Origin of the sequence: Actinoplanes sp. HUAS TT8 (assembly GCF_051380535.1) — a bacterium.
In the GTDB taxonomy this organism is placed as follows: Bacteria; Actinomycetota; Actinomycetes; order Mycobacteriales; family Micromonosporaceae; genus Actinoplanes.
Map to the genome: position 1 here is coordinate 2128497 of NZ_CP195646.1, position 56734 is coordinate 2185230.

General features: G+C 70.3%; 55 protein-coding genes (2 of these 55 only partly in view). 30 read left to right on the plus strand and 25 right to left on the minus strand.

Annotated elements, in window-relative coordinates:
• The 7 genes from ACSHV8_RS09310 to fxsT all read left to right on the plus strand — a co-directional run.
• A protein-coding gene (locus ACSHV8_RS09310; protein WP_436531371.1) for an NAD-dependent epimerase/dehydratase family protein crosses the window boundary here: on the plus strand, window positions 1–516 show its 3' portion. Its footprint begins 417 nt before the window's first position; only the last 516 of its 933 coding nucleotides appear in the window; the start codon falls outside the window, past its left edge; its stop codon occupies window positions 514–516.
• On the plus strand, window positions 509–1642 hold the full coding sequence (locus ACSHV8_RS09315) for a glycosyltransferase (protein ID WP_436531373.1): 1134 nt from the start codon (window positions 509–511) through the stop codon (window positions 1640–1642). The genes ACSHV8_RS09310 and ACSHV8_RS09315 overlap by 8 nt, the downstream gene beginning before the upstream one ends.
• 12 nt (window positions 1643–1654) lie before the next feature.
• Complete coding sequence (locus ACSHV8_RS09320) at window positions 1655–2377, plus strand: hypothetical protein (protein WP_436531375.1); 723 nt, start codon at window positions 1655–1657, stop codon at window positions 2375–2377.
• On the plus strand, window positions 2374–2712 hold the full coding sequence (locus ACSHV8_RS09325; RefSeq protein ID WP_436531376.1) for a hypothetical protein: 339 nt from the start codon (window positions 2374–2376) through the stop codon (window positions 2710–2712). Before ACSHV8_RS09320 ends, ACSHV8_RS09325 begins: the two co-directional genes overlap by 4 nt.
• Entirely contained in the window at window positions 2712–3800 is a 1089-nt protein-coding gene (locus ACSHV8_RS09330; RefSeq protein WP_436531378.1) for a glycosyltransferase family 4 protein, read from the plus strand. The genes ACSHV8_RS09325 and ACSHV8_RS09330 overlap by 1 nt, the downstream gene beginning before the upstream one ends.
• Entirely contained in the window at window positions 3797–4585 is a 789-nt protein-coding gene (locus ACSHV8_RS09335; RefSeq protein WP_436531380.1) for a hypothetical protein, read from the plus strand. The genes ACSHV8_RS09330 and ACSHV8_RS09335 overlap by 4 nt, the downstream gene beginning before the upstream one ends.
• 375 nt (window positions 4586–4960) lie before the next feature.
• Window positions 4961–9022: an FxSxx-COOH system tetratricopeptide repeat protein gene (gene fxsT, locus ACSHV8_RS09340; protein ID WP_436531382.1), complete on the plus strand. Its 4062-nt coding sequence runs from the start codon at window positions 4961–4963 to the stop codon at window positions 9020–9022.
• A gap of 43 nt (window positions 9023–9065) precedes the next feature.
• Here fxsT and ACSHV8_RS09345 read toward each other — a convergent pair whose 3' ends face one another.
• From ACSHV8_RS09345 to ACSHV8_RS09360, 4 genes are all read right to left on the minus strand, one after another.
• Complete coding sequence (locus tag ACSHV8_RS09345) at window positions 9066–10337, minus strand: aKG-HExxH-type peptide beta-hydroxylase (RefSeq protein ID WP_436531384.1); 1272 nt, start codon at window positions 10335–10337, stop codon at window positions 9066–9068.
• Window positions 10334–10552 carry a hypothetical protein gene (locus ACSHV8_RS09350; RefSeq protein WP_436531386.1) on the minus strand — a complete coding sequence of 73 codons (219 nt, stop codon included), beginning with the start codon at window positions 10550–10552 and terminating at the stop codon, window positions 10334–10336. Before ACSHV8_RS09350 ends, ACSHV8_RS09345 begins: the two co-directional genes overlap by 4 nt.
• A gap of 121 nt (window positions 10553–10673) precedes the next feature.
• Window positions 10674–11597, minus strand: coding sequence for an S-4TM family putative pore-forming effector (locus ACSHV8_RS09355; RefSeq protein ID WP_436531388.1), 924 nt, complete (start codon window positions 11595–11597; stop codon window positions 10674–10676).
• Window positions 11598–11734: 137 nt separating this feature from the next.
• A complete protein-coding gene (locus ACSHV8_RS09360; protein ID WP_436531390.1) occupies window positions 11735–12151 on the minus strand; it encodes a DUF6069 family protein in 417 nt (138 codons plus the stop codon).
• A 131-nt stretch (window positions 12152–12282) separates the two neighbouring features.
• Between ACSHV8_RS09360 and ACSHV8_RS09365 the strand changes: the two genes are divergently transcribed.
• Window positions 12283–13434: a sensor histidine kinase gene (locus tag ACSHV8_RS09365; protein ID WP_436531392.1), complete on the plus strand. Its 1152-nt coding sequence runs from the start codon at window positions 12283–12285 to the stop codon at window positions 13432–13434.
• Window positions 13435–13525: 91 nt separating this feature from the next.
• On the plus strand, window positions 13526–14224 hold the full coding sequence (locus ACSHV8_RS09370; protein ID WP_436531395.1) for a response regulator: 699 nt from the start codon (window positions 13526–13528) through the stop codon (window positions 14222–14224).
• 143 nt (window positions 14225–14367) lie between these two features.
• Here ACSHV8_RS09370 and ACSHV8_RS09375 read toward each other — a convergent pair whose 3' ends face one another.
• Entirely contained in the window at window positions 14368–15219 is an 852-nt protein-coding gene (locus tag ACSHV8_RS09375; RefSeq protein WP_436531397.1) for a hypothetical protein, read from the minus strand.
• 78 nt (window positions 15220–15297) lie between these two features.
• Window positions 15298–15519 carry a hypothetical protein gene (locus ACSHV8_RS09380; protein ID WP_436531399.1) on the minus strand — a complete coding sequence of 74 codons (222 nt, stop codon included), beginning with the start codon at window positions 15517–15519 and terminating at the stop codon, window positions 15298–15300.
• 394 nt (window positions 15520–15913) lie between these two features.
• Between ACSHV8_RS09380 and ACSHV8_RS09385 the strand changes: the two genes are divergently transcribed.
• Complete coding sequence (locus ACSHV8_RS09385) at window positions 15914–16057, plus strand: hypothetical protein (protein ID WP_436531401.1); 144 nt, start codon at window positions 15914–15916, stop codon at window positions 16055–16057.
• Between the two features lie 40 nt (window positions 16058–16097).
• Here the strand turns inward: ACSHV8_RS09385 and ACSHV8_RS09390 are convergent, their stop codons facing one another.
• Both ACSHV8_RS09390 and ACSHV8_RS09395 read right to left on the minus strand, forming a co-directional pair.
• Window positions 16098–16652, minus strand: a complete 555-nt coding sequence (locus ACSHV8_RS09390; RefSeq protein WP_436531402.1) for a cysteine hydrolase family protein — start codon at window positions 16650–16652, stop codon at window positions 16098–16100.
• A complete protein-coding gene (locus tag ACSHV8_RS09395) occupies window positions 16649–17491 on the minus strand; it encodes a helix-turn-helix transcriptional regulator (RefSeq protein WP_436531404.1) in 843 nt (280 codons plus the stop codon). The genes ACSHV8_RS09390 and ACSHV8_RS09395 overlap by 4 nt, the downstream gene beginning before the upstream one ends.
• 105 nt (window positions 17492–17596) lie before the next feature.
• Here ACSHV8_RS09395 and ACSHV8_RS09400 point away from each other — a divergent pair, with 105 nt between their 5' ends.
• Window positions 17597–17908 carry a nuclear transport factor 2 family protein gene (locus tag ACSHV8_RS09400; RefSeq protein WP_436531406.1) on the plus strand — a complete coding sequence of 104 codons (312 nt, stop codon included), beginning with the start codon at window positions 17597–17599 and terminating at the stop codon, window positions 17906–17908.
• Window positions 17909–18025: 117 nt separating this feature from the next.
• Here the strand turns inward: ACSHV8_RS09400 and ACSHV8_RS09405 are convergent, their stop codons facing one another.
• From ACSHV8_RS09405 to ACSHV8_RS09425, 5 genes are all read right to left on the minus strand, one after another.
• Window positions 18026–19663, minus strand: coding sequence for an NAD(P)/FAD-dependent oxidoreductase (locus ACSHV8_RS09405; RefSeq protein ID WP_436531408.1), 1638 nt, complete (start codon window positions 19661–19663; stop codon window positions 18026–18028).
• Window positions 19642–20868 (minus strand): cation:proton antiporter domain-containing protein, encoded by a 1227-nt coding sequence (locus ACSHV8_RS09410; RefSeq protein WP_436531410.1) that lies wholly within the window; start codon window positions 20866–20868, stop codon window positions 19642–19644. Before ACSHV8_RS09410 ends, ACSHV8_RS09405 begins: the two co-directional genes overlap by 22 nt.
• Window positions 20865–22034, minus strand: a complete 1170-nt coding sequence (locus ACSHV8_RS09415) for an LLM class flavin-dependent oxidoreductase (protein WP_436531412.1) — start codon at window positions 22032–22034, stop codon at window positions 20865–20867. Before ACSHV8_RS09415 ends, ACSHV8_RS09410 begins: the two co-directional genes overlap by 4 nt.
• Window positions 22035–22097: 63 nt before the next feature.
• The gene (locus ACSHV8_RS09420; protein WP_436531414.1) at window positions 22098–25535 is read right to left on the minus strand and encodes an NACHT and WD repeat domain-containing protein; all 3438 of its coding nucleotides are present in this window, start codon (window positions 25533–25535) and stop codon (window positions 22098–22100) included.
• A gap of 66 nt (window positions 25536–25601) precedes the next feature.
• Window positions 25602–26711: a tetratricopeptide repeat protein gene (locus ACSHV8_RS09425; RefSeq protein ID WP_436531416.1), complete on the minus strand. Its 1110-nt coding sequence runs from the start codon at window positions 26709–26711 to the stop codon at window positions 25602–25604.
• On the opposite strand from ACSHV8_RS09425, the gene ACSHV8_RS09430 reads away from it, so the two are divergent.
• Complete coding sequence (locus ACSHV8_RS09430; RefSeq protein ID WP_436531418.1) at window positions 26710–27489, plus strand: alpha/beta fold hydrolase; 780 nt, start codon at window positions 26710–26712, stop codon at window positions 27487–27489. The two genes, ACSHV8_RS09425 and ACSHV8_RS09430, sit on opposite strands and share 2 nt — an antisense overlap.
• Window positions 27486–28331, plus strand: a complete 846-nt coding sequence (locus ACSHV8_RS09435) for an aldo/keto reductase (protein ID WP_436531420.1) — start codon at window positions 27486–27488, stop codon at window positions 28329–28331. The genes ACSHV8_RS09430 and ACSHV8_RS09435 overlap by 4 nt, the downstream gene beginning before the upstream one ends.
• Before the next feature lie 71 nt (window positions 28332–28402).
• Here the strand turns inward: ACSHV8_RS09435 and ACSHV8_RS09440 are convergent, their stop codons facing one another.
• Entirely contained in the window at window positions 28403–29101 is a 699-nt protein-coding gene (locus ACSHV8_RS09440) for a histidine phosphatase family protein (protein ID WP_436531422.1), read from the minus strand.
• 2 nt (window positions 29102–29103) lie between these two features.
• Window positions 29104–29829, minus strand: a complete 726-nt coding sequence (locus ACSHV8_RS09445) for an SDR family oxidoreductase (protein ID WP_436531424.1) — start codon at window positions 29827–29829, stop codon at window positions 29104–29106.
• 88 nt (window positions 29830–29917) lie between these two features.
• Here ACSHV8_RS09445 and ACSHV8_RS09450 point away from each other — a divergent pair, with 88 nt between their 5' ends.
• From ACSHV8_RS09450 to ACSHV8_RS09465, 4 genes are read left to right on the plus strand one after another with little or no spacing between them, the layout of a single operon-like run.
• Window positions 29918–31285, plus strand: coding sequence for an FAD-binding oxidoreductase (locus ACSHV8_RS09450; RefSeq protein WP_436531425.1), 1368 nt, complete (start codon window positions 29918–29920; stop codon window positions 31283–31285).
• 13 nt (window positions 31286–31298) lie between these two features.
• A complete protein-coding gene (locus tag ACSHV8_RS09455; RefSeq protein WP_436531427.1) occupies window positions 31299–31766 on the plus strand; it encodes a nitroreductase/quinone reductase family protein in 468 nt (155 codons plus the stop codon).
• Between the two features lie 51 nt (window positions 31767–31817).
• Complete coding sequence (locus ACSHV8_RS09460) at window positions 31818–32606, plus strand: MerR family transcriptional regulator (protein WP_436531429.1); 789 nt, start codon at window positions 31818–31820, stop codon at window positions 32604–32606.
• Entirely contained in the window at window positions 32606–32944 is a 339-nt protein-coding gene (locus tag ACSHV8_RS09465) for a VOC family protein (RefSeq protein ID WP_436531431.1), read from the plus strand. Before ACSHV8_RS09460 ends, ACSHV8_RS09465 begins: the two co-directional genes overlap by 1 nt.
• Here ACSHV8_RS09465 and ACSHV8_RS09470 read toward each other — a convergent pair whose 3' ends face one another.
• The 4 genes from ACSHV8_RS09470 to ACSHV8_RS09485 form a co-directional block, all read right to left on the minus strand.
• Window positions 32945–33826, minus strand: a complete 882-nt coding sequence (locus tag ACSHV8_RS09470) for a WD40 repeat domain-containing protein (protein WP_436531433.1) — start codon at window positions 33824–33826, stop codon at window positions 32945–32947. It abuts the gene before it with no gap.
• A 47-nt stretch (window positions 33827–33873) separates the two neighbouring features.
• Entirely contained in the window at window positions 33874–34479 is a 606-nt protein-coding gene (locus ACSHV8_RS09475; RefSeq protein WP_436531435.1) for a maleylpyruvate isomerase N-terminal domain-containing protein, read from the minus strand.
• A 122-nt stretch (window positions 34480–34601) separates the two neighbouring features.
• Window positions 34602–35267: an esterase/lipase family protein gene (locus tag ACSHV8_RS09480; protein ID WP_436531437.1), complete on the minus strand. Its 666-nt coding sequence runs from the start codon at window positions 35265–35267 to the stop codon at window positions 34602–34604.
• 80 nt (window positions 35268–35347) lie between these two features.
• Complete coding sequence (locus tag ACSHV8_RS09485) at window positions 35348–36049, minus strand: TetR/AcrR family transcriptional regulator (RefSeq protein WP_436531439.1); 702 nt, start codon at window positions 36047–36049, stop codon at window positions 35348–35350.
• Between the two features lie 86 nt (window positions 36050–36135).
• Here ACSHV8_RS09485 and ACSHV8_RS09490 point away from each other — a divergent pair, with 86 nt between their 5' ends.
• A complete protein-coding gene (locus tag ACSHV8_RS09490) occupies window positions 36136–36966 on the plus strand; it encodes an NmrA family NAD(P)-binding protein (RefSeq protein ID WP_436531441.1) in 831 nt (276 codons plus the stop codon).
• Here ACSHV8_RS09490 and ACSHV8_RS09495 read toward each other — a convergent pair.
• The 3 genes from ACSHV8_RS09495 to ACSHV8_RS09505 are packed head-to-tail and all read right to left on the minus strand — an operon-like array spanning window position 36963 to window position 40515.
• Window positions 36963–37913, minus strand: a complete 951-nt coding sequence (locus ACSHV8_RS09495; RefSeq protein WP_436531443.1) for an arabinan endo-1,5-alpha-L-arabinosidase — start codon at window positions 37911–37913, stop codon at window positions 36963–36965. The genes ACSHV8_RS09490 and ACSHV8_RS09495 overlap by 4 nt on opposite strands.
• Before the next feature lie 42 nt (window positions 37914–37955).
• Window positions 37956–38783 carry a MerR family transcriptional regulator gene (locus tag ACSHV8_RS09500; protein ID WP_436531445.1) on the minus strand — a complete coding sequence of 276 codons (828 nt, stop codon included), beginning with the start codon at window positions 38781–38783 and terminating at the stop codon, window positions 37956–37958.
• A 46-nt stretch (window positions 38784–38829) separates the two neighbouring features.
• Window positions 38830–40515 carry a methyl-accepting chemotaxis protein gene (locus ACSHV8_RS09505; RefSeq protein ID WP_436531447.1) on the minus strand — a complete coding sequence of 562 codons (1686 nt, stop codon included), beginning with the start codon at window positions 40513–40515 and terminating at the stop codon, window positions 38830–38832.
• Between the two features lie 88 nt (window positions 40516–40603).
• On the opposite strand from ACSHV8_RS09505, the gene ACSHV8_RS09510 reads away from it, so the two are divergent.
• The 9 genes from ACSHV8_RS09510 (at window position 40604) to ACSHV8_RS09550 (ending at window position 48367) form a co-directional block, all read left to right on the plus strand.
• Window positions 40604–41143 carry a chemotaxis protein CheW gene (locus ACSHV8_RS09510; protein WP_436531448.1) on the plus strand — a complete coding sequence of 180 codons (540 nt, stop codon included), beginning with the start codon at window positions 40604–40606 and terminating at the stop codon, window positions 41141–41143.
• Complete coding sequence (locus ACSHV8_RS09515) at window positions 41140–41976, plus strand: CheR family methyltransferase (protein WP_436531450.1); 837 nt, start codon at window positions 41140–41142, stop codon at window positions 41974–41976. The genes ACSHV8_RS09510 and ACSHV8_RS09515 overlap by 4 nt, the downstream gene beginning before the upstream one ends.
• A complete protein-coding gene (locus ACSHV8_RS09520) occupies window positions 41969–42436 on the plus strand; it encodes a chemotaxis protein CheD (protein WP_436531452.1) in 468 nt (155 codons plus the stop codon). The genes ACSHV8_RS09515 and ACSHV8_RS09520 overlap by 8 nt, the downstream gene beginning before the upstream one ends.
• Entirely contained in the window at window positions 42433–43473 is a 1041-nt protein-coding gene (locus tag ACSHV8_RS09525; RefSeq protein ID WP_436531454.1) for a protein-glutamate methylesterase/protein-glutamine glutaminase, read from the plus strand. The genes ACSHV8_RS09520 and ACSHV8_RS09525 overlap by 4 nt, the downstream gene beginning before the upstream one ends.
• Entirely contained in the window at window positions 43466–44500 is a 1035-nt protein-coding gene (locus ACSHV8_RS09530; protein WP_436531456.1) for a methyl-accepting chemotaxis protein, read from the plus strand. The genes ACSHV8_RS09525 and ACSHV8_RS09530 overlap by 8 nt, the downstream gene beginning before the upstream one ends.
• Window positions 44501–44511: 11 nt before the next feature.
• A complete protein-coding gene (locus tag ACSHV8_RS09535; protein WP_436531458.1) occupies window positions 44512–44880 on the plus strand; it encodes a response regulator in 369 nt (122 codons plus the stop codon).
• Window positions 44877–45146: an STAS domain-containing protein gene (locus ACSHV8_RS09540; RefSeq protein WP_436531460.1), complete on the plus strand. Its 270-nt coding sequence runs from the start codon at window positions 44877–44879 to the stop codon at window positions 45144–45146. The genes ACSHV8_RS09535 and ACSHV8_RS09540 overlap by 4 nt, the downstream gene beginning before the upstream one ends.
• A complete protein-coding gene (locus ACSHV8_RS09545) occupies window positions 45146–47275 on the plus strand; it encodes a chemotaxis protein CheA (protein WP_436531462.1) in 2130 nt (709 codons plus the stop codon). Before ACSHV8_RS09540 ends, ACSHV8_RS09545 begins: the two co-directional genes overlap by 1 nt.
• Window positions 47276–47365: 90 nt before the next feature.
• Window positions 47366–48367 carry an alpha/beta fold hydrolase gene (locus ACSHV8_RS09550; protein ID WP_436531464.1) on the plus strand — a complete coding sequence of 334 codons (1002 nt, stop codon included), beginning with the start codon at window positions 47366–47368 and terminating at the stop codon, window positions 48365–48367.
• A gap of 148 nt (window positions 48368–48515) precedes the next feature.
• Here ACSHV8_RS09550 and ACSHV8_RS09555 read toward each other — a convergent pair whose 3' ends face one another.
• Window positions 48516–49568: a hypothetical protein gene (locus ACSHV8_RS09555; RefSeq protein WP_436531466.1), complete on the minus strand. Its 1053-nt coding sequence runs from the start codon at window positions 49566–49568 to the stop codon at window positions 48516–48518.
• 195 nt (window positions 49569–49763) lie between these two features.
• The gene (locus ACSHV8_RS09560) at window positions 49764–51803 is read right to left on the minus strand and encodes a serine/threonine protein kinase (RefSeq protein ID WP_436531468.1); all 2040 of its coding nucleotides are present in this window, start codon (window positions 51801–51803) and stop codon (window positions 49764–49766) included.
• Between the two features lie 168 nt (window positions 51804–51971).
• Between ACSHV8_RS09560 and ACSHV8_RS09565 the strand changes: the two genes are divergently transcribed.
• On the plus strand, window positions 51972–52541 hold the full coding sequence (locus ACSHV8_RS09565; protein WP_436531470.1) for a TIGR03086 family metal-binding protein: 570 nt from the start codon (window positions 51972–51974) through the stop codon (window positions 52539–52541).
• A 3-nt stretch (window positions 52542–52544) separates the two neighbouring features.
• Here the strand turns inward: ACSHV8_RS09565 and ACSHV8_RS09570 are convergent, their stop codons facing one another.
• Window positions 52545–53333 (minus strand): SDR family oxidoreductase, encoded by a 789-nt coding sequence (locus tag ACSHV8_RS09570; protein ID WP_436531471.1) that lies wholly within the window; start codon window positions 53331–53333, stop codon window positions 52545–52547.
• Window positions 53334–53444: 111 nt separating this feature from the next.
• Between ACSHV8_RS09570 and ACSHV8_RS09575 the strand changes: the two genes are divergently transcribed.
• Complete coding sequence (locus ACSHV8_RS09575; RefSeq protein ID WP_436531473.1) at window positions 53445–54095, plus strand: TetR/AcrR family transcriptional regulator; 651 nt, start codon at window positions 53445–53447, stop codon at window positions 54093–54095.
• Between the two features lie 91 nt (window positions 54096–54186).
• On the plus strand, window positions 54187–56734 hold the 5' portion of the coding sequence (locus tag ACSHV8_RS09580) for a HEAT repeat domain-containing protein (RefSeq protein ID WP_436531475.1). Its footprint extends 1724 nt past the window's final position; the window shows 2548 of its 4272 coding nt (coding positions 1–2548); the start codon lies at window positions 54187–54189; its stop codon lies beyond the right edge, outside the window.

Here is a 56734-nt window from a genome sequence, read left to right on the forward strand (position 1 = left end):
GACCCGCGGAGTCCGTACGCGACATCGAAGGTCGAGGCGGAACGGCTGGTGCAGCGGGCCGTTGCCGAGGGCATGCCGGCCGTGGTCCTTCGCTACTTCTCCGTGTACGGCCCCCGCCAACGCCCGGACATGGCGTTCCACCGCTTCATCGAGGCCGCGCTGGACGGCTCGCCCGCTCCGCTCTACGGCGACGGCGGCCAGCGGCGCTCGTTCACGTTCGTCGGCGACGTCGTGGATGCCACGATCCGCGCCGCCCACGCGCCGCTGCCGGCCGGCACGGTCCTGAACGTCGGCCATCCGGTCACCGCCGGGCTGCACGAGGCTCTCGACCGGATCGGCGCGCTGCTCGGCACGCCGTCGCCGACCGTGCCCAAGGATCCCGCGCCCGGCGACGTGACCTGCACCTGGGCCGACACCGGCCGGACCGGGCGGCTGCTCGGCTGGACCGCGCGGACCGGTCTGGACGACGGGCTGGCCCGGCAGATCGCCTGGCATCGGGAGCGTGTCCGTGTCTGACCGGCATCGCGCGGCGTACATCGCCTTCGACCGTTTCCCGTCCACCAAGGGCTCGGCCGTGCACATCCGGCACATGGCCGCCGAGCTCTTCGCGCGCTACGACGGCGGGCTGCTGTGCGTGCTCGGCGGCGGTGACCTGCCGGCCTACCAGCGCGAGGGCGGAGTGGAGATCGTCCGGTTCACCGACGTGGTGCCGAACCTGCTGGACCGTGCCGAGGCGTTCACCGCCTGGGTCGCCGAGCAGCTCGCGCCGCATCGGGACACGCTCGAACTGTGTCATGTGCGCGATCCGTGGAGCGCCCTGCCGGTGACCGGGCCGATGGTCTACGAGGCGAACGGATTGCCGTCGGTCGAGCTGCCGTACGCGTGGCCGATGGTCGCGCCCAGCACCCTCGACAAGATTCGCGAGCTGGAACAGGACTGTCTGCGGCGGGCGGCGGCGGTGGTCGTCCCCTCGTACGTGATCGAAAAGGCCGTTGTCGATCGCGGCGCCGCGCCGGACCGCGTCCATCTGGTGCCGAACGGAGCGGACCCGGTGCCGGCGGGATCACCGCGCCCACCGGCCGCCCCCGGCCGATATCTGATCTATGTCGGCGCACTGCAGGCGTGGCAGGGTGTCGACGTGCTGCTGCGCGCGTTCGCCCGGCTGGCCGACCTGACCGATCTCACCCTGGTCGTGTGCTCGTCCGTGTCACCCAACCGGGCCCGCCCGCTGCGCCGCCTGGCCGACCGGCTCGGCCTCGGCGAGCGCGTCATGTGGCAGTACACCCTGCCCCACGAGCAGGTCGCGGCCTGGCTGGCCCACGCCGAACTCTCCGTGGCGCCGCTGACCGCGAGCCCGCGCAACCTGGACCAGGGCTGCAGCCCGATGAAGGTGTGGGAGTCGATGGCCGCCGGCACCCCCGTCGTCGCCTCCGACCTGCCGGTGATCCGCGAGGTGCTGGGCGACGACGGCCGTCTGGTGCCACCGGACCGGCCGGCCGAGCTGGCCCGCGCCATCCGGGTGCTCCTGGAATACCCGGATGCGGCCCGGCAGCTCGCCGAGCGTGCCCGGCACCGGGTCCTCACCTGGTCGGACGTGCGGCATCGGCTGTCCGCCGTCTATGACCGGGTCGAGGGCCACTGATACGGTCCGATCATGTTCTGGCGCGAGCAGAAGGCCGCCCTCGCGGGGTTCCATCCCCTGCACCAGGCCCTCGTCCACCAGCGGGGGTTCACCGCCACGCACCCGGCGGCGGACTGGACCGCGCTCGTCGACAGCCTGCACCGGCACGCCGGCCTGGTCCGGCGCGGCAAATGGGCACTGCCGGCGCGGACCCTCGACGTCCTCGTGCCGGTGATCATCGAGATCTGCTCCGACCTCGGCCCCAAGGGCACCCTCACGGTCACCGCCGACCTGCGCGGACGCGACGTGCCCGGCAAGACCGGCCCGGAACGCAAGCTCGCGGTGCGCCCGCCGGTCCGGTCCGCGACCGAGGCCTGGACCGTCGACCCGTGGCTGCGCCTGCGCGGCGAGCTGCGCGACGGCAGCATCCTGGAGATCCTCGTCGTCGACCGCGAACGCAAACGCAAGATCACCAAGCGCAATCCGCGCGGCAAGACCAAGTGGAAGCGCAAAAGCAAGATCAATCAGACGATCAGGGTACGGCGTCGGCTGCCCCCGGACGTGCCGAGCCACGTGCCGGCGACACCACCACCGCCGTGGATCGGCGTGTTCGTCCGCGAGGGCTCGCGCCGCAGCGTGCTGGCCGGCGCCAAACTGACCCAGATGCCGCAGAACGGCCAGGAGCAGGTCGACCGGATCCTGACCGTGGCCACCGAGCCGTTCCGCTGGACGCCACAGAATCGGGGGATCGCATGACGCCGTGCACGGTCACGACCGGCTTCTTCACACTCGGCAAGTGCGGGGTGATGGCGGTCGCCGGCTGCCCCGCGTGCGGCCGTGCGCTCTGCGCCAACCACGTCACCGCCGGCGGGCTCTGCCCCGAGTGCGCCGCCGCGAACAACCAGGTCGGGCACCCGGCCGCGGCGGCCGCCTATCGACGGCGGGCGCATCGGCATCGGACGTCGCAGGCATATCAGGACTACGGGTGGTACACCAGCTTCGACTCGTATGATCGGGCGGCGTTCGACCCGGGGGCCGGGGCGGATCAGGACTACCTGGACGACGGGGCGGACGCGTTGGTGGACAGCTGATGCGGCTGCTGTGGGTGACCGAGAACTATCCGCCCAGTCCGGGTGGGATGGCGAACTCGTGTGATCGAATCGTGCGGGGGCTGCGGCGGGCCGGGATTGAGGTCGACGTCGTGCACCTGAGCCGGCGGTCGGTGGTTCAGCAGGTCACCGGAGTCCGGACGGTCGGACTGGGGGAGGATCCGGAGCACGCGCTGCGGCTGCTGTGGACGTCACTCGCGCCGTCGATCCAAAAGTACTCGCACATTGTGGCATTCGGTGGGACTTATCCGCTTCTGGCGGCTCCGGTCTACGCCGCCTGGAGTGGGTTGCCGCTGATCACGCTCCTGCGGGGGAACGACTTCGACACCGGGATGTTCTCGCTGCGGCGGCAGCCGATGGTCCTCGAAGCGCTGCGGGCCTCGGCCCACGTGTGCGTGGTCGCCGGCTCGACCGCCGCGCAGGTTTCCGCGGTCGCGCCCGGGGTCCCGGTCAGCTGGGTCGCCAACGGAATCGACACCGACGACTGGCAGATCCTGCCGTCCGAACAGGCGGCGGCGACAGCCCGGCGCGCGTCGCTCGGGCGCCGGACCCTGGGCCTGATCGGCCAATTGAAAAACAAGAAGGGTGTACGACTTCTGCTCGACGCCCTGGTGGCGAGTGGTCACGCCGCGCGATTCCACGTGGTGCTGGCCGGAGAGCTGGAACCCGGGATCTCCGAGTGGCTGTCGGCCCACCCGGCGGTCGACTACACCACGCTGCCGTTCCAGGACCGCTACCAGCTGCTGTCGGTCTACGCCGGATGCGACCTGGTCGCGCTGCCGTCCTTCTACGACGGCCTGCCGAACGTGGCCCTTGAGGCAGCGGCACTGGGGATCCCGCTGCTCGCCTCCGACGCGGGCGGGCTGGCCGACCTCGTCGACGACGAGATCGGATTCCGCTTCGTGGCCGGCGATCCCCACGGCTGCCGCGCCGCCGTGCACCGGGCGGCGCTGGCCTCCGACGAGGAACTCGCGGCGCTCGGGGCGGCCGGGGCGCGGCGGGTGCGCACCCAGTTCTCGGTGGCCGGCGAAACCGACGGCTATCTGAAAGTGCTGGCCGCAACCCAGTGATCGTCTGCTACGCGCAGGGCGGCGGCCTCGGCCACCTGACCCGCATCCGCGCCTACCTGCACACCGTCCACGGCGACACGCCGTCGGTCGTCGTGACCGATTCTCCGTTCGGGGCGGATCCACGGGTGCTCGGCCCGCACCACTCGTTCTCCGGATCGCTGCCGGCCGCCCTGCGTGAGTTCCGGCCCGAGACCCTGGTCGTCGACGCTTTTCCGGCGGGGGTGAACGGCGAACTGTCGGGCCTGGCTCTGCCGTCGAGCATCCGGACGGTTCACCTGGCCCGGCTGCTGCGATGGGAGGACTATCGGCCGCTGATGGGCACGACGCGATTCGACGAGACATGGACGCTGGAGGAGCTGAGTGACGGCCATCGCGCTCACCTGTCCGAGATCTCGGGCTCCGTCGCCCCGCTGGAACTCGTCGATCCGCCGGCTGAGGCCGGTGGCGCCCACGGTGCCTGGCTGATCCCGCACACCGGGCCTCCGGCCGAGATCGAAGAGCTCATCGCGTACGCCCGTGAATGCGCGACCCTGGAGAACCGTCATCCACGCCTGCTCGTCGCGGCACCGCACCGGCCGCCCGTCGGCGTCGACAACGTCGACGTCTATCCGGTGTGGCCGCTGTTCGCCGAGGCCGAGCGCGTCATCTCCGCGGCCGGTTTCAACGTCGTCCGGCAGATGCTGCCCTGGCGGGCCAAGCACCGGATGCTCCCGTTCCCCCGCCGCTGGGACGATCAGTTCACCCGAGCCGCCCGCGCCCGCGAATGTCCACGATCGGACAGATAGCCCGGCGAACGGTCACTCGTTGGGCACACGGGCCGGTGCCCGACCAGGTGCCGGTGTCGGCCATCGGGTTGCTGGGGCCATGCGTGCATCGATACGGTGTGCGGGACGTCGGCTCGACGTTGCCGTCGTCACACCCATGGGCGCACCAGGCCGTGCAGTGACGTTAGGGGCGGCATGGCAGTGCAAGGAATACCGGACACATCGGAACCGCTGAGGGACGCCCTCGGCGGGCCGGCCGCGTCCGCATTACTGGAATGGGCGTCGCAACTGCGGCGAACCGTGCGGCTGACCAGTCAGCCGTGGACAGCGCACGGGTACACCGGGGCCAGACTCGCGGCGGTTCTGGTCCGAACACCTGGCGCATCCGATCGTCAGGTGATCGTCAAGGCCTGCCCGCCTGGCGGTGCGGTCGACGAGCCGGGCGCGCATCAGGCCGCGCAGGCCCACTCGAGCCCCGAGTTCTTTCAGCGCCATCTGGTCGGTCAGGCCTTCGAACCGTTCCCGATCGACGGTGGCGGTCGGCTGATGTTTCAGGACATAGCCGGCGCCAGTCTGGAGTTCGTCTCGCTGTCCGGAGTTCCGGACGATCATTTGGCGGCGGCCTGCCGGGCTGTGGTCGAGGGAATCATCCAGGAGTGGAACGTCGGTCGGATCAAGTCGTCGCAGACCACTGTCGGTGACTATCTGAAACGCGAGTTCGGGCGCACCTTGAGCCCGGGCGCCTCGGCCGAGTCGCTGGGCGCGTCGCTCGGGCTGCTCGGCTCCGGGTTCCGTTACCTTCGTGACGAGAGTGGGCCGAGACCGGTCGACATGCCGAACCCGCTGCTCATGATGACCGACGAGGCGCTGGCCGCCGAGCTGCCCATCGACGCCGTCGTCGGTCTCGCCCACGGGGACCTGCACACCGAGAACGTGCTGGTGCCGAAGGCGTACGGCGCCTACCAGACCACCAACTTCAAGCTGGTGGATCTGTCGACGTTCGAGCCGGACGCGCCGATGACCCGTGATCCGGTGACCCTGATGATGTCGGTGGTCGCGCCGAGCGTCCATGACCTGCGGGCTGACGAGCAGAATGCGCTGCTGTCGTTTCTCCTGGAGCCATGGCGGCAACCGCCGCGGTTGAGTGCTCTGTTCGGACAGACCCTCGAGGCGATCTATCGTGCCGGCAATGAGGCGATCAAGTCCGTGCAGCTGGGTGATTGGCGTTCGCAGTACCTGCTCTCGGTGATCGCCACCGCTCTGCAATTCGTCTCCTTCACCGGCATGCCGGAAGAGAGCCGGTGGTGGTTCTTCCGACTGGCTGGGCAGGCGAGTGGAGCATTCCTGCGGCAGCACAACCGGTACCACCCGCGCGAGGCCGTCACGATTCGCCGTCCGCTCCACTGGTCGCAGATGGCGTTTCCCGCCGCCGGGGCGACGATTCCCGCCCTGGACGAGGCCAGCCTCGACTCGCTGGCGGCCATCCTCGGTGGGGTCGCGGCCGAGGTGCTTCGGGACACGTACTCGGAGATGGTCGATTCGCCGGGCGCGACAACGCCATCCCATTGGCATGACCTACGAGCGGTGATCAGGGCCGTCGATCAGGACGTCGGTGCCTGGGGTGGATTCGCATCGCCGATGCTCTATGCCGAGCGCCTCGCGCACAAGGCGCCGGGCGGAGCGGGGCTGCGGCTCCACCAATGGGTGACGGATACCGGTAGCAAATATTTGTACCCAGATGAGCAGATTCGGGGGCTCTGCTCGGCTGTGACGCGACGCTTTGGCGGTGAACCAGCCACTTCATCCGGCCTGTCGGTGAGAGAATCGGCGTCCGGCTCAGATAATTCCGGGGTCATGAAAGCTGTTCCCCACACCGACTTCTCGCCGGGAGGCTTCGCCGTGTTGGCCCCGTTGCCGGATTCCGCCACATTGCCGTCCGAGAGTGCCGTCACGGTGCCGCGTCCGATACATGTGCTGCCGCAGCGAAATCCGGCCTTCACTGGTCGAAGGGACCTGCTGGCCCAATTGGAGGCCACTCTGCGGACCAGCCGAGAGGTCTCAGTGGTGCCGCAGGCGTTGCACGGATTCGGTGGGGTCGGCAAGACGCAGCTGGCGATCGAGTATGCTTATCGCCATTTGTCCGAATATCCATTAGTTTGGTGGATGAACGCTGATTCGGCCGGCCAGGTGCGGGCCTCGCTCGCCCAGATGGCGCAGCGACTGGGCACCCCGGTGGAACTGGACGCGAAGGTGACCACCGCCCTGGTGCTCGAGGCCCTGTCCACCAGCTTCTTCCCGTGGTTGTTGATCTACGACAACGTGGAGAACCCTGAGGCACTGAGCGGTCTGATGCCGTCCACCGGTGTCGGGCACGTCATCGTCACCTCCCGCAATGCCTCTGCCTGGTCGGCCCGGGGCAAGGCGCTGGAGGTGGACGTCTTCGAACGGGCAGAGAGCATCGAGTTGCTGCGTCGGCACGGCCGTGGGATCGCGGAGGCGGATGCCGACCGGCTTGCCGACAAGCTCGGTGACCTGCCGCTCGCGCTGGAGCAGGCGGGCAACTGGCACTCGGCGACCGGGATGCCGGTCTCAGAGTATTTGGAATTGTTCGATGCCAACGTCGAGGACCTGCTCTCCGAGGGCAAGCCGATCGACTATCCGCAGACCGTCTACGCCTACCTGAAGCTGGCTGTTCACCGCCTGCGGGACGAGCACCCGGCCGCCGCGGAGCTGCTGGAACTGTTTGCGTTCCTCGGCCCGGAACCGGTCTCGGTCACCCTCCTACGTGCCGGCCGCAGCGGCGGTCTCAGCGACTCCTTGCGTCAGGCGCTCGACCGCCCGATCGACCTGAACCGGGCCATCAAGGCGATCCGGGAACTCGGCCTGGCCCGCGTCGATGATCGGCAGCGCATCCAGGTCCACCGGCTGACGCAGCGCGTGCTGCGGGATGAGTTGATCGACGAGCGGCGGCAGCAGAGCCGCCGCAACGCGCAGGGCCTGCTGGCCGCAGCGAACCCCGGATACCCGGACGAGCGGGTCAACTGGCCGGTGCTGGAGGAGATCGCCCCGCACGTCGAGGCGGCCCGCCTGATCGACGCCGTCGAGGAAAACGCCCGGATGGTTGTCGTCGACCAGACGCGATACTTCCTCATCATCGGCGACTACGAATCGAGCCAGCATCTCGGCGAGGTCGCCCTAAAGCGGTGGGACGAGGAGATCGAAGCCGGCCGGCTCGACCGGGACGACGAGGCGACCCTGCTGGTCCAGCGCCATCTCGCCAACGCGTACCGGATGCTCGGGCGGACCAGCCGGGCTCGCCGGCTGAACACCGATTCGTTCGAGCGGATGCGTCTCAGCCCGAAGTTCGGCGAGAATCATGAGCACACGCTGTTCACCGCCAACGGCCTCGGTGTTGATCTGCGCCTCGAGGGCCACATGGCCGACGCCCTGCGCCGCGACGAGGAGAACGTGGCCCGGCACCTGCGGGTGCGCGGCGCCGACGACGAGATGACTTGGCGGGCTCAGAAGAATCTCGCGGTCAGCCTGCGTCACCTCGGCCGTTTCGCCGAGGCAGCACAGGTCGACGAGGAGATGCTGGCGAAATATCGCGCAGAGGCAGGTGACGGCGACGCGCGTACGCTGCACTCGGTGGAGAACCTGGCCCGTGACTACTACGGCCTCGGTAAGTATCGGCAGGCTCTCGACCTGCTGAGGACTGCCGTCCCGAAGTACCGGGAACTGTTCGGCCTGCGGCACCGGGACCTGTTGCTGGCGACGCGGACCCTCACCATGGCGCTGCGCAAGAACGGCTTCCTCGCCGATGCGCGCGACAATGCACGACAGAACTACCACGATCACTTCACCCGGTTCGGGGCGACCCACGAGCACACCCTGGCCGCCAAGAGCAGTTACGCGCTGGTCCTACGCTCCTGCGGATCGGCCGAGCTCAACGAGGCGCGGACGCTTCTGCGGGAGGCGGCGGATGTTTATCGCGAGGTCTTCTCGGATGATCATCCGTTGAGTCTGGCCGCCAAGGTGAACCTGGCAGTCGCGCTGCGGGCCGCCGGGGATCGCGAGGAAGCCCGGCGTCTCGACGAGAATGCCCTGGCCAAGCTCACCGCGCAGCTGGGGGAGAAACATCCGTACACGCTGGCGGCTGCGACAAATCTCGCCGAGGACAAATTCCTGGCCGGCGAGACGATCGAGGCGGCCAAACTTTCCTGGACCACCTTCCAACGATCGGTCGAGGCCCGGGGGAGTGAGCACCCGGACACGCTGGCCGTGGCCGTCAACGCCGCGCTGAACAAGATCGCCACCGGTGACGAGGCCGGTGGTCAGGTTTTGTTCGATCAGGTGTGCAAGACGATCAGCAATGTGCTCGGCGCCAACCACCCGGCGACCCTGGACGCGATCCGGGGGCAGCGGGCGGAGTGTGACATCGAGGCGCCGCCGACCTGACCGGCGGTGACCGCCGGAGCCGTCCTCGGGCGGCCTCCGGCGGTCACGACGTCCGGCGCCGAGCCCAGGAGGCTCGTTGCTCGTCGATCCGGGCGGTGGCCTCGGCGACCGCCCGCGAGGGCAGCGCGACGTCCATCAGAGTGGCGTGGCGCTGCCGCAGGATCTCGACGAAGCGGCGGCCCTGGTCGGTGAGCGCCGGAACGGTCGGCAAGGTTGCGAGGACCTCGGCCAGTTGGATCCGGCGTCGCGCGAACTCGGTCGCCGCGCGCCCGTCGTGAGCCAGCAGGTCCCGCCAGGTCTCGGCGACCGCCATGAATGCGTACGTCCCGTGCAACACCCCGCTGATCGGTCGCAGGTCGGGTCGCCAGGGCGCGACGTGTTGGGGTCGATCGGCGGTCGGTTCGTGCAGCCTGAGGAAGCCGAGCAGGCCGTTGAGCATCGTGTGCGACCACTCGTGGACCAGGGCCACCGCGAACTCCGCCGGGTCGGATGGCGCCGTGGAGGCGATCGCGCCGAGTGCGTCCGCGCAACTGATGCTCGTGGCCACGCCGTGTGCTGACGGGGCCAGCGGCACGACGACCCGCATTCCCTGGGCGACCTGATTCGCGACGACCGGGGAGGTCCGGGACAGCAACCGCCAGGCCGCGATGATCACCTGTCTCCACCGGTGGAACGTGTTCTCCGGAAGCGGTTGCTCCGGCTTCTGGTTGAAGCAGTCCCGTCCCGGGTGTCGATCGTCGAACAGAAGCCGCAGCCCGCCGTCCTCGATCGAGCGGGCCGGCGACCAGTCATGGGTGCGCGTTACCGGCAGCGGAAGACGGCCGTCGTCGAGGAGGAAGTCGATCCGGTTGTCGTGCACGTCAAGGATCACGCCGGAGTCCGGGCGCCCCGTCATAGCCAATGTCCCGATGCCGGGCAGGTGCAGCTCACCGGCGACAACGTCGGCCGGCAGCCGTGCGTCGATGCCGGTGCGCAACGCGGCTGCCGCCGCCAACGTGCCGAGCGGATTCGCGACCTGCTTGGCCGCATCGGGGCGGACGAGCTGACCAGCGGCCCAGGGCCCGACCCAGCCGATGCGCAACAGCTCGGTGACGCACCGGTCGTCGCGTTGCCGGGCCGCCTCCAGCACCGACAGCGCATCGACAAGCGTCCGGTCTTCCCGCCCATGGCGCCGAAGCGTCGCGACGGTCAGCAGCCGCTGACGGCTGTCGTCGGCCGCGTAGAGCGCCTGGATGGTCCGAGAGTCGGGTCGGCCCCACGCGATGTCGGTGACCTGTGCCGAGGAGAGCCGGTGCCTGCGCGCCGGCAACGTCATTGCAAAAAGCTGCCGAAGCTGGACACGGTCGCCTGCCGGTACTTGACCTCGTTCACCAGCTTCCGCATCGACTCGGCCAGTTCCGAATCGGGCTCATGAAAGATCTCCAGCAGGCTTTGACCGGTCACATCGACGGCGACCGCCTCGGCCTCCTCCATCGGGCCGGACGGCTCGGCCGGCAAGGACGGCTCCGGGGACGAGGGCTGCTGTTGCACGGAAGCCTCCTTGTGGACGCGCCGGACGTGCCGGTCGCGCCGGCGCAGCCGCGACGTGTCGGGTGGACCGCGGCGAAGCGGGGACGGGCCTTCTCTCCGTACTGTAACCATCGCGCTGCGTCTATGGCGATGGTGGCGGGGGTGGGGCTGTGGGCGGATATACGCGCGCCACCGACGCGGCCAGTTCCGTCATCTCGCGCTGGAAGTCCAGCCGGTCCTGCGGACGGAACCGCCGGAAGAACCAATCGGGCACCCGGGCCTGAGCGCGGCGACTGGCGAGAATGCTGTCCTGGACCTGCCTGGCCAACGCGAGCAGTCCGTCCGGCGGACCCGGACGCGCGAGGTGATCCGCGATGCGGCGCTGGACCAGCCCCAGCACCCGGGTCCGAGAGGCTGCGATGTCGCGCTGGCGCCGATAGAGCTCGGACGCCATCAACAGCGCGCCCAGGGCCGGCAGGAACCAGATCAGCAGCAGACGGTCGAGCGGGGTTCGCAACAGCACCCCGACGATCACGCCGGCGACCGGCCACCCGATCACCAGGGCCAGGACCAGCCCGGCGAATCGGCGGCGAATCCTCGTACCCCAATGAAGATTTTGAATTTGGCAGGCCAGCACGTCGAACGGTGGTGGAAGGTCCCGGAAGTCGCGGATCTCGTAGTAGTCGATGATGACGTCGTCCGGGCCCTGGTAGCGGCGGGCGAAGCGGCTGACCTCGGCCGCGGACGGTGAGTCGCCGGCGGCGACCGCATTCCACTCCATCCGGAACAACGTCACGTCGAACAGTTCCTGCATCAGGGCGGCCCGGGCAGTGCCGGCCTGGATCCAGGCCGAAATCGCCAGGCCGTTGAGCAACGCCCAGCCGGCACCGAGGGCGGCCACGACGGTCGCCAGTCCTGGAGCCACGGCCGCGAGCACAGAAGACAGCGCCACCAGCACGGAGATCGCCAGCCGGCCGCCCTCGAGGCGCTGGACCTGAGCGTGGGCACTCGTCATCGCGCGGACCAGGGCGAGGATCTCTGGAGCATTCTGCCGATCCGCGATCACGAACTACCCCCATGGTGAAACCGGCACTGCATTCACCATCGGCCATCGATGTGGGACAGAGCAAGGCCGTCCCCGGAACGGTGAAGGGCACGACGCGCGGAGCGCGCTCGGGGCGCGCTCCGCGGGAAGGCTGGTCGTCAGCGGCAGTTGCGGCGGCCGGGGAGGCCGAGGATCAGGGCGGCGCCGACGGTGAGGTGCATGCCGAGCAGGACCAGCTTTGTGCTGGTGCCGATGCCGGAGCCGAGGGGACCGGCCAGCGAGATCAGCAGGATGACGATGGTGATGATCCGGTAGACGCGGACCGGGTTGCCGGTGGTGCGTTCCAGCAGGGCGAGCAGGGCCCAGGCGGCCAGGCCGGACAGCAGGGCGGCGATGGCGACCGCGGCCGGGCCGATGTGCTGGACCGAAGAACCCTGGCGGACGGCCAGGTCGATGCCGGCCCACGGGTCGTTGACGGCCCAGAGGAGCAGCGCCCCGGCAACCCCGGCGGCTACGGTGATGAGGCGGCCGGTGGTGCGGGCCGGGACGGTGGCGGTGTGGGTCTCGTTCGTCATGCCGATGAGCTTGGCCGTCACCGGGGTTCGGTCACATCGGACCGAGGGCAGCGGCGGCACCCTCCTTTGGTACTGCTCCCTCCTACTTTGGAAGGTGTCGGCGCCCGGTCCGGCCCCGCTAGCCTCGCCGCATGACCACCCTTGACCGTCGTGACTATCCCGCCGCCGCCGTCGGTACGGTCCTCGGCGCGGCCGGGGTCCTGGTCGTCTCCACGCTCGTCTCCTGGTGGGGTGGGCATCCCCTCGGCCCGCTGTTCGCGCTCGACGTGGTGGCCGGCCTGCTGAGCTGGGCTCTGGCACCGCTGCTGCTGTGGCGGCCGGTTCCGGCGGCGATCGTGCTCAGCGTGCTGGCCGCGGTCTCCCCGGCCGCGACGCCGCCGGCCACGATGGGGGCGTTGCAGGTCGCGCGGCGACGACCGTTCCCGGTGGGGATCGCGGTCGCCGCCGGCGGGATCGCGGCCCATGCGGTGCAGGGGCTGTGGCGGTCGAGCGGCGGGATGTCGTACGGGTGGTGGCTGGTTCTGATCACTGTTGGCTATGGCGGACTGCTCGGCTGGGGCGCGTGGGCGCAGGCTCGGGAGGCGCTGATCCGGTCGCTGCACGAGCGGGCCGAGCGGGCCGAGGCGGAACAGGGACGACGCGTGGCCGAGGCTCGGATGCTGGAGCGCCGGAAGATCGCGCGGGAGATGCACGACGTGCTGGCGCATCGGTTGTCGCTGCTGGCGACGTTCGCCGGGGCGATGGAGTTCCGGCCGGACTCGTCGCCGGAGCAGATGTCGCGGGCCGCCGGCGTGGTGCGCGACGGGGTGCATCAGGCGCTGGAGGAGTTGCGCGAGGTGATCTCGCTGCTGCGCGACGACGACTCGTCGGACGGTGACGGCGTTCATCCGCAGCCGGTGCTGGCCGACGTGCCGCGACTGGTCGAGGAGTCGCGCTCGGCGGGCACCGAGGTGCTGCTCGACGAGGCGGTGCGGGATCCGGGGGAGGCGCCTCCGGCGATCGCGCGTACGGCGTATCGGGTGATCCAGGAAGGGCTGACCAACGCGCGCAAGCATGCTGCCGGGCAGCCGGTTCGCGTCGTGCTGCGGGGCGGGCCCGGGGACGGTCTGGAGATTGAGGTACGGAACGCGCTGGCCCCGGATCGGCACGCGCCGCCCGGCTGGTCCGGTGGTGCGGGGCTGGTCGGACTGACCGAAAGGGTTCAGCTGGCCGGGGGGCAGCTCGACCATCGGGAGGTCGCCGGCGAGTTCCATCTCCACGCGTCGATGGCGTGGCCGACATGAGGCTTCGCTGGTGGGACGGTGGGGCGTCATGAACATTCGCGGGCCGGTGGCGGGGCTTCATGGTGGTCCATGCGTCGATAGCATGGCCGGCATGACGCCGCCTGCGGACGTGCCCCGGTCCGACTCGACGCCCACGGCGGTGGTGCCGGTGCGGGTGCTTGTGGTGGATGACGATGCGCTGGTGCGGGCCGGGCTGACGATGATGCTGGACGGGGCGGCGGGGATCGCGGTGGTCGGTGAGGCGTCGGACGGTGACGAGGTGCCGGCGGCCACGGACGCGCACCGGCCTGACGTCGTACTGATGGATTTGCGGATGCCGCGAGTCGACGGGATTACCGCGACCAGGCGCCTGCGGGCGCGGGCGCGGCCGCCCGAGGTGATCGTGCTGACGACGTTCGACGCGGACGAGAACATTCTGCATGCGTTGCGGGCCGGGGCCAGCGGGTTCCTGCTCAAGGACACGCCGCCGGCGCGGATCGCCGAGGCGGTTCGGCAGGTGGCGGCCGGTGAGCCGATCCTGTCGCCGCGGATCACGCGCCGGCTGATGGATCGTGCGGCTATGCAGGCGGGGGCGTATGCGCAGGCCAGGGCTACGCTGTCGGCGCTCAGCCCGCGTGAGCAGGACGTGGTCGTGGCGATCGCGCAGGGGCGGTCGAATACGGAGATCGCGCGGGCGCTCGACATGACCCTGGCGACGGTGAAGACCCACGTGTCGCACATTCTGACGAAGCTGGATCTGGACAATCGCACGCAAATCGCTTTGCTGGCCCACGACGCCGGGCTGGCCTGACGGTGGGGCGCTTCGCCGGCCGGTGACGCCGGGCCGGTCTGACGGTCGGGACGACGCCGGGCCGGTCTGACGGTCGGGACGACGCCGGGCTGACCTGACGGTCGGGTGCTTTGCCGGCCGATGACGCTGGGGTGGTCTGACGGTCAGGCGGTTCGCTGGACCCAGGCGCGGCGGGCCGGGGTGAAGTGGCGTTCGCGGGTGGGCAGGTTTCGGCGCACGGCTGCGGCTTGCGTCTCGGCGGCGGCGGCCTCTCGGCGCAGGCTGTCCCGGGCCGTGAACGCCAGTTGCGTGTCGTGCCAGGCGGCTCGTTCCGCGGCGGCGGCCTGACGGTAGGCGGATCGGCGGTGCTCGTTGATGGCTTTGAGCAGTACGAACTCCTGCTCGACCGGGTGCAGCCGCGGATCCCAGGAAACCTGCGGTGTCTCGGTCTGAAGGTGGCCGGCCGAGTGGTGTGGAGCCTGCGGGTTGCCGGCCGAGTGGGTCGAGGGCGACCAGGCAGCGCTGGTCATTGCCGCTTGGAGGGTTTCGGCGGGGAGGGCGCCATCGGCGACGGCGGCCTGGAGGGAGCGGTGGAGGAAGTGCTCGCGGGCGGCGTATTCGGCGGTGGTGTGCGGGGTGTCCGGGGTGGTGAAGGCTGATGCCGTCCGGGCTCGGGTCAGGCGGTGCTCGGACTCCTGCCAGGCCTGCCATGCGTGGTCGGCTTGGGTTTCGGACTGTTGCCAGAGGTTCTGCCAGCGCTGGGCTGACTCGTGGGCCCGGGCGGCGGCGATCTGCACCTCTTCGGCGTAGCGGACGGTTTCGACGGCCCTTCGCCGGCGGCGCTCACGGTGCTGCCGGTGGTTGCGGATCTGTCCGAAGACTTCCAGTACGGCCAGGCGCGGGTGCCGCATCGCCTCCGGGTTGGCCAGCAGGAGCAGGGCGGGCAGTGACACGACGATCAGGAACAGCCAGATCGCTACCGGGCGGACGGGGTCGGCCATCAACATCTGGGACACGAGGTTCACAATCGAGGCTCCTCAATGCGTGTGGCCGCGATGGCGGCCGGAACTCAAGGAAAAGACGAGGGTGCGCTGTTAGGCGGAAAGCGCGGGCGGGGCGCGCGAGTCACCGATCGATGCGGTGAACTGCTCGATGAGGGTTCGCTCGTGTCCGATCACCGGAAAGGCGGGCGCCGCTTCGGTGTCCACAAGTGAGTCATCGAGGGGTCGGAATGTGCTGCCGAAGACGGCCAGCATGGCGACCCGCAGAAGGCGCAGGGACTCGTGCAGCATGCCGCGCACCGAGTCCATGCCCATGTGACCAACCTACCCAGCGATCACCGTCCTATCCACACGGCACGCGAGGGACGTCTATCACGGCGGCGCGAAGAGCTGATCAGGCGGGAGGGCCGGAATGGCCGGCTGTGCGCCCGGTGGCCGGCCGCGCGAAGGTCAGTTTGGTAGGAGTTGGCCGGGTCAAGGAGGTGGTCGTGAGTGGTGGGCGGTGGGTGAGGGATGCGGTGCGCGCTGTCATCGCCTCGACGATCTGCGCGCCACGCTCGCGCAGCTGGAGCGCGAGCGCCGCCTCGACCGTCACGACCGCCGAGGCCGCCTGCCCGGGGGTGGGTGCGTGGTGGCGCTGGACGTGGGGCGGCTCGGGCATTCGCCGGCTGGACGTTCGGCGATGCCCGGGAACGGGTATACATCCGATATGACCGAAAATGAGCCTGTCGCCGAACCCAGTCCACGGCCTGTCATCGAGCGCCCGATCGATCTGCAGGACGAGCCCGGCCGCGAGAAGCCGGGCCGCGTGCCGCATCCGGAGGAGCGGCCGACCGACAAGCCGGGGCACTGACCGGCGATACCGGCCGAACCGGCGAGACCACCCGAGTCAGCTAGACCGGCTGGACCAGCGAGGCGGTCCAGTCGGCGATCGGGAGGACGTCGGCCTGGGCCGGGAAGACCTTGGTGGTGAGCACGGTGTGGACCTCGGGATCGTTGTCGAGGCAGCCGTCGGCCAGGACGGTTAGGCGGTAGTCGAGGTCGGCCGCCTGGCGCAGCGTGGACAGGACGACGCCGCTGGTCGCGATGCCGGTCAGCACCAGGTGGTCGATGCGCTGCGCGCGCAGCACCATGTCGAGGTCGCTGCCGGCGAACGCCGACACCCGGCGCTTGGTGACCACGATGTCGGACGGGAGCGGGGCGACGTCGGGGTGGACCTCGACGGCCTGGGCCGGGGCGTCGTGGCCGGCGAGACGGCCGAACATCTTGTTGGCCGGGTTCACCTCGGGGGCGCCCGGGCGGAAACCGACCACCACGTAGATCACCGGGATGGCCGCGGCGTGGGCGGCGTCGATCGCGGTGCGCAGGCGGGGCAGGTGGTCCGGATCGGGGTAGCGGGCTACCACCGAGCGCTGGACGTCCATGACGAGGAGGGCGGTGCCGGTCATCGTGGTCCTTCACGGGTGAGGGTGGTGGTCCAGTTGGCCAGGAACTGCAGGGCCTGCTCGGACGGGGAACCGGGCTCGGCCGTGCCGGCCGACAGGCGCAGGCCGGGGTGGGTGGGCAGGGTCATCGACTCGAACGTCAGGGTCAGCGGGCCGGCGACGGGGTGGTGGAAGCGCTTGAGGCCGGTGCGGCGGCGGCTCACGTCGTACGCAAGCCAAAGATCTTGGAAGGTGATGTTGGTTCTGAGCTGATCGATGAGCGCTTTCAGGTGCTCGTCGCGCGGGGTCGCGGCGCGCAGGACGGCGACGGCGTCGTGGGCCAGCAGCTCCCAGTCCGGGAAGAACGCGGGCGCCGACGGATCGAGGAACAGGAATGCCGCCTGATTGGGCTGACCGGTTCCGAACATCGGGGCGAACAGCGCGCGCCCCAACCGGTTGGTGGCGACGATGTCGAGGCGGGAATTCCAGATGTACGCCGGGATCGTCGCCATCGCGTCGAGAACCCGCTGCAGGCCGGGGCCGATCGCGGACTTCGTGGCCCGGGCCGGTTTCGGGGCGCGGGCGTTCGCGGTGTGGACCAGGTCGAACAGGTGCTCGCGCTCGGCGTCGTCGAGCTGCAGCGCGCGTGCGATCGCACCGACCACGTCGTCCGAATAGCCGCGGGCGTTTCCGCGCTCCAGCCGCGTGTAGTACTCGACGCTGACGCCGGCGAGCTGTGCGACCTCCTCCCGACGGAGCCCGGCGACCCGGCGCTCGCCGAGCCGCGGAAGACCCGCCCGCTCGGGCGAGAGGCGCGCCCGGCGGGACAGCAGGAAATCGCGGATCTCGTCCCTGACACTCACCGGCCGACTTTATGCCGCCGCGTTCCCACGCCGGGAGGAACTGTTGCTGCCCGGCTGAACCCTTGACCGCCGCATGTCGTGAAGTCTGCGAACGAGGGGAGAGAGATGGACGAGGCAGTGCGGCGGCTGGTCGACGCGGCCAACCGCAATGACATCGAGGCGTTTCTGGCCGGTTTCACCGCGGACGGGGTGGTGGACGACTGGGGTCGCGAATTCCACGGCGCGGAAGGGATCCGGCACTGGAGTGACCGGGAGTTCATCGGCAAGCAGGTGTCGCTGCGGGTGGACGCGGTGCGCGAGCGTGGCGAGGAGACGGCGGTCACGGCGACGGTCGGGGGGAACGGCTTCAACGGGCCGAGCACGTTCACTTTCCGGGTGGACGGCGGCCTGGTGTCCCGCATGACGATCCGGGCCTGAAACCGCCATCGATGGGCGGCGGGCCGGCCGGCACGGGGGCGAGCCGGCCCGCGCCCGCGTCCGCCGCGGGAAACGCGGGCTCACGGGCGCGGGTCTATCGCCGTACGGGAAAGGGGGTCAAAGGTTTTTGATCAGTTCGGCGGCCTTCGGGATCGTCGCCCGGTCGTAGTCGAAGTACGGGCGGAGCGGGAGCGGCGCCGCCGTGCGTCCCCACTGGTAGATCAGGCGCTGCGTCTCCATCGAGCCGTCGTGCCAGCGGCGCAGCACGTCGTGCAGGTTGAGCGGGGACGGTGACGCCTCGCCGTCGCCGAGGATGTAGGCGAGTTCGGGGACGGCGTCGGTCGGGGCGAGCAGGCCGTCGCGGACCCGGCGCATGACGTCGAAGCACGCGTTGAACTGGGCCTGGGCACTGGGCAGATCCGGACAGAACGAGCCGGGGACGGGGCCCTGGTGGAGTCGGTCGAGCAGTGTCGGGTCGGCGGTTTCGAGGTACTGGTAGTACGTGCCGGCGATGCGGATGACGCCCAGGTTCCAGGCCAGGTACCACATCTTGGACCAGGCCCGCCACAGGTCGAAGTCGCGGAAGGCGATATACGAACCGGCGATCAGTTTGTCGTTGTTGTCGAGAATGCTCTGGTTGAGCGTGTCGAGGTAGGCGAAGTGCGCGGCCGAGTAGTCGCCGGTCTCGCGCGCCTTCAGGAACAGCGGCACGAACGCCTCGATCACCGCCATGGTGTTGGCCATCCCCCGGCTGAACAGGGCGTCGATCGCGCCGGCGGCGTGACTCATCAGCACCCAGCGGTCGCCGACCGTGCGCGACGAGGAGAACTGCGTGCGGCCGGTGGAGATCCAGCGGAACGCCGAGGTGGCGTTCGCGAACTGGCGCTTGAGCGGCGGGAACCGGTCGAGGAAGTCGTTCCATTCCTGCTCGGCGGAGACACCGTCCTGCTGGGGGAACTTGTCCACGTCCAGGCTCAGACCGACGCTGACCAGGTCGGACTCGCTGCCCTCGCGGTTGTCGAACGGGATCACCCACATCCAGCCGCCGTCGAACAGGTGGTGCAGCGTGCCCTGGTGCCACAGGTTGGGCTGGCCGGACGAGTCCTCGACCGAGTCGTAGGGGATCACACCGCGCATGTGCGTGAAGATCGTCCGCGAGTTCGTCTCGAAGCGGCACGGCTCCTCGCGCAGGCCGAACTTGTCGGCCAGCACGGACGTGCGGCCGGTCGCGTCGATCACGTAGTCGCTGCGGAAAGTCTCGCCGTCCTCAAGCGTGACGACCGCGTCGCCGGGGGTGAAGTCCACTGATTGGATTCGGACACCCTCGCGGCCGATCGCGCCGTACTTGATGGCGGCGAGATATAGGTACTGGTCGATGTCGGCGCGCATCAGGTGCGACTCCGGGCCGAACGGGCCCTCGGAGACACTGCACTGCGTCACCTCGAACGGATCATGCTCCCGACCCTCGTGGTGATACACGAACCCGAAGTTGGTCTTGATGCCGCAGCGGTTGCTCACGTGCTCCTGAATGCCGCCACTGGTCGACACGTGCGCCAGCTCGGGCACGTCGTACCGGGCCGCGAGCAGCCGCAACAGGAACGACGTCTCACCGATGGTCGACTCGCCGAGAGCGAACCGCGGGTGCTTGGCCGCGTCCACGATCGCGACCGAGAGGCCCAGGCGCGCGAGGATCGCGGCCACGGTGCTGCCGCCGATACCGCTGCCGAGGACCGTTACGTCGACGCGGGTGTCCATGTCTCCACCTTCCGATTCTTCGATGTACGGCCCCCGCGCTCCAGCAGACTGAGCAGGGGACCGGTCGCCAGGGTCGTGACCACCGCATTGATCACGAGAACCGTGTACAGCGTCGTGGTGAGCAGCCCGGACGCCGCGCCCACGGCCAGCACCACGAGCTCGGTCAGCCCGCGCGTGCTCAGGAGCACGCCCAGGGTCAGCGCGTCCCGCCCGCCCAGCCCGGTCAGCCGGGCCGGACCGGCCGCGCCGGCGATCTTGCCGAGCATCGAGACCACGATGGCCGCCGCGAGCACTCCGAGGTCCCGCCAGTCCAGCGCGGAAAAACTCACGCCCAGGCCGGCCACCACGAAGAACGCCGGCAACAACAACCCGCTGCTCAGATCCGCGGCGCGAGTCACCACCAGGTCGACGGTGTCCCGATGACGAGGCAGGGCCAGACCGACCACGAACGGGCCGAAAATGCTGTGCAGGCCGATGCTCTCGGTGAACCAGGCGGCCAGCACGGCCGCGACCAGCACCCCGATCAGCAGCGCCCGCGGCGACACCCGGTCGAGCAGGCCCCGCCGCTGCGCCGCGGCCAGCGCGGGCCGCACCGCCAGGAGCATGACCAGCACGAACGCGGTCACCAGGGTCAGCATCACCCACGGCCGGTGGGAGCCGGTGCCGGCCAGCGCGATCACCGCGGCCAGCACCAGCCAGGCGACCACGTCGATGACCGCCGCGCAGGTCATCGCGATACCGGCGATCCGCGAGCCGGACAGGCCCCGATCCCGCAGGATCCGGGCCAGCACCGGGAACGCGGTGATCGCCACCGCCACCCCGACGAACAGCAGGAACGGCACACGCCCGGCCGGCACCCGGTACCACGGCCAGATCACCGCGGCCAGCAGCACACCCAGCAGGAACGGCAGCACGGTGGCGCCGGTCGCCACCGCGGCCACCGTCCGGGCCCGCGTCACCGTCTCCACCTCCAGGCCGACGATCAGCATGAAGATGACCAGGCCGAGCTGGGCGATCAGATTCAGGTAGGGCCGCACCGCGTCCGGCAGCAGCACGTGGCTGAACTGGGCGGCGGCGATCCCGGCGACGATCTCGCCGACCACCGGCGGCTGACCCAGCCGCTCGAACAGGAACCCGCCGAGGCGGGCCAGCACCACCACGATCGCCAGGCTGAGCAGCACCTGGGACAGCAGTGTGCTGGTCACTGCGCGTGCCGCCGCTCGGCGACCTCGTGGCAATACTCCACCCCGGCCTTGGCCTGAGCCGCCGCCATCGTCCGCCGGGTCCGGCCACCGGACTGCAGCTCCTGCTCGTACGCCTTGATCCGGGGCCACGTCGCGGCCGTGAAATACGGGATCACCCGGCGGGCGAACAACTCGTAGGACCGGCGGGTCGCCTCCGGATCCGCGATGTCCGACTGCTCGATCAGGAACGTCCCGAAACCGCCGCTGAGCTCCCACATCTTCTCGATGTGCCGGATCGCCTGGTCGGGCGTCCCGATCACGGCACTGCCGGTGGTCATCAGGACGTCGATCACGGCATCCGGGTCGTCGAGATCCACCGGGACGTTCATCGGCAAAATCTGACGAACAAATTTGATGTACGTCGTCAGCCCGTGCCGAACCTCAGCGCGCGCCTGCTCCTCCGTCGGGGCGACGTGCATCAGGCTCATCACCGACCAGCGACTGCGGTCGAACTGCAGGCCCACCTGCTCGGCCTCGGCCTGCGCGATCTCGGCCGTGGTCCGCAGCGGATTCTCCGAACCCGTCCCGATCGCCGCCGACGCACCGAACGACACGATCCCGGCCCCGAACCGGCCGGCCAGCCGCGGCCCGGCCGGGGACTTGAACGCGGCCACCCGGATGTCCAGCGGCCACTGGTACGGCCTCAGGTGCATGACACCCTGGTCGAGGTGGAACCAGTCGGTCTTGCGGGTGACCGGCCCGTCGTACCGCAGCAGCGCGGTGATGGTCTCGAGGGACTCCTCCATCATCCGCCGCGCCTGCATCGGATCGTGCCCGATCATGCTCGCGTCCAGCGGCAACGCCCCCGAGCCGACCCCGAAGATCAGCCGCCCCCGAGTCAGATGATCCAACTGGATGATCCGGTCCAGCAGCAGGAACGGATGGTGGTAGGAGAGCGTCGCCACCCCGGTACCGAGCCGGATCCGCCGGGTCCGCTGCGCCGCCGCCGCGATCATCAACTCGGGCGAGGCGATGATCTGCCAGCCACCGGAGTGATGCTCCCCGAACCAGAACTCGTCGTAACCCAGCCGGTCACAGTGCTCAGCGAGGGCGAGGTCACCCTCCAACTGCAGCGTCGGATCCTCGGTCGGGTCATGAAACGGAAACACCAGCGCGCCGAACTTCATGCGTGGCCCCCTACCTGCACGAATTACGCCCACTGTAGACGTTGATCGCCGTACATGCAGAGGTCAACTTTCCGACGCCAGGAGGCCGTAATGCCGCCGGTCCTCGGAGGTGAGCCGATGCCGGTCCTCCACGTCGAGATCCGTGGGCAGGTCGTTGATCGGGACGATCCAGCTCAGGACGCTGCCATCCGCGGTGATCAGGCTCAATTCACCGTCCCAGCGCAGTTCCATCGCCTTGCCCGTCTCCCGCGGACGGACCGCGGTGATCGGTCGGCCGTCCCGGCCGTCCCAGACCAGCAGGCGGTCCTCATCGGCGCCGGCGACGTAGACGGAGTCCGGTGACCAGCAGACCGCCGTGATCGTGGTCCGGTACCCCACGCATCGTCCGGACTCGGCCGTTGATTCGGGGAGCCAGATACGGATCTCTTCACCGACTGCAGCGGCCAGCTTCGTGCCGTCCGGAGACCAGGACAGGGCGCCGGCGTCGACCGATCCGGTCGCCCAGCGCTGCAAGATCTCTCCGGTGTGGCTGTCCCAGATCAGCACCGTGCCGTCCGGCGCGAGGCCGGCAAGACGGCGTCCGTCGGGGTCGAAAGTGACCTGCTTGGGGGCAGGCTCGCCGTCCATCAGCTTCAGCATCGTGCCCGTTGCGACGTCCCAGGTCGACACCGCTGGCCGGGACTCACCGAGGAAGGAATAGTGCGACAGTGCCATGCGAGATCCGTCCGGTGACCAGTCGAAGGGTCCCAGAGAACGCCCTTGGCCACCGAACCTGGTGGTCTCCTTTCCCTCGGAGTCATACAACACGACCTGATCGTCCGCGCTCGTAGCCAGGACCGACCCGGAGGGCGACCAGCGAGGTGTAACAAACGTGGAGCCGCTGGGCAGTTCGTATCGGATTCCGGCCGCGTCGAGCACCCGAACCGCTCCGACAGGCGTAGCGAGAACGAATCCAGATCGGCCGGGCGACGACGAGATCCGACTGGGCTGGCCGCCGGGTAACTCGTCGAGGCAGTCGTCGGCGAGACTCCACAGCGTGACACGACCGGTCCGGCCGCCCACGGCGACGGTGCCACCATCGGGGCTCCACGCAAGGTGTTCTGGATGGCCTTTCTGCCTCCGCCACACCCGTCCGGCATCGTCGATTTTTCGGAGCTCCACATGATGTTTGATGCCCTTGGACTGCACGTAGGCGATCACGGTGCCGTCCGGCGACCAGGAGATGGCCGGATCGAATCCGGATACCGGCCAACTCGCCGTTCTCCGCCCATCGAACGTGAAGACGGCGAGAATGAAGCCTTTGGCCAAGCCATCGGATTTCCTCGGGATCAAAGCGGCGATGAGTTCACCGGTCGGGGAAATGGCGAGGGTCGCGATCTTTCCGCGAACTTTGAAATCCATGATGGGCTCCGACCACGCACCCGGCCGGAAGGCCCGCACTCTCCCTTGGCCGGCGACAGCGAGGGTCTCACCCGACGGCGAGAAGGTGAATGCATCGACGATGTCTCCGGACAGGGTGTGACGGTGAACGGGGACCGGGCCTTCGATCTGATAGACATCGAGTTCGGTCGGCCGGCTCCGGACCGCGAACATCGCCGCTTTGCCCCAGCTGATCGCGTCGTCGCCCAGGTAGGAGATCGTTCGACCTCCGAGGTAGCGACCATCGGCCAGCCGCCATACGCCCATTCCACGCCGATCGTTCCGGCCCGTCACGTATTCACCGCACCGGCTCAGGACGCCTGGTTTTTGCATCCGGGGCTCGTCCAGGCTCAATTCCTGATGGTGATGGTCGGCAGACCAGGTGCATATCTTGCCGAACTCATCGAGGGTTCGCAGCCGGCCGTCCCCCAGCCAGACCATTGAACAGATATTCCTCAGGTGGCCGATCGGCAGTCGGACAATGGTGACGTCCGTGCGGAAACCCCACAACGTCAGCACGGATGCGGTGGTCCGGGCCAGCGCGACGGCCGCAGCTGCCACCGCGACGGCGAGCTCTGGATTGTTCGGCTCGATCCGCTGCGCCCAGGCCGCCGCTTGGTCGGCGCTCCGGCCACGATCTGCCGCCGCAGCGGTGCGGGACGTCTCTACGAGCCGGACCACTAATTCCGAGGTGTCCGAGTCGTGGACGACGGCCTCCGCTTGCATCAACGCAGACCCCCGAAGCAGGTCGTCAGCCGCGCCGTCCGCATGCCAGGCCTCGGCGCGGCGTTCCAGGAGGGTGATCCGCCGCAGGGATTCACGGTTCTTCTGGATGGCAGTGATCAGAGCTGGCCACTCGCGGAAGAACGCCTCGTGCGCGAACTCGAAGGCCTCCCCATGTCCGGTGTCGATCATCAGTCGCGCGTCGCTGAACGCGGTCAGGACGCGCCTCGCCTCATCGTTCAGGGTCTGCCGGGACACCTGTCGGCGAACCGGCTGATCGCTCTCGAGCCCGACACCGCGGAGCAGCGCGCTGTCGACGACCTCACGGGGAAGGTGGGCGATCAGCCCTCGGTACACCGCGTCGGCGTGTAGGGCGATCGCTCCGCCGACCCGCCCCGCCGCGTTGTACTGAGCAGTGGTGATGACGTCGCCGTCCGCGTCCTCGTGAAGCTGCTGCAGCAGGTGCGCCAACAGCGGAAGCGCATCCGCCTGATGGGCCGTGGACTCGATGACCATGGTGTTCACCAGCCCGTCGTCGAAGCGGATCCCGGCCGCCTCGGCCGGCCGCTCGATCGCCTCTCGGATGTGCTCGGGGCGAAGTGAGACGACGGGCAGCGCATCGACCGCGGGTAGGTCGGGCTCCGCAGCCGCGCCCGGGTGGAATTCCGGCCGCATCGCGGCCAGCAGATGCAGATCGGGATGGGCCTCCAGAGCCCTGGCCATCAGCCGGAGGAACGGACCGCGTTCGGCCTGGTCGCACCGCGTGTACAGGTCCTCCCACTGGTCGACGACGAGCAGCGTCGGTCCTGTCTCGGGATGGACCAGGGCGAACAAGTAATCCGGGCGGCCGTCCTGAAAGGCCTCGTCCCGCAGACGTCGGGCGGTGTGGTTGCGGTCCCCGCCGGCGTGGCACGCCGCGGCCAGCGCGCCGAACGGGTCGCCGCCGATGCGGATGGGCCCGAAAGACTGCCAGCGTCGGGAAAGGCCCGGCAGGACGCCCGCCCTGATCAGCGAGGACTTGCCGCTCCCGGAAGGCCCGACGAGCATGACGAACCGCTGTCGCGCAGTGGCGCCGGAGCGGTCCAGACGAGTGAGCACAAGACGGGTTTCGGTTTCACGGCCGAAGAAGACCGAGGCCCGACTGGCGTCGAACGGCGCCAGGCCAGGGTACGGGCTGCCCGGATGGGTCCAGGTGGGTTTGCTTCGCTTCCGCCGCCAGTAGTCCCAGCTGATCCAGGCGAGAAGGCAGATCGGGACCCAGATCCACGGATACTGGGTGATCGGCTGTAACGGACCCCACCAGCCGCCCACCTCCGCGGTCAGGATGTTGATCGCGAATCCGAAGAAGACACTGGTCAAGAACGGGACCAGGTCGCTTTGGTATTGGATCCGGCGCCGAGGCATGAGACGAACGTAAATGCGAGGTCAGCCCTCGCGCCAGGCGTCCCTCAGCTCGCGTTTGGTGTCGCGCCACCACTGGCCGAGCTCGGCGGTCCAGTCGCGGAGGTCGTGCCGGAACGTGGTCAGGGCCAGCTGGTAGCGGGGGTCGTCGCGCAGGGCGCCGTGGTCCTCGGCGACGGCCAGCAGCCACTGGGCCGGCACCAGCGCGACCGGGACGATCGTGAGCCACGGGACGGTCGTCACGACGTACGCGCAAAGGAACGCCGCCTGGAGGATCACCGTGAGCAAACCGGCATGCAGGGCCCGGCGGAACAGCGAAGGCGCCAGCCGCAGGCTGCGCCACGGTGTGACGCCGGCCGGGATCAGCAGGCGGGCGGCGAAACCGGCGACGGCCAGCACGGTGGCCGCCGCGAGCAGTCTCGCCGCCCAGCCGTCCAGGAACAGGATCATCACCGTCGGCGGCAGCGACCAGCGGCGGGCGGCGCGCAGCAGGCGGCGGATCGGCCAGACCATCGAGCGCAGGTCCGGCCGGGTCGGGTTGTCCCGGGCGACGTCGCGGAGCAGACGCATCGAGCGACGGACGCGCAGGCGTTCGGCGTCGAGCATCGCCATCAGCCACCGCCCGTAACGGTGTTCCGGATCGATGGCCAGCCCGGCCCGGACCAGTCGGACCGCCTCGTCCCGATCGCCGGCGTCGCGGGCCACGTCGGCCGCTGTGACCAGGGCGTTCGCGGAGTGCGGGGTCAGGGCGAGGCCGCGCCGGGCGGCGTCGCGGGCCTCGGCGTGACGGCCGTCGGCGACGAGCGTCTGGGCCAGGAGCAGCAGCTGGCCCGGATCGAGGCGGACCGCTTGTTCCGCGGCGACGATCGCCTCCTTGAACCGGAGCAGCGCGAGCAGGACGGCCGCGTGCTCGGCGTACGCGTCCGCGGAGTCCGGCGCGGCGACCAGCGCGGCCTCGGACGCGTCCCGGGCCTCGGCGACCTTGGCCTGGCGGCGCAGGGCGTAGGCGAGCAGCGTGAGCAGATCGGCGTCGCCGGGGGCGCCGGCCAGAGCGGTCCGCAGGGTGGTCTCGGCCTGCTCGAAGCGCTCGATGTCGATCAGTGCCTGCGCTTGCCGATAGGCGGACGTCGTCATGGGACGCGATTGTAAGATCGTCCTTGTGCTGACCGGCGACGGCTTTCCCCTGGCGGTTCAGGTCAGTGGCCGCGAGGACGGGCCGGTGCTGCTGCTGATCGCCGGGCAGGCGAACTCGCACGCCTGGTGGACCGGGCTCCGGGAGCCGTTCGAGGACCGGTTCCGCGTCGTCAGTTTCGACTATCGGGGTACGGGCGGAAGCCGCGGCCCGGTCGGCGAATGGTCCACGCCGTGGTTCGCCGAGGACGCCGCCGCCGTGATCCGGTCGGTGGGGGAGCGCGCGGTCGTCTACGGCACGTCGATGGGTGGCCGGGTCGCCCAGTTCCTCGCCGCCCGCCACCCCAGCCTGGTCGAGCGGCTGGTGCTGGCCTGCACGTCACCGGGCGGGCCGAACGCGCACGAGCGTTCGCCCGAGGTGCGCCGCCGCCTGGCCGAGGCGCGGGCCGGCACCCTGCGTGAGCTGTTCTACACCGACGCCTGGGACGGGCACAGCCACCTGTTCGGCGACCCGGCCATGAGCGCCGAGGAGAGCCGCGCCCACCTGCGCGCGAGCAACCGGCACGACGCGTGGGACGTGCTGCCGGGAATCAAGGCGCCGACCCTGGTGCTGCACGGCACGGAGGACCTGATGGTTCCGTCGGCGAACGCGCCGCTGCTGGCCAAGCGCATCCCGGGTGCGGTGATGCATCTGCACGAGGGCGGGCGGCACGGGTTCTTCGACGAGTTCGCCGGCGAGATCCAGCCGGTGATCGAAGATTTTCTTGAAGGAGTGGCATGAGCAGCATCGACCTCGGCGGGAAGACCGTGAACCGGCTCGGGTACGGCGCGATGCGCATCACCGGGCCGGGTATCTGGGGCCCGCCGGCCGACCACGACGAGTCGATCCGGGTGTTGCGGCGCAGCGTGGAGCTCGGCGTGACGTTCATCGACACCGCCGACTCGTACGGGCCGGACGTCTCCGAGGACCTGATCCGTGAGGCCCTGCACGACGGCTCCGGCTACGGCGACGTGGTGATCGCCACCAAGGGCGGCTTCACCCGGCACGGGCCGAACATCTGGGCCGCTCTGGGCCGTCGCGAGTACCTGCGCCAGTGCGTCCTGATGTCGCTGCGCCGCCTCGGCGTCGAGCAGATCGACCTGTGGCAGCTGCACCGGATCGACCCGCGGACGCCGCGCGAGGAGCAGTTCGGCGCCATGAAGGAGTTCCTCGACGAGGGCCTGGTCAAGCAGGTCGGCCTCTCCGAGGTCGGCGTCGAGGACGTGCAGGAGGCGCAGGCCGCGGGCCTTCCGATCGCCTCGGTCCAGAACCGCTACAACCTGGGTGACCGCCGCGCCGAGAAGCTGCTGGACTTCTGCACCGAGCAGGGCATCGCCTTCATCCCGTGGGCGCCGGTCGACGCCGGCAACCTGGCCCGGCCGGGCGGCCCGCTGGAGAAGGTCGCGGCCAACCACCCGGGCGTGACGACGGGGCAGCTCGCCCTGGCCTGGCTGCTGCGCCGCTCGCCGATCGTGGTCCCGATCCCGGGCACGTCCTCGGTCGCCCACCTGGAGGAGAACCAGGCCGCGGCCGCGGTCGAGCTCACCGACGACGAATTCGAGACCCTGGCCCGGGCCGCTTAAAACCGATTTCGCAGTACGGACATAGCCGCGCCCCCGTGGCGGTCTCGGAACAGGCCGCCACGCGGGTCCGGTCAGCGATAGGTGAGCAGGCGCGGATCCGACTCGGTGTGGGTGTGTTCGTTGAACGTCGACAGGGAAAGGCCGGCGCGGCCGGAGATGACCTTGGTGGCGCCGGTGTTGACCGAGACCCGGTTGAAGGACGCCCACAATCGGGCCGGGAATTCCGGGCCGGCCGTGATCAGGGCGGCGGCCATGGCGATCGGGCCACCGGAACTGACGACGAGAATGTCGCGGTGTTCCTTCAACAACGCGGAGACCGACGACAATGCCGTGGCCACGCGGGTGCGGAAAGCGGCGAACGACTCGGCGTACTCGGCGTCGTGGTCGCCCGACGACCAGCGCAGCGTGGCCGCGTCGAAGACCTCCTGGAACGCTCGGTCCGGACGCTCGGACCGGTTGAGTTCGGTCATCATCGCGGTCCGGTCGCGGTACGACGGGCGGTGGATCTCGACGACGTGCTGGAAATCGAACTCGTTCCAGTCGGCGTCCACGACCGGCGGGACCGCGGATCCGAGACCGTCGAGGATTCCGGACAGGGTTTCCTCGTGGCGGCGCATGGTGCCGCGTACGACCAGGGCCGGTTTGATGCCGCGGGCGGCCAGCGACCGGCCCAGGACCAGCGCCTGCTCGTGGCCCAGCGGGGAGAGGGCGTCGTAGTCCTCGGCGCCGAAGGACGCCTGGCCGTGGCGGATCAACAACAGGCGGGCCATGGTCACACCATCTTCCGGACGAGGGACAGCGGCAGAACGCGCATGGCGTAACCGATCGGTGCCCAGGGCCAGGCCGGGACGTACGCTTTCACTTTGCGTTTCTCGATGGCGGACACCATCGCTCGTACGCCGACGTCGGTTTTGACCATGAATTTGGTCTTCTGCCGGACGTGCGAGTTCATTTCCGACGCGATGTAGCCCGGATAGATGACCGAGACGTCGATGCCGGGAATGCGTTCGGAACGGACACCTTCGGCGATGGCCGCCACTCCGGCTTTCGTCGCCGCGTACGTCGTCATCGATTTTCGCATTCCGCGCAGCGCGGACATCGACGAGATCAGGACAAGATGGCCGCGGCTCTGCTTGCGGAAGATCTGCAGGGCGGCCTCGGTCTGCGCGAGGGCGCCGACGAAATTGACCATCGCGGTCTGGCGATTGGCGTCGAAGCGGCCGGTGCCCAGCGGTGCGCCCTTGCCCAGGCCGGCGTTGACGATGACCCGGTCGATGCGGCCGAATTCGTCGGCGAATTCCTGGAAGACGGTGAAGACGGCGTCGTCGTCGGTGACGTCCAGTTCCTTGACGATCACACGCACGTCCGGCAGGGACGCTTGCAGCGATCGGAGGCGGTCGATCCGGCGGGCGCACAGCGCGAGGTCGTAGCCGAGCGCGGCGAACTGCCGGGCCATCTCCTCGCCCAGGCCCGCGCTCGCGCCGGTGATCAGCACCACCCGTCGATCTCCCATGCCGACACCGTAGGGCACCCGGCTCAAGATCTTGCACCTGGAGTGCGATATCGGCGCGCGTAAGGTCGGACGCATGCCGACGATTCCGCAGCTGGCCGGTCTGGACGTGATCGACGACCCGGATGTCCTGGAGGGGCTCAGCCACGACGAAGCGGAGTGGGCGCCCTACGGCAAGGCGCTCGCCGCGGTGCGCCCGCGCACCACCGACGACGTCCGGCGCATCGTCCGAGCCTGCGCCGAGCGACTGATTCCGATCATCCCGCGCGGGGCCGGCACCGGGCTCTCCGGCGGCGCCAACGCGGTCGACGGCGCGATGATCCTCGACCTGTCGAGGATGAACCGGATCGTCGAGATCGACACCGGCAACCTGACCGCGACGGTGCAGCCCGGCGTCGTCAACAACGACCTGAAGGCGGCCGTCGCCGAGCACGGGTTGTGGTATCCGCCGGATCCGGCCAGCGCGCCCTGGTCCACGATCGGCGGCAACGTGTCGACCAACGCCGGTGGCCTGTGCTGCCTGAAATACGGCGTGACCCGTGACTACGTGCTCGGGCTGGAGGCCGTCGTCGGAGGCCCGGCCGGCGACTACGGGACCGTGGTGCGGCTCGGGCGCCGCACGACCAAGGGCGTGAGCGGCTACGACCTGACCGGCCTGTTCACCGGGTCGGAGGGCACCTTCGGGATCATCACCGAGATCACCGTACGGCTGCGGCCCGCGCGCCGGGAGGCCCCGAGAACCGTGGTCGGCGCGTTCGGCAGCGTCGTCGCGGCCGGCGAGGCGGTCGCCGCGGTGACCCGGGCCGGGCTGCTGCCGGCCGCGCTCGAACTGCTCGACCGGGCCACCCTGCGCGCCGTCGAGGAGTGGAAACACCTGGGCATCGAGGCCGACGCGGCCGCGCTGCTGCTGGCCCAGCTGGACACGCCGGGCGACGAGGAGGCGAGCGCGGTGGCCGAGGTGTTCCGCGCGTCCGGGGCGTTGTGGGCCGAGCAGTCGACCGACGAGGCCGAGGCCGAAGCCCTGTTCGCGGCGCGCCGGCTCGCCTATCCCGCGTTCGAACGGCTCGGGCCGGTGTTGACCGAGGACATCTGCGTGCCTCGCTCACGCGTACCGGAAATGTTGTCCTTGATCGAAGAAATCGCCGCGCGGCACGGGACGGCCATCGCCACGATCGCGCACGCCGGCGACGGCAATCTGCATCCGCTGATCATCACGCCGGCCGGCGACGACCAGGGCCGGCGCGCTGCCCAGGCCGCCTTCGAGGAGATCCTGACGGCGGCCATCGGGATGGGCGGCACGGTCACCGGGGAACACGGCGTCGGTCTGCTCAAACGGGACGGCATGCGACAGGAACTCGGCGCCGGGGTGCTGGCCATGCAGGTCGCGATCAAGCAGACTCTTGATCCACTTGACCTTTTCAATCCGGGAAAGGTGATCGGCTGAGCGGAGGCGGGCGTTGGTCTGGAGAAGTTTCTGGCGTGCGGTGGGGTCGATCCCCGGATTCACGCCGGTCGCGAAACGCACCGTCACCGTCGACCGCTGGCTGAGCCGCGTCACCCGGGGCCGCGTCGTCGCGCTCGGCATGGCGCCCGGTCTGCTGCTCACGACCATCGGCCGCAAGAGCGGCCAGGAGCGAAAATCCCCTTTGCAGTACGTCGGTGAAGGTGACGCCTACGTGGTTGTCGGCTCGAACTGGGGCGGACCCAACGCCCCGGCGTGGGTGCACAACCTGCGCGCGAATCCGCGGGCCACGATCACCGTCGGCGGGCGCGACATCCCGGTCGAGGCGCACGAGGCCACGGACGAGGATCGGGAGCGGCTGTGGCAGCTCTTCGTCGCCCAGTGGCCGGGCTACGCCCGCTACCGCGAAGCGGCCGCGCACCGCACGCTGCGGATCTTCCGGCTGGTCCCGATCGGCCGTTGACCTTCGCCCGGCGTTTGACCTTCACCCCGGGCGAAGGTCGAGACTGGGCCGGTGGATGACCTTCTGCCGATCGGTGCGTTCTCGCGCGCGACGCTGATCTCGGCGAACACGTTGCGCGCGTACCACGAGTCCGGGCTGCTGGAACCGGCCGCGGTGGACCGGCGCACCGGCTACCGCGGCTACCGGATCGGGCAACTCGGCGACGCCGCCGTGATCCGGCAGCTGCGGGCGCTGGACCTGCCGCTGGCCGAGATCCGGCGGATCCTCGCGGCCCGCGACCCCGAGGTGACCCGGCGGATCCTCGCCGACCAGCGGCAACGGCTGCTGGACCGGCAGGCGCAGCTGGAACAGATCCTCCGGGTCACCGGCGACCTGCTCGACGACCCGGCGGCGGTGACACCGGCCCGGGTGACCGAGCGGACCGTGGCGCCGGTCGTCGCCTTCACGATCACCCGGGAGGTCGGCGAGGAACAGTTCGCGGCCTTCTTCGACGAGGCGTATCCGCAGCTCATCGCCGCGGCCGGCACCGGGGCGGGCGGGCCCTGCGGGGCGCTGTTCCCGGCCGAGTACCACGACGAGCCCGTGCCGGTCACCGCCTACCTGCCCGCCGCGAGCGGCGACACGGAACTGCCCGGCGGGCGGTTCGCGGTCGCCGAGTTCAGCGGGCCCTACCGGAACATCTCGGCCGGATACCGCGCGCTCGGGGCGTGGCTGGCCGGAACCGGCCTGGCGATCGCCGGACCGGTCCGGGAGACCTACCTGGCCGGGCCCGGGGACGGGATCGCCGAGGAGGACTTCCGCACCGAGATCTGCTGGCCCGTTAACCACCTGGAGAACTGATGCTTTCCCTGGCCCACATCACTTTCGACTGTTCGGACGCGGCTGAACTGGCCGGCTTCTGGGCGCAGGCGCTGCGGCAACCGGTCGACGACGGCGCCAACACGCACTTCGCGACGATCGGGGCGGAGGCGGCCGGTCCGACGTTCATGTTCCTGGCGGTGGGGGAGGCGAAGGCCGCCAAGAACCGCTGCCACCTGGACCTGACCGCCGACGACCGGGACGCCGAGGTCAAACGGCTGGTCGATCTCGGCGCGTCGCTGCAGTCCGAGCACGACGAGTACGGGCACCGCTGGACCGTCCTGCTGGACCCGTCCGGCAACGAGTTCTGCGTGGCCTGATCAGGTCCGGACCCGGCAGTCACGCTCGGCCGAGCCGATCACGGCGAGGCCGGCACCGGCGGCGAGAGTGGTGCCGGGTTCGGGCTCGCCGAGGGCGGCGCCGGTCCGGGCGTCCCAGCGGTACACCAGGTCCGTCTCGCACGACACGAGGATCACCGGGCGGCCGCTACTCGTGTAAGCGGCCACGTCGACGATGCCGGCTGGGCCCTGGACGGGTGGTCCGATCGGCTCGCCCGACCACAGGTCCCACCGGAACACCCGGCCGGCACCGTCGGCGGCGACGAGGAGATGGCCGCCCGGGTAGGGGACCGTGGCCAGGGGAATCCGGTCGGCCTCGACGTGTAGCGGCTCACCGACGGGCACGCCGGTCAGAGCGTCGCGGCGCACGACCAGGCCCCGTTCGTCCGAGGAGATCAGCACCGGGCCCGGCGCCATGATCAGGTTGTGGACGATGCGGTCGTGTCCGGCTCGCGGTCCCAGGTGGCCCGGTGAGTCACCGGTCAGGACGTCCCATCGGCGGACGACGCCGTGCCCGTTCTGAGCCGCGGCGGCCAGCAACCGGCCACGCAGGGCGACCGACCAGTACTGATCCGGTTCGAAGCCGCCCGGATCGGGGAGCGGCTGCCCGGTGTCGATGTCCCATCGGTCGATGCCGTGGTCACCGCAGGCCGCGGCCACCAGCCGCCCGTCGGGCAGCCGGCCCGCGGTCAGGCCGTTGACGCCCGCCGCGGTGTACTCGCTGAGCAGTTCCCCGGTGCGCACGTCCCAGGCCGCGACCGGCCCGTTGCCGGCGGTCGCGGCCACCAGCACGGGCGGCCCGCCGGGGTCGGTCACCAGGGTCATCGGCCACCAGGGCCGCCGAGCCGCACTCCCGATGATCACGTGCGCAGCGTAGTGCTCCGCTAGATCCCGGCGATGGTCTGTGGGGCTCATTCGGCTCGGCTGAGGGCCCGGAGCAGGGCGGTCTGCCCGTGGCGGCGGGCCGCGAGGTGGCTGAGTACGCCGACGACCGTGTCGAAGCAGGCCGGTGGGACCGCCGGAGTTTCCACGCCGATGCTGGTGGCCAAGTCGTCGCCGTGGACGGTCAGTTCCAGCAGCCGGGTGACCAAGTAGTCGTCGAGGGTCAGGGACCAGGGGCCGAACGGCAACTGGATCACGCGATCGGGCGGCTCGGCCGGCAGCCGGCGGCGCAACTCGGCCAGGGCGGTGGCGGCGGCGGTGGCGAGCGCCGGTGCTCCGGCGGTGGCTTCGGCTTCGGCCGTACGTCGGATGTAGGTGTGTACTTCGCTGTCGAGGCCGTCGTCGATCCAGGTCGACCGGGCGAAATGCTCCTGGAGGGAGACGAGTTCGTCGGCGGCCGGGGCGTCCAGGACCGGCCCGACCTGGATGATCTGGCTGACGAGGTGGGCGGTGAGGCCGCCGACCCGCATTTTCGCGAGCGCGCTGGGGGTGTCCCAGCACCGTGCGACGGCCGGGTGGGTCACCAGCGTGGTGGTGATCTCGGCCGATTCTAGGTAGACGTCTCGGACGTTCACGGGCTCAGTGTGGGGACGGCCGGGCCGGGGCTCAATGCGCGCGGTTCCGCTTGGGCGGGTGGCGCGAAACGGCGGCGGCCGCGTACCCCGGTGGAGGGTACGCGGCGCGCGTCGCGGGACGGTCAGCTGGCCAGGAACGATCTGACCTGGGCGAGGGTGACGGTGTCGGTCAGGTAGCCGATGTGGGTCTGGCAGGCGACGTAGTTGTTGGTCGCGCCGCTGAGAACCGTGCTCGTGTACGGGATGATGATCCCGTCGCACGGCGAGTACCACGTTCCGTACTTGGTGCTGCCCGGCGTCTCGTCACCGGCGCTGAGCGTGTTGATGAACGACGAGCCGGGGTACATCTGCTGGCAGGTCACGTAGATCAGGCAGGCACCGGCGTACGTGGTGCCGTGGTTGGCGCCGGCGATCGAGGCCAGGTGCCGGACGTACTGGGCGCCGCCGAGCTGCTTGAGGTACCAGAGGCTGACCAGGCCACCCATCGAGTGGTTGACGATGTCGACCTGGGCCGCGCCGGTCCGGGCCCGGACCTGGTTGACGTAGGTCGCCAGGCCCTGCGCGTTGGTGATGTTGTTCCCGTACGAGTTGTACTCGTAGGCGAACAGTTCGCTGCTGGAGTAGCCACCGGCCCGGAACACCGACATGGCGGTGGTCCAGTTCGACGCGCTGCCGGTGTAGCCGTGCACGAACACCACCGGGGTGCCCGGTGCGGCGGCCGCGGGCAGGGCCGGGCTGAGCGCGAGGGCGGCCAGCAGGGCGGTGATGAGGACGACGAGACGACGCATGAAACCTCCTGAGTTCACGTGGGGGTTTCTGCATCCTCAGTGCAAACTCATCGGCCGCGCATCGGTGAAATCGCCAGCCGTCACCCGGCCGCCGTGATCCGGTCCAGCCACTCGATCAGCAGCCGGCGCTCGGAGTCGCTGAGCGCGTCCAGGTCGGGCGCGAGGGCTCGCAGGGCGACCGCGGTCGCGACCGGGCCGTCCGGAACCCCGGTCGGGGTGTCGGTCAGGATGCGGGCCAGGACGGCATCCATCAACGTCTCGCCCAGCGTGGGATCGCGCTGCTCACGGGGGGTCGCCAGCAGGGTCTGGATCGCGCCGACGCCGGCCGCCTGGATGAGGGCGACCGCGTGCGGCTCCGGGACCCGCAGCCGCCCGGCCGCGGCCAGCCGGTGCACGCGCGCCGCCAGGATCTGCCGTCCCCGGCCGGCGGCCGGTGAACCGGCGACCCGCTCCGGGTCGCTGAGCAGGCGGAACACGGCCGGGTTGGTGAGACCGAACTCGATCTGCCGCAGCCAGCTCGCCCGCAGGTCGTCGAGCGGGTCGACGTCGGCCGCGGTGGCCGCCTCGACCTCGCCCGCCTTGGCCGCGACGAAGGCGGCCATGACGTGCTCGGCGACCGCTTCGAGCAGGCCGTCCTTGTCGCCGAAGAGCCGGTAGATGGTCGGGGCCTGCACGCCGGCCCGCTCGGCCACGCCGCGGGTGGTCACGGCGGCCGGTCCGCTCTCCCGCAGCAGCGAGGCGGCGGCGTCGACGATCGCGGCACGGGTGTCGATCCGATTCACGAACCGACGATAACACCGACTTGTTATCGGTGGTTCCCGGCGCTACGGTGGGACGTGTTTCCAGTGATAACGAGAAAGGCGAACCGATGATAATCGTGACCGGAGCGACCGGCGCCCTCAACGGTGCGACCGTCGACCACCTGCTCGAACGCCTGCCCGCGAGCGAAATCGCGGTCGCCGTCCGGGACACTGCCAAGGCAGAACACTTCGCCGTACGGGGCGTCGAGGTGCGGCGGGGTGACTACGCGGATCCGGAGTCCCTGCCGGCCGCGTTCGCCGGCGCCGACCAGTTGCTGCTGGTCTCCTCGAACGACCCGGCCGCGGACGCCGTCAGCCTGCACCGCACCGCCATCGAGGCCGCCACGGCCGCTGGGGTGAAGCGGATCCTCTACACCAGCCACCAGGCCGCCGCGCCGGACAACCCGTTCGTCCCCGGCCGGCACCACTTCGCGACCGAGCAACTCCTGGAGGAGTCCGGGATCGCCTGGACGTCGCTGCGCAACGGTTTCTACGCGCACAGCCTGCAATGGCTGGCCGGGCCGTGGCGGGAGACCGGCGTGATCGCGGTCCCCGGTGACGGGCCGGTGTCCTGGACCGCACGCGAGGACGCCGCCGAGGCGGCCGCCGCGATCATCGCCTCCGGCGGCGCGTACGACGGGCCGGTGACGATCACCGCGCCCGACGCGCCCACGTTCGCCGAACTCGCGGGCGGGCTGGACGGAGTCCGGGTCCAGGTGCTGGACGAGGACGAGTGGGTGGCCGCGCGGATCGCCGACGGGCAGCCGGAACACATGACCCGGTTCCTGCTCGGCTTCTACCAGGCCGCGCGCGGCGGATTCTTCGCCGGCACCGACCCGCTCCTCGGCAGCCTGCTCGGCCGCGACCCGCGGACCGCGCGGGACGCCCTGCTGGGCTAGTAGATGAATGGCCAGCCTTCATCGTCGTACGCGAGGGAATTGATGCCGAGATAGGAAGAGCCGCCGTCGGCGTAGTAGTGGTAGATCAGCAGGTCGCCGAGGACGGCTTCGTGGCCGGGGCCGTGGATGCTGCCGTGACCGGAAACGATCTCGGTGCCGCCGCCCGCGGTCATCGGGGTGCCGGCGCGGTCGGCGAACGGGCCCTCGGGGGAGTCCGATCGGCCGACCATCGTGCGGTAGGTGCTTGCGGCGCCCTTGCAGCACAGGTCGAACGAGACCCACAGGTAGTAGTAGGAACCGTGCTTGACCAGGTATGGCGCCTCGATCGCGGTGTCGCCGCGGCCGGCCAGGCCGATGATCGAGTCGCCCTGGCGCAGGCCGGTGGCCGGGTCGAGCCGGATCTGCTTGATGCCGGTCCAGAACGAGCCGAACGTCAGCCGCCAGCCGCCGTCATCGACGTACAGATTGGGGTCGATGGCATTGAAATCGTCGGTCGTGGCGCTCTCGACGACCAGGCCGCGGTCGGTCCAGGAGCCGGACTCGCCGGTCGGTGACGTGGCCAGGAAGATCGCCGAGTGGTTGGAGCCGAACGACGAGGCCGAGTAGTAGAGGTAGTACTGCCCGTTGTGGAAGGAGATATCCGGCGCCCAGAGGTCTTTGTTGTCGCCCAGGTACGGCTTCGCCCACGGGGTCCCGGACGGGAAGGCGGCGCCCGCGCCGGCCCAGGTCTCGCGGTCGGCCGACGTCTTGAGCTGGATGTTCTCACCGGTGAAGGCGAGCAGATATCCGCCCGCCGCGGTCTTGACCATGGACGGGTCGTGCGCGTTGGTGTCCCCGAGCACCAGGGCTGGATCCGGATAGACGGCCGGCCGGGTCGGCGTCGCGGCCGAGCAGGCCGACAGTGTGAGGGCGGCGGCGACCAGCGCGATACGGCGGCGGAGGGACATGCCGCACGATGCTAAAGCGTCTTTGCAGCGCTGCAAAGAGGTTCACGGGAACGGCAGGGTGTCGATGTCGGCCAGGACGACCTTGCGGTCCTCGGGGTCGGCGACGGTCTCGGCCAGGGCGAGGGCCTGGCTGCGGGAATCGCGGGCGGCTTCGAGATCACCGGCGACGGCCTGGGCCCGGGCCAGGCCCTCGTGGGCGCTGGCGATCAGCCACGTCTCCGCCCCGGGGCGATCGGCGTAGGCGAGGCAGCGCCGGGCGTGATAGAGCGCCGGCTCGCCCCGGCCGAGCGTGGCGTAGACGCGGGAACACTGCCACTCGCCGATGGCCCGATTCTGATCATCGCCGACGTTCTCCCAGTGGAACCGGGACGCGTGCGCCATGTGGATCATCCGCTCGTCCTCGCCGGGCGTGCGGGACTCCTTCTCGATCAGGGTCCAGGTCTGGTTGAACAGCGTACGGGCCAGTTCGCGCTCGTCGGTGACGTTCGGGGTCGGGGGCTGGGTCAGGGCCATGAGGACTCCTTGTGAGTCGTCGAGGAGATGATCGAGGGAGTGCAGGGCGCGCCGGATCCGGTCGTCACGGGCCTGCAGGGCGGCCCGGTGCCGGGACAGCAGGCGGCGGGCCTCGTCGTCGCCCGCGCCGGTCAGAAGGGCCCGGATCGCATCGAGGGGGACGTCGAGAGCGCGCAGCCGGGCGATGGTCGCGGCCGTCGCGACCTGGTCCTCGGCGTACCACCGGTAACCGTCGGCCGAGACCGCCCGCGGCGCGAACAGGCCCAGGCGGTCGTAGTGCCGCAACGCCTTCGTGCTGAGCCCGGCCCGGCGGGCGACCTCGCCGACCGACAGCATCCCGGTCTCACGCGCTCCCATGCGAGCCAGGCTACGAGCTTGCCGCGCGGCAAGGTCAACAAGAGTTTTAGAAGCGGTCGAACTTCGCTTCCAGGTCGACGGGAGCGGTGGTCGACGCCGACGCCATCGCCGGTGTCGAGTTCTCGTTGTACGAACCCCAGTTGGTGCGCCCCGAGTTCGACGGCCACGAGCTGCGGGCCGGCGCCGATACCGTCCGCCGGTGCGAGCCGCCGACCTGGAAGAAGTCCATCAGCGAGGTCAGCTGCGCGGTCTGTGCGGACATCTGCTGTGCGGTCGCCGCCAGCTCCTCGCTGGACGACGCGGTCTGCTCGGTGACCTTGCCGATCTGCGACATCGCGATGTTGATCTGGCGCACCCCGGTCGACTGCTCCCCGCTGGCGGCGGCGATCTCCTGGACCAGATCCGACGTACGGATGATGTTGGGAATCATCGTCGACAGCAGGTCACCGGCCTTCTCGGCGGTCTGCACGCTGCCCGCGGCCAGTTCGCTGATCTCCTGTGCGGCGATCTGGCTGCGCTCGGCCAGTTTGCCGACCTCGGTGGCGACCACCGCGAAGCCCTTGCCGTGCTCGCCGGCCCGCGCCGCCTCGATCGTCGCGTTCAGGGCCAGCATGTTGGTCTGGAACGCGATGTCGTCGATGATCGCGATCTTGCTGGTGATCTCCTTCATCGCGGCGACGGTCTTCTGCACCGCGTCGCCGCCCTCCTGGGCCTCGGCCGCGGTGTTGGTGGCGATGCCCTCGGTGGCCGCCGCGTTCTCGCTGTTCTGACCGATTCCGGCGGTCATCTGCTCGATGCTGGCGGTGGTCTCCTCGACGCTCGCGGCCTGCTCGGTGGCGGCCTGCGACAGGCTCTGCGAGGCGCCGCTGATCTGCATGGACGCGCTGTTGAGCTGGGAGGCGGACTCGACCACGGTGGAGACGGTCTCGTTGAGCCGGCCCATCGCGCTGTTCAGTGCCTCGCCCATCCGGCCGACCTCGTCGCGTCCGTAGACGGTCACCCGCTGGTCGAGCCGGCCCTGGGCCAGCCCGGTGAGCACGGCGACGGTCTCGTTCAGGGGCCGGGCCAGGGCCCGGGTGATGAACTGGACCACGGTGAACGTGAGCAGCAGCGCCACCACGATCAGGATGATCATCAACATCCGGGCGTTGCCGTACGCGTTCGACGACTGGTCGAGCGACGACTTGGCCGCCGTGTCGTTCTTGGTGATCAGGTTGTCGACCGCGGTGTTTATCGCGTCGGCGATCGGCGTCACCTGGTCGCTGACCACGCTGTTGAACTGGGTGAGGTTGCCGGCCACGGCCAGCGGCCGCAGCTTCTCGGTGAGCACCTTGGTGTAGGCGGTCCAGTTGGACGTGAACGACTCCTGGTCCGGGTCACCCTTGGCGGTGGTCGCGAACGACGTCCACACCTCGTTCATGGTGGTGACCGAGCCGTCCAGCCGGTCCAGGGCGGCGTCCATCGCCGTGCCCTTCCCGGACATCGCCACGTTGCGCAGCGCCAGCCGGACGTCCCGGTAGTCGGCCGCCACCTCGCCCAGCAGCCGCACGTCGTGCAGGTTGCTGTGGTAGAGCTCGGCCAGACGGTCCTGGGTGCGGCTGAGCTGCACCAGCCCGACCACCCCGATGACGATCAGCAGGGCGCAGACGATGCCCGCGAGGCCGCGAAGCTTCCAGGCGATCGGCATATCCCGGACGGCGAAACGGCTGCCTGTTACCGACGACTCTGCCACCGCGCCAGCGTATGCAAACAGACGCCGGACCGATGCGTTTCCCCTGGAAAGCGGGCCGGGGCCGAGGTTGGTCTGATCGAATATTGCGGTGAACACGGTCACCGAGGCGGGACGGTATCTGACCTTCACGCTCAACGGAGAGGCGTACGCGCTCGACATCTTCCACGTGACGGAGATCCTGGAGTACCGCGTGCTGACCGTGGTGCCGATGATGCCGGACTTCATCCGTGGGGTGATCAACCTGCGCGGACGGGCCGTGCCCGTGATCGACCTGGCCATCCGGTTCGGCCGCGGTCGCACCGAGATCCAGCGCCGGACCAGCATCATCATCGTGCACGTGGACGATCCCGGCCTGGCCGAGATCGCCGAGCTGGACGGGGACGAGAAGAGCATCGCCGACGGGCAGGACATCGGTGTGCTGGTCGACTCCGCGTCCAAGGTGGTGACGCTGTCCCCGGAGGACATCGAGCCGGCGCCCGCGTTCGGGGCCGGGATCCGCGCCGACTACATCAGCGGGATGGCCCGGCGCGACACCGACTTCCTGATCCTGCTGGACATCGCGCACGTGCTGTCGATCAGCGACATGGTCCGGCTCAGCGAGATAGCCCAGCGACCGGTCGAGCCGTGAGCGCGCCGGCGGCCTACTCACGGTCGATCAGCCGGGCCGACTTCCAGTACATCACCGGGATCCTGCACGAGCACACCGGCATCCGCCTCGCCGCGGGCAAGGAGGCCCTGGTGGCGAGCCGGCTGGACAAGCGGATCCGGGCGCTCGGGCTGGGCGGGTACTCCGAGTACGTACGGCTGCTGCAGGATCGTGCCGGGGCGGCCGAGCTGCGGCAGATGATCGACCTGCTGACCACCAACGAGACGTTCTTCTTCCGCGAGGAGCAGCACTTCGACTTCCTGCGCCAGGTCGTGCTGCCGGCCCGCCGGGGCGGGCGCACGTTCCGGTTGTGGAGCGCGGCCAGCTCGACCGGGGAGGAGGCCTACACCGCGGCGATGGTCCTGGCCGACACCCTGCCGCCGGGCAGTTGGGAGATCATCGGGACGGACATCTCGACCCGGGTCGTCGAGGGCGCCCGCACCGCGCTCTACCCGATCGCCGCGGCCGAGAAGATCCCGCGCCAGCTGCTGCGCCGCTTCTGCCTCAAGGGCCGCGACGAGTACGAGGGCCTGATGACCATCGGCCGTGAACTGCGCGCCAAGGTGCAGTTCCACTGCCAGAACCTGCAGGAGGATCTCGGCCATCTGGGCCGGTTCGACGTGATCATGCTGCGCAACGTGATGATCTACTTCGACGTCGACACCAAGCGGACGCTGATCGGGCGCTTGCAGGGGATGCTGCACGAGGGCGGTTACCTGATCATCGGCAGCTCGGAGTCGCTCAACGCGATCCCGTCGCGGCTGCGCATGGTCCAGCCGTCGATCTACACCCTGGACGGCGACGGCCGTGCCTGACGTCCACCTGAACCCCGGCGACTACCACTTCGGTGCCGCCGACACCCGCATCCACACGGTGCTCGGCTCCTGCGTCTCGATCACCATGTGGCACGCCGGGCTGCGGATCGGCGGCATGTGCCACTACCTGCTGCCCGGCCCCTGTCCACGCGGAGAACCGCTGAACGCCCGCTACGCCGACGGCGCGGTCCGCCGATTTCTCCGGGACGTGCGCCGATCAAGAACCAGCCCGCCACAGTACGAGGTGAAGATGTTCGGCGGCGGGCAACAGTTTCCGCATCTCACCGTGCCGGCCGCGCTGGACGTCGCCAATCACAACATCGCGGCCGGGATCACGCTGTTGGAAGAACAGAACTTCGCGATTTCCGTACGGGAGTTGGGCGGCACCGGAGCCCGGCGCCTGATCTTCGACCTCGCTACCGGCACGGTCTGGCTGCGCGCAGTGGCGGCGACGGCATGACCGGGCCGATTCGGGTGCTGATCGTGGACGATTCGGCGGTCGTGCGGCAGGTGCTCTCGGCCCGGCTGCGGGAGAACCCGGGCATCGACGTGGCCGGTGCCGTCGCCGATCCGATCTTCGCCATGGAGCACATGAACAAGTCCTGGCCCGACGTCGTCGTGCTGGACCTGGAGATGCCGCGGATGGACGGACTCACCTTCCTCCGCAAGATCATGGAGGTACGGCCGACGCCGGTCGTCATCTGTTCGACGCTGACCCAGAGGGGCGCCGAGAAGTCGATGGAGGCGCTCGCCGCGGGCGCGGTGGCCGTGATCGAGAAGCCGCAGAGCGGCCTGAAGAAGTTCATGGAGACCGACAGCGGCGACATCGTGGCCGCGGTCCGGGCCGCCGCCGCCACCGGCAAGCGCCCCCGGCGGATGACGCCGGCCGCGCCCGCCGCGGTGGCGACCCTGCCGCCGCCGCGGCCGAAGACCCGGGTCAACCTGGTCGCCATCGGCACCTCCACCGGCGGCACGCAGGCCCTGGAGATGGTGCTCACCGCCCTGCACCCTGGGGTGCCGGGTGTGGTCGTCGTCCAGCACATGCCGGAGAAGTTCACCGCCGCGTTCTCGGCGCGCCTGGACACCATGTGCCGGGTCCACGTCCGCGAGGCCCGCGACGGCGACCCGGTGGTGCCCGGCCAGGTCCTGGTCGCTCCGGGCGGACGACATCTCGAGGTGCAGCGGATGGACACCCGCTATCGCGTACGGGTCTTCGACGGCCCGCCGGTCAACCGCCACCGCCCGTCGGTCGACGTGCTGTTCCGCTCGGTCGCCAAGGTCGCCGGCCCGGACGCGCTCGGCGTGATCATGACCGGGATGGGCGACGACGGCGCCCGCGGACTGCTCGAGATGCACAAGGCCGGCGCCTACACGGTGGCGCAGGACGAGGCCACCTGCGTCGTGTACGGCATGCCCCGGGAGGCCGTCGCGCTCGGCGCCGTGGACCGTGAGACGCCCCTCTCCACGATCGCGGAGGTGATCCACCAGCATGGCTAACGTCGTCATCGCGGCGGTCGCGCTGGCCGTCGGGGTCGGAGTCGGCTACGCGCTGCGCAGCCGGCAGGACCCCGCACGGCCGGACACCGCCCTGCCGCCCCCGGAAGGCCGGGCCCAGGACCTGACCCGGTTCGCCGGGGCGGTGACCCCGGTCTGGTCGGCCCAGATCGATTCATCGCGGACCCAGATGGAAACCGCCGTCGGACAGCTCACCGAGACCTTCGCCGGGATCGTCGAGAACCTCGACACGGTGCTGACCTCGTCCACCGGCGTCCTCGACGAGGGTCAGGGCGGGGTCTTCGCCCGCAGCCGGGAACGCCTCGGCGAGGTGGTCGGCACCCTGGACAGCGCGCTCACCGGCAAACGGGAGGCCCTCGCCGAGCTGCACGACCTGCTCAGCCTCAACGAGGAGCTGCGCGAGATGTCCGGCGAGGTCACCCGGATCGCCTCGCAGACCAACCTGCTCGCCCTCAACGCGGCGATCGAGGCCCAGCGCATCGGCTCGGCCGGGGCCGCGTTCGGCGTGGTCGCCTCCGAGGTGCGCCAGCTCGCCGACCGCTCGCAGAACACCAGCGTGCGCATGGTCGAGAAGGTCGACAAGGTGGCCCAGGCGATCTCCACCGTCCTGGCCACCCAGGAGGCCAGCGCCGAGACCGAGGGCACCGCCGTCGCCCACGCGCACGGCGAGGTGCAGGCCGTGCTCGACGACCTGATGGCGATGCTGTCCAAGATGCGCGAGTCCTCGCAGGGTCTGGAGCAGGCCGCCGTCGGCATCCGCGGCGAGATCAGCGAGTCGCTGGTCAACCTGCAGTTCCAGGACCGGGTCAACCAGATGCTGGAGCACCTGCGGGACAACATCGACCGGTTCCCGGAGATCGCGGCGGCCGCCGCCTCCGGTACCGCACCGCTGGACGCGCGGGCCCTGCTCGACGAGCTCGCCGCCCGCTACACGATGGCCGAGGAGCACCAGGCGCACCAGTCCGGCTCGGCCACCAAGGTGAACGATTCCGAGATCACGTTCTTCTGAGGGGGACGACCATGGCCAAGACGATTCTCATCGTGGACGACTCCGCGTCGGTGCGGCAGGTCGTCAGCATCGCCCTGAAAGGCGCCGGCTACGAGGTGATCACCGCCAACGACGGCAAGGACGCGCTCAGCAAGATGACCGGCGGGCGCATCCACCTGATCATCTCCGACGTGAACATGCCGAACATGGACGGGATCACGTTCGTGGCCGAGGCCAAGAAGCTGCCCGCCTACAAGTTCACGCCGATCATCATGCTGACCACCGAGTCCCAGGACGACAAGAAGAAGCAGGCCCAGGCGGCCGGGGCCAAGGCCTGGGTCACCAAGCCGTTCCAGCCCGAGCAGATGCTCAGTGCGGTGTCGAAACTGGTCGCGCCGTGACCGACGTACCGCTGCGGCGGTTCGCCTTCGACGACGAGTTGACCATCGTCACCGCGGCCGAGCATCGCGAGCGGCTGCTGGCCACCCTGGGCGACGGCACCGGCGTACGTCTGGATCTGTCGGGAATTTCTGATCTTGACACGGCCGGGTTGCAGGTTCTGCTCCTGGCGCGCAACGAGGCGGCGCGGCTGGGGTTGCCGGTCGAGTTCACCGAGGCCAGCCCGGCGGTGGCCGAGGTGCTGGAGCTGACGCGTTTGGAGCTGTGATGAGTCTCGACGACGGCATGCGCGAAGCGCTCGACATGTTCGTGACCGAGGCCCGCGACCTGGTCCAGCAGCTGGAGGAGGGGCTGCTGGAGATGGAGGGGCAGCCACCCGGCGGCGACGCGGTCAACGCGATCTTCCGGGCCGCGCACACCATCAAGGGGTCGTCCGGGCTGTTCGGGCTGACCGACCTGGTCTCGTTCACGCACGTGGTCGAGACCGTGCTCGGGTCGGTCCGCGAGGGGCAGCTGCCGGTGACGCCGGGGCTGGTCAGCGCACTGCTGCCGTGCGTCGACCACATCTCGTCGCTGATCGAGGGGATCCCCGAGGGACGCCTGGAACCGGACGGCAATCAGGCCGCGACCGGAGCGCGCCTGCTCGGCGGCCTCGAACCGTATCTGTCCGAGAGCGCCGCACCGGTAGCCGTCGCCGCCGAGGCCGGGCCCGCCGCGGACAGCGCCTGGCACCTCGAACTGCGGTTCGGGCCGGACTGCCTGCGCAACGGCATGGACCCGCTGTCGTTCCTGCGCTACCTGTCGTCGCTCGGCCAGGTCACCGCCGTCGTGACCGATACCGATCGGCTGCCCGAGGCGGCCGAGATGGACCCGGAGACCTGCTACCTGGGCTTCGAGGTGGACCTGACCACCGCCGCGCCCAAGAGCGAGATCGAGGCCGTCTTCGACTTCGTGCGCGAGGACAGCGATATCCGGATCACCCCGGCCGAGAGCAGCCTCGACGCGTACGTCACGGCCATCCGGGCCATGCCGGAGAACGACCGCATCGGCGACGTGCTGGTCACCAGCGGCGCGGTCACCGAGCAGGAGATGGCCGAGGCGCTGCGCGTGCAGCAGGAACGCGCGGTCCGGGAGAAGACCCAGCCGGTGCCGATCGGCGAGATCCTCATCGAGCAGGGCATCGTGCCGCGCGCCATCGTCGACGCCGCCCTGTCCAAGCAGCGCCGCACCACCGAGACCCGCTCCTCGCAGGACACCCGCACCATCCGGGTCGACGCCGGCCGCCTCGACAAACTCATCGACCTGGTCGGCGAACTGGTCATCGCCCAGTCCAGCACCGGGGTGGCCGGCGGCACGGTCAGCGAGGCCCAGAGCGAGGTGATGCGCCTGGTCGACGAGGTCCGGCACAGCGCGCTGTCGCTGCGGATGGTCCCGATCGGCACGACCCTGCGGCGGTTCGAGCGGGTCGTCCGGGACGTCTGCATGGAGCTCGGCAAAGAGGTGTCGCTGGTCATCACCGGCGGGGACACCGAGATGGACAAGGCCCTGGTCGAGCGGATCAGCGATCCGCTGCTTCATCTCGTACGCAATAGTCTTGATCATGGAATTGAGCAGGCGGCCGAACGACGCCGGCACGGCAAGTCGGCGCAGGGGACGCTGCGGCTGAACGCCTATCACGACGCCGGCAACATCGTGATCGAGGTGACCGACGACGGGCGTGGCCTGGACCGGGACCGGATCCTGGCCAAGGCGGTCGAGCGGGAACTGATCGCGCCGGACGCCGTCCTGACCGACCCCGAGGTCTACAACCTGATCTTCGAGCCGGGCTTCTCGACCGCCGCGACCGTCTCCAACCTGTCCGGGCGCGGCGTCGGCATGGACGTGGTCAAACGCAACGTCGGCGCGCTGCGCGGCAGCATCGAGGTCGAGACGACCCGGGGGATCGGCACCACCATCCGGATCCGGCTGCCGCTGACTCTGGCCATCATCGACGGCTTCCTGGTCGGGGTCGGGCCGTCCTCGTTCATCGTGCCGCTGGACCGGGTCACCGAATGCGTCGAACTGCCGCCCGGGCAGCTCGGCCGCGAGTGCATGAACCTGCGCGGGGAGGTGCTGCCGTTCATCCGGCTGCGGCAGCTGTTCCACATCCCCGGGGCCGAGGCTCGGCGGCAGAGCGTGGTCATCGTCGAACAGTCCGGGCAGCGCACCGGACTGGTGGTGGACAACCTGCTGGGCGAACTGCAGACGGTGATCAAACCGCTCGGGGTGCTGTTCAGCCGGGTCAAGTGCATCAGCGGATCGACGATCCTGGGGAACGGGGAGATCGCGCTGATCCTCGACGTGGGGCCGCTGATCGCCGACCACTCCGATCGTGAGGTGGCCCTCCTGGGGGTGTGAACCAGGGGGTCGCCCAGTATCCATGACGGGGGACCGCGGGCCCGGCGGGTGTGAGTCTGGTGGCACGGACCGACCACGTAGGAGGCTCACATGTTCGCCAACAGCTCCCGCCGCCAGTTCCTCGTCACCACCGGTACCGCCGCCGTGGCCGCCGGGATCGCGCCGGTCATCGGGTCCGGCCCGGCCGCCGCCAGTCCCCGCTTCGGGCAGATCCGAAATATCCAGGCCGGTGTGCTGAATACGGGATATGTCGAGCTCGGCCCGTCGCACGGCGAACCGGTCGTGCTCATGCACGGCTTCCCGTACGACATCCACAGCTTCGAGGAGGTCGCCCCGCTGCTCGCCGCCCGGGGCCACCGCGTGATCGTCCCCTACTTCCGCGGCCACGGCGCGACCACGTTCCTGTCCGCGTCCACCCCGCGCAACGTCGACCAGGCCGCGTTCGCGCTGGACATCATCGCCCTGATGGACGCGCTCAAGATCCCGCGGGCGATCCTGGCCGGCTTCGACTGGGGCTCCCGGACCGGGGACATCATCGCCGCGCTCTGGCCCGAGCGGGTCAAGGCGCTCGTCTCGGTCACCGGTTACCTGATCACCAACCTGGCGATGAACCGGACACCGACCCTGCCGGCCAACGAGAACGCCTGGTGGTACCAGTACTACTTCGCCACCGACCGGGGTGCGGCGGGTCTGACCACGTACCGGAAGGAGATGGGGGATTTCATCTGGAAATTCAACTCTCCGACGTGGAAGTACTCGGAAGCCACCTATGCGCGGACGTCGGCGGCGTTCTTCAACGACGACTGGGTGTCCATCGTGATCGGCAACTACCGGTGGCGGCAGAGCCTGCTGCCGGCCGAGCCGGAGTACGCCGATCTGGAGGCCACGCTGCAGAGCGCGCCGAAGATCGCCGTGCCGACGATCACCATCGACGGCCGGTACGACCCGTTCACCCCGGCCGGGGACGGCAGCGCCTACCGCGCCCAGTTCACCGGCAAGTACGACCACCGGGTGTTCGACGTCGGCCACAACGTCCCGCAGGAGGCCCCGCACGACTTCGCCCGCGCGGTCATCGACGCCGGCCGCCTCTGATCATCCGCCGGCCGCGTCGTCACGGGTGAGGTCGGCGCGGCCGGTGCCGCGAGTTACGGAGACCTGCGGACGCGCGGCCGGTGCCGCGGGTTGCGGAGACCTGCGGACGCGCGGCGGCAAGCCGACCCGCCGGCCCCGCCGACCGGCCTCAGCCGTGGTCCTCCCAGTCCGGGGCGCCGAAGCGGGCCTCGCTGACCACGGTGTCGCCGGCCCGGGCGGCCCGCAGATACAGGTTGAGGTCGCCCACGCCGGTGTCGCCGTTGCAGCCGATGCGCAGCTCGAGGTCATGATCGATGGCGTGTCGCGTCAGGAACGCGTCCAGGGCGGAGACCCGACCCCCGATCAACGGCATTTCGGCGTACGAGATCTGGGGCCCCGTGCGCCCGCGGACGGTGACCGCCCCGAGCGTCGGGACGCCCCAGGTTTGCCAGTAGTGGGCGACGACGCCGGCCCGGTCGAACCGCTCCTCCTGCACCGTCCACTGGCCGGGCTCCTCGAGGATCGGCCACGGGTGGTGCCCGCGCCGGCCGGCCGGTGACTCGCCGTCCAACGCGGCCGATACCTGCACCGGGCTCATCCCGAAGTGCAGCGGCCCGACCCGTTTCAGCGGCTCCCAGTCCCACCGGGGCCGGTCCGCGTCGGGTGTGACCGGCCACGCGCCCGGGTTCGGCTCCAGGTCGTCGATGTTGCGCCACATCACCACCGGCGCGGCGTGGTAGGGATCCGCGGCCGACTCCGGACCGACCAGAAGGGCGTGGGTGATCACGGCGTCGCGCCGTTCGACCTGACCGGTGGGGGAGTGCGCCCATTCCTGCGTGGTGCCCATCGACAGGCCCCAGGCCGGCGCCTCGGGGTCGCCGCTCCAGTTCCGGGGCAGCTCGGCCCCGGCCAGCGCATGCAGGTCGGCGCGCACCTCGGACGGGACCCGGGCGATCAGCTCGACGTCGCCCAGCCGCAGCAGCGGGCCGTTCATCGCCTCGACCCGCACCCCGGCCAGGCCGGCCCGCGTGTAGAACGCGACGATGCCCTGCTCGTGGTAGTGCTCCCAGCGGTGCTCGTCGCCCTGGGAGCCGGAGGCACGCTCGTCGAGCACGGCCTCGACCTGGGCCGGGCTCATCCCGAAGCGCAGCGGGCCGACCGCCACGAGCGGGTCGAGCGTCCACTGTTCACGCTCGCCGGGTTGCCGCTTCCACCAGTACATCGCGCGTTCCTCCTCGATCTGCGAGCGAGGTTAGAGCAGCGGTACGACAGAAACGCGGGCGCCGATCAGGTCCAGGGCCGTCTGGCGGCGACCGCCATCGACGTGGCGCAACCGTCGGGGCCGGCGTCGTCCAACAGGTTCTCCGCGTCGGCCGGACGGCCCCCATCGCCCAGGCCCCGCGTGCGGTCCGGGCGGTCAGTGATAGTCGAGGTGAGCGACCGCGACGACGCGACCGGCGCGGATCGTGACCAGGGCGGCCCACGGGTCGAACTCGTCGCCCATCACCGAGAACACGGCGCGGCTGACCCCGCACTTGCCCGCGTGGGTCTCCGGGTCCAGGCAGGAGGCCGGCAGATTGCGGTAGTCGAAGTACTTCACGCCGGCCGCGACCGGCAGGGCCACCCGCACGCCGCTGTACACCGGCACGGTCGTCTTCGCGCACTTGGGTGACGTGCTCGCCACCGCGTACCGCCGGCAGTACTCGGCGCCGGTCACATACTCGGCCTGCTCCACGATGGCCTGCTGGTGTGCCTCGTAGAGCAGCCACACCCCGGCGGTGAGCTGCGCGTCCCCGGTCGCGAAGGCCGGCGCCGGCGGGACGGCCGGATCGGTGCCGGAGCGCAGCCGCAGGTCGGTGAACGTCACCTTCGCGCGCCCGTCGCCGCTCGGCTCGGCGCCGAGCAGCACCCGTCCGCTGAGCAGGTTGCTCTCGGTCAGCTCGCCCTCCAGGACCGGCGTGTCGTCGACCGACACCTTCGCCCCGCGGTCGGTGGTGACGACCAGGATGCTGTGCGGGGACCCGACCGAGGTGGGCCGTCGGGCCGTGGCGATCGGGTCGCCGACGGCGGCGACCGTGCTGGTCAGGCGGACCTCGTCGGCGCAGACCGACACCTGGTAGCCGCTGGTGACGTAGTCGGCCTCGCCCTCGTCCGCGGTCGCCCGGAACCGGATCGTCGCGCACGAGCGGGCATCGGCCAGCGTCGCCCGCACGCCGATGTTCTGGCTCGGCGGGAACACCAGATGGGCGTACTCGCCGCACATCATCGTCTGGCCGTCCTTCGCGGTGACGACCAGGCCTTTCTTGACCGCGCAGGCGCCCGCGTCGCCGGTCTGCACGCCGAAGGCGGCATCCGTCGACAACGGATCGAAAAACGTCGGTCCAGCAGGCGATTCACTCGCGGTGGCGGCCGGGCCGGGCTGGGCCGCTTGCGACGTACGGTCATCAGCCGCCCCGCCGTCGTCCCGGAGCCCGATGCCGGCCGCGACCCCGGCGGCCACCACCAGCGCCCCGGCCGCGATCACGGCCACCCTCCGGCGCCCGCGTGGCCGTTGGTGCTCACCGGTCCGGTAGCGGCCGGACTGCTGCGCCGCCTCGGCCTCGCGCCGCAGCTCGGGCGGGAGCGGGGGAGCGCTGGGGGCCCCGGAGACCAGCAGGCGGTCCAGCAGCTCGGGCGCGGTCGGCCGGTTCTGCGGTTCCTTCTCCAGGGCCGCGCCGACGAGTTCGGCCAGGTAGGGCGGCAGGTCGCCGACGCGCGGCGGCTGGGTCAGGATCCGTGCCGCGGTCACCGCCGGGGTGTCGCCGCCGAACGGGGTGCGGCTGGTGCCCGCGTACGTGACCACGGCGCCCCACGCGAACACGTCCACCGCGGGCGTGATCAGCCGGTCGGTCTCCGGGTCGAGGCGCTCGGGAGCCATGTAGGCCAGCGTCCCGATGACCTCTTCGGCCCGGGTGTGGAAGCTGGTCGGCTCCAGCGGCCGGGCGATCCCGAAGTCGATCACCTTGGGGATGCCGAGCGCGAACAGCACGTTGCGCGGCTTCAGATCCCGGTGGATCACCCCGACGCCGTGGATCGCGGCCAGCGCGGATGCCACCCCGACGGCCACCCCGTGCAGGCTGCCGCCGCCGAGCGGCCCGCCCTCGGCGACGACCTCGTTCAGGCTGGGGCCGTCCACGTACTCGACCACCAGGTACGGCGTCTCGTGGTCGGGGTCGGCGTCGAGCACCTCGGCCGTGCAGAACGGCGGCACCTGCCGGGCCCGGTTGACCTCGCTGCGGAATCGCGCCCGGAACTGCTGGTCATGCGCATACTCAGGCCGGATGACCTTGACCGCGACGGGGCGCCCGTCCGGGGCCTCGGCCAGGTAGACGGCGCCCATGCCGCCCTCGCCGAGCCGGGAGAGCAGCCGGTACTTCCCGATGAACTCCGGGTCGGCCGGACGCAGGCGATCTACCACGGGTGATGAACCTACCGGTGACGCCCGCCCGGGTCACATCCTGCGGGCGTGACGGTCGTCGCCGTCACCTTCCTGCTGTTTCAACCTCTTGGTTGACAGTGGGTGTATGTTTCAACTGGAAGGTTGAAAGATTCACTGATGGCTTCGCCGATTCCTAGGAGAACGTCGATGGCACTGTCCGACCAGCCGGCCGAACGGCACCGGCAGATCAGCCGCGGATTCACCGAGCGGGTCCAGGGCGCCCGATCCTGGGACACGCCGGCGCCGGTCGCCGGGTGGGACGCCCGCGACGTCGTGCGCCACCTGGTCGAATGGCTGCCGCCGTTCCTGGCCGGCGGCTCCGACGTCCGCCTGCCGGCCGTCCCGTCGGTCGACGACGACCCGGTGGCCGCGTGGCAGGCCCACCAGGAGGCGGTGCAGGCGCTGCTCGACGACCCGGCGACCGCCGGACGCGTCCTGTCCAACCCGCACATCGGCGACGTGCCGCTGGACCGGGCGATCGACCAGTTCTATACGACCGACGTGTTCATGCACACGTGGGACCTGTCCCGGGCCACCGGCCAGGACGACCGGCTCGACCCGGAGCTCTGCGCGCAACTGGTGGCCGGGATGGAGCCGATGGAGGAGATCATCCGCTCGTCCGGCCAGTTCGGCCCGCGCGTCCCGGTCAAACCCGACGCCGACGCCCAGACCCGGATGCTCGGCTTCATCGGCCGCGACCCCGAATGGGCCCCCTGAGCGTCAGAACCTGGCGAAGCGGGCGCCGCCGTCGATCTGCAGGACGGTGCCGGTCATCGACGGGTTGGTGGCGGCCAGGACGACGGCTTCGGCGATCTCGTCGGCGGTGGAGATGTGGCCGACCGGGAGGGCTTTCGCGGCGGCGTCGAACCAGGCGGTGCGATCCTGTTCGGACAGGCCGTTCCACCAGGGGGTGTCGATCAGGCCGGGTGAGACGGCGTTGATCCGGTGCGGGGCGAGTTCGGCCGCGAGTGGGCGGACCAGGGCTTCGACGGCGGCGTTGAGCGAGGCCAGGCCGGCCGTTCCGGGCATGGCGGCGTGGGCGCTGATCGCACCGACCAGGGTGATCGAGGCGCGCTCGGCCAGGTGCGGCAGGACGCTCTGCAGGACGGTCAGGGTCGGCCAGTACTTGGCCTCGAATGCTCGGCGCAGCGACGTCAGGTCGAGGTCGGCGAACGGGCCGGAACCCTCGGCGCCGGAGAGTGTGACGACGACGGCGTCCAGCGGCGCCAGGGCGGCGGCGAGCGCGGCCACGGCCGCGGCGTCGTTGCCGTCGACCTGATGGGCCGTCAACTCGGAAGCACCGTCCCGGTGGGCCGTCAATTCGGAAGCGTCGTCCCGGTGGGCTGTCGACGAGGAGGCGTCGTCCCGGTGGGCTGCCGGTTCCGGAGTGTTGAGTTTGGTGATGTCGCGGCTGGCGACGTGGACCGTGGCGCCGGTGGCGGCCAGCCGGCGGGCGGTGGCCAGGCCGACGCCCGAGGTGCCGCCGACGACGAGGATGCGGTTCGACATGATGCAAACTCCCGTGAAACGAGACGGTTCGGTTCGTAAGTCAACGTAACCCATCTCCGGGCGACTTTCAAACCGCACCGTCTCGTATCGAAAGTGCGGTAGCATCGGCGCGTGGAGCGCAGAACAGGACGGCCACGCAGCCAGGAGAGCCGGGACGCCATCCTGCTGGCCGCCACCGAACTGGTCGTCGAGCAGGGCTACGCGGCGGCCTCGATCGAGAAGATCGCGCAGCGGGCCGGCGTCGGCAAGCAGACGATCTACCGCGGCTGGCCGTCCAAGGGCGACGTGCTCATGGAGGCCCTGGCCCGCAAGGCCGACATGTACATCCCGGTCCCCGACGAGGGCAGCTGGGCCGGCGACCTGCGGCGCATGCTCGACGACAGCTACGCGCTGGCCCGTGCGCCGCAGATCGCCGAGCTGCTGCGGGCCCTGATGGTCGAGGCGCAGCTGGACCGGGTCTTCGGCGAGCGGTTCCGGGCCGAGTTCCTGCAGCGGCGCCGCGCCGCCCTCGGCGTCCTGGTCGACCGGGCCCGCGGGCGCGGTGACCTGCCCGCCACCGTGACCGCCGACGTGGCCGCCGACGTCGTCTACGGCGTGCTCTGGTACCGGCTGATGGCGATGCCCGGCCCGTTCGACGACGCGCTCGCCGAAAGCCTGGTCGCCCTGCTCACCGCCGGGGCTGAGGGCGGGCCTACGGCCGTACGGCGAACAGCTCTTGACTCTTGGTCGGCCGACCGGTGGGGACCAGCCACTTCGGACTGAATCTGACCTTGCCGTTTCCGCAGGGTGTTGCCGCGTGGGTGGCCGATAACGTCATCGCGGCGGCAGCCTGACGCCGTTACCATCGGGCGCCATGACGCCAGTGAGCGAAGCGGTACGGCGGGGTGACCTCGACTGGCTGTCGGCCCGTCTCGGGGCTTCGGACTACACGCCGGAGGTCCTGGCGCTCCTGCTTCACCACGACGATCCGCGGTTGCGGCATCTGGGGCTGGAGCACCTCGGTGAGCACGCCGAGCTGCTTCCCCGGACGCTGGACGGCCCGCCGGAGACGGCGCTTCTGCTGGCCCGGCTCTATCAACGGCTGCGGCCGGATCGGTCTCGCCCACAGTGGCGGGCTGCGGAACTGCCGGCTTCCGTGCGGATCGCCTGGTTGCGGGCCGAGATCGTCAACGAGCCGGCGACCGTGCGGGGCGAACCGGCCGGGGAACTGCTCTATCAGGCCGTAGCCGGGATCACCGCGGCCGACGCGGCTCGGCCCGAGGACCTGGTCCGGGAGTTGGCGCGCAGCGGTGACCCGATGCTTCGGGATGCGGCGCTGCGGTTGGTCCGGGAGGCCCTGCACGGAGCGCTGCTGGCGCCGGGTCGGGCGCGGGAGCACGTGCTCGGCCTGCTCGACCGCCCGGCGGCCCTGCGGGAACTCGCCGAGCCCTGGGCGGCTCTGACCCCGGTTCCGGGGGAGCGGTTGCGCCCGTTCCTGACGTCCGCATCTGTGGATGACGCGATCCCGGTCGCCGCCCGTCATGGGCACGCTGATCTGCTGCGAGAGGTGGTCGCGGACGAGGCGCGGCCGCCGCGATCACGGCAGGCGGCGTTGCGGGCGCTGGGCGATCTGGCCGGGCGGGAGGAGATCGGCGCGATCACGGCGATCGCGAACGCCGACCCGCTGCTGTTCGGCCGGGCCGCCGTCGACTGCCTGCGGGCGATGCATCGGCGTGGTCAGCTTCCCGGTGACGGCGATGCGGCCGGCATCGTGGAGTTGGCGCTGGCCGATCACACCATCGCGGCCGGTGCGGTCGCGACGATCCTGTTCACCGGCCGGCATGAGGCGTTCCGGGCGCTGATCGCCGCGGACGCGGATGATCCGGGGTGGCCGCGGCGGCTCGCGCTGCTGATCGGCCTGGCCCGGCAGGGCGGCGGTGACCTCGCGGTGGGTGCGGCCGTCACCGAGGTGCTGGTCCGGGCGTCGCGTCCGGAGCCGTTCCTGGCCGCGATCCGTGAACTGCGCCATCAGCCGGCCGAGGCCGCGGTCCTGGACGTGCTGCCGCGGTCGCCGGCGGCGGCGTTGGACGCGCTGGAGGCGATCGGCGGCTCACCGACCGTGGCCGCGCTGGAGGAGGGCCTGGGCCCCGAGGCCATCGCGCCTCACCTGCGGCCCGTACGTCATCGGGCTCTTGAATTGCTGTGGCATCTCACCGAGGATCCCGATCGGCGGCGCGCGATCCTGGCCCGGCTCGACCCGCGCGATGTCCCGCCTCGGATCCGGACCGACCTCGGTGGGGCCGACCGCGCGGAACTCGCCCTGCTCAGCGCCGGCGCCGACCCCGACGATCCGGCGGGGACGCTGATCCGGCTGGCCCGCAACGGCGACTCCGCAACGGTGCCGATCATCGCCGACATCCTGCTGCGCATCGTGGCCGAACTCGCGGCGCCGCCCGAGCCCGGCGACGATCCGGCCGAGCCTTTCGTGCCCGGCGAGGTCGTGGCCGCGGTGCATGCTCTCGGCGCCCGCCTGCACGACCGCGGCAAGCTTCGTCCGTTCTGCCTGCGCGAGGCCGGCCGCGCCGACGAGGCCGGCCACGCGCTGGTCGCCACCGTCGCACTGGATCTGCTCGATCGGCCCGGGCTGTCCAGCGGTGAGCAGGCCATTCTGCTCGCCCTGCTGCACGACGCCCCCTACCCGGGCACCCGGGCCAGGGTGCACCGCCTGCTCCGGCACCGCGACCGCCACGTCCGCAAGCATGTCATCGCCCTGCTCGCCGGTGACGATGCCGAGGCGCTGTCGGCGAGCCTGATCGCGCTGACCACCGCTCAGGACCCGCAGACCGTGCGCCCGGCGCTGCTCGCGCTCGGCGAGATCCGGGCCCGCTGGGCCGCCCCGGCGATCGCGGCCGGTCTCGACCACCCGGTGATGAACGTGAAGAAGACCGCCGCCGCGGCCCTGGTCCGGGCCGGGACCCCCGCGGTCGTGCCCGCGCTGCTCTCGTGGCTCGGCCGCCACGACAATCCGGGCCTGCGGGCCACCCTGATCGAGGCGCTCCAGGCGATCCTGGGCCACGCCTACGCGGCCACCGTCCTGGCCGCGGCCGAGCAGGCCGGCGACGACCGCACCCGCGAACTGCTCCTCGACGACCTCCACCGGCAGTTGCCCGCCCGCGCGGTCGAAGCCCTGGTCGAGCAGGGTTCCCCGATCGCCCCGATCCTCCAGCGGCTGACCGCGCGGAGATCCGTGACAGCGTCGGCCCCGGGAACGACCACCGACAGCCGGGACCTCGACGTCGACACGCTGGCGCTCGACGGCTGGGACTCCGGGGCCGCCCGCCGCATCGTCGACCGGCCCGAGCCGCCGAGCGCCGAACAGCTCGCCCGGCTGCGACCGTTGCTGGCCGACTGGCTCCGGCTGG

What these genes read in the sequence shown, in the direction of transcription:
- ACSHV8_RS09430 (WP_436531418.1), top strand. Translation starts at nt 26,710, where the DNA reads ATGGGACGCGATTGTAAGATCGTCCTTGTGCTGACCGGCGACGGCTTT.
- ACSHV8_RS09530 (WP_436531456.1), top strand. Translation starts at nt 43,466, where the DNA reads ATGGCTAACGTCGTCATCGCGGCGGTCGCGCTGGCCGTCGGGGTCGGA.
- ACSHV8_RS09480 (WP_436531437.1), bottom strand. Translation starts at nt 35,267, where the DNA reads ATGCGTCGTCTCGTCGTCCTCATCACCGCCCTGCTGGCCGCCCTCGCG.
- ACSHV8_RS09345 (WP_436531384.1), bottom strand. Translation starts at nt 10,337, where the DNA reads ATGACGTTGCCGGCGCGCAGGCACCGGCTCTCCTCGGCACAGGTCACC.
- ACSHV8_RS09525 (WP_436531454.1), top strand. Translation starts at nt 42,433, where the DNA reads ATGACCGGGCCGATTCGGGTGCTGATCGTGGACGATTCGGCGGTCGTG.
- ACSHV8_RS09370 (WP_436531395.1), top strand. Translation starts at nt 13,526, where the DNA reads ATGACGCCGCCTGCGGACGTGCCCCGGTCCGACTCGACGCCCACGGCG.
- ACSHV8_RS09550 (WP_436531464.1), top strand. Translation starts at nt 47,366, where the DNA reads ATGTTCGCCAACAGCTCCCGCCGCCAGTTCCTCGTCACCACCGGTACC.
- ACSHV8_RS09380 (WP_436531399.1), bottom strand. Translation starts at nt 15,519, where the DNA reads ATGGGCATGGACTCGGTGCGCGGCATGCTGCACGAGTCCCTGCGCCTT.
- ACSHV8_RS09360 (WP_436531390.1), bottom strand. Translation starts at nt 12,151, where the DNA reads ATGACGAACGAGACCCACACCGCCACCGTCCCGGCCCGCACCACCGGC.
- ACSHV8_RS09385 (WP_436531401.1), top strand. Translation starts at nt 15,914, where the DNA reads ATGACCGAAAATGAGCCTGTCGCCGAACCCAGTCCACGGCCTGTCATC.
- ACSHV8_RS09320 (WP_436531375.1), top strand. Translation starts at nt 1,655, where the DNA reads ATGTTCTGGCGCGAGCAGAAGGCCGCCCTCGCGGGGTTCCATCCCCTG.
- ACSHV8_RS09330 (WP_436531378.1), top strand. Translation starts at nt 2,712, where the DNA reads ATGCGGCTGCTGTGGGTGACCGAGAACTATCCGCCCAGTCCGGGTGGG.
- ACSHV8_RS09570 (WP_436531471.1), bottom strand. Translation starts at nt 53,333, where the DNA reads ATGTCGAACCGCATCCTCGTCGTCGGCGGCACCTCGGGCGTCGGCCTG.
- ACSHV8_RS09435 (WP_436531420.1), top strand. Translation starts at nt 27,486, where the DNA reads ATGAGCAGCATCGACCTCGGCGGGAAGACCGTGAACCGGCTCGGGTAC.
- ACSHV8_RS09500 (WP_436531445.1), bottom strand. Translation starts at nt 38,783, where the DNA reads ATGGGAGCGCGTGAGACCGGGATGCTGTCGGTCGGCGAGGTCGCCCGC.
- ACSHV8_RS09325 (WP_436531376.1), top strand. Translation starts at nt 2,374, where the DNA reads ATGACGCCGTGCACGGTCACGACCGGCTTCTTCACACTCGGCAAGTGC.
- ACSHV8_RS09450 (WP_436531425.1), top strand. Translation starts at nt 29,918, where the DNA reads ATGCCGACGATTCCGCAGCTGGCCGGTCTGGACGTGATCGACGACCCG.
- ACSHV8_RS09440 (WP_436531422.1), bottom strand. Translation starts at nt 29,101, where the DNA reads ATGGCCCGCCTGTTGTTGATCCGCCACGGCCAGGCGTCCTTCGGCGCC.
- ACSHV8_RS09400 (WP_436531406.1), top strand. Translation starts at nt 17,597, where the DNA reads ATGGACGAGGCAGTGCGGCGGCTGGTCGACGCGGCCAACCGCAATGAC.
- ACSHV8_RS09405 (WP_436531408.1), bottom strand. Translation starts at nt 19,663, where the DNA reads ATGGACACCCGCGTCGACGTAACGGTCCTCGGCAGCGGTATCGGCGGC.
- ACSHV8_RS09425 (WP_436531416.1), bottom strand. Translation starts at nt 26,711, where the DNA reads ATGACGACGTCCGCCTATCGGCAAGCGCAGGCACTGATCGACATCGAG.
- ACSHV8_RS09555 (WP_436531466.1), bottom strand. Translation starts at nt 49,568, where the DNA reads ATGTACTGGTGGAAGCGGCAACCCGGCGAGCGTGAACAGTGGACGCTC.
- ACSHV8_RS09565 (WP_436531470.1), top strand. Translation starts at nt 51,972, where the DNA reads ATGGCACTGTCCGACCAGCCGGCCGAACGGCACCGGCAGATCAGCCGC.
- ACSHV8_RS09535 (WP_436531458.1), top strand. Translation starts at nt 44,512, where the DNA reads ATGGCCAAGACGATTCTCATCGTGGACGACTCCGCGTCGGTGCGGCAG.
- ACSHV8_RS09465 (WP_436531431.1), top strand. Translation starts at nt 32,606, where the DNA reads ATGCTTTCCCTGGCCCACATCACTTTCGACTGTTCGGACGCGGCTGAA.
- ACSHV8_RS09390 (WP_436531402.1), bottom strand. Translation starts at nt 16,652, where the DNA reads ATGACCGGCACCGCCCTCCTCGTCATGGACGTCCAGCGCTCGGTGGTA.
- ACSHV8_RS09365 (WP_436531392.1), top strand. Translation starts at nt 12,283, where the DNA reads ATGACCACCCTTGACCGTCGTGACTATCCCGCCGCCGCCGTCGGTACG.
- ACSHV8_RS09545 (WP_436531462.1), top strand. Translation starts at nt 45,146, where the DNA reads ATGAGTCTCGACGACGGCATGCGCGAAGCGCTCGACATGTTCGTGACC.
- ACSHV8_RS09415 (WP_436531412.1), bottom strand. Translation starts at nt 22,034, where the DNA reads ATGAAGTTCGGCGCGCTGGTGTTTCCGTTTCATGACCCGACCGAGGAT.
- ACSHV8_RS09495 (WP_436531443.1), bottom strand. Translation starts at nt 37,913, where the DNA reads ATGTCCCTCCGCCGCCGTATCGCGCTGGTCGCCGCCGCCCTCACACTG.
- ACSHV8_RS09490 (WP_436531441.1), top strand. Translation starts at nt 36,136, where the DNA reads ATGATAATCGTGACCGGAGCGACCGGCGCCCTCAACGGTGCGACCGTC.